Origin of the sequence: Cribrihabitans pelagius (assembly GCF_048820915.1) — a bacterium.
In the GTDB taxonomy this organism is placed as follows: Bacteria; Pseudomonadota; Alphaproteobacteria; order Rhodobacterales; family Rhodobacteraceae; genus Cribrihabitans_A; species Cribrihabitans_A pelagius.
Genome location: NZ_JBMERR010000005.1, coordinates 113,650 through 168,823, shown reverse-complemented (window position 1 = coordinate 168,823; position 55,174 = coordinate 113,650). Strand labels below are relative to the sequence as shown.

51 protein-coding genes and 1 tRNA gene (1 of these 52 cut by a window edge) are annotated in these 55,174 nt (G+C 65.4%); 25 read left to right on the top strand and 27 right to left on the bottom strand.

Annotated features, from left to right (window positions below; all coding sequences use genetic code 11):
* Window positions 1-9 precede the first annotated feature (9 nt).
* The 8 genes from ACOHX0_RS06490 to iscR all read right to left on the bottom strand — a co-directional run bounded on the left by ACOHX0_RS06490 (window position 10) and on the right by iscR (window position 7,552).
* The gene (locus ACOHX0_RS06490) at window positions 10-1,230 is read right to left on the bottom strand and encodes a cysteine desulfurase (RefSeq protein WP_420675874.1); all 1,221 of its coding nucleotides are present in this window, start codon (window positions 1,228-1,230) and stop codon (window positions 10-12) included.
* Complete coding sequence (locus ACOHX0_RS06485; RefSeq protein ID WP_420675873.1) at window positions 1,223-1,807, bottom strand: YIP1 family protein; 585 nt, start codon at window positions 1,805-1,807, stop codon at window positions 1,223-1,225. The genes ACOHX0_RS06490 and ACOHX0_RS06485 overlap by 8 nt, the downstream gene beginning before the upstream one ends.
* Window positions 1,804-2,289: a YIP1 family protein gene (locus tag ACOHX0_RS06480; RefSeq protein ID WP_420675872.1), complete on the bottom strand. Its 486-nt coding sequence runs from the start codon at window positions 2,287-2,289 to the stop codon at window positions 1,804-1,806. The genes ACOHX0_RS06485 and ACOHX0_RS06480 overlap by 4 nt, the downstream gene beginning before the upstream one ends.
* On the bottom strand, window positions 2,289-3,569 hold the full coding sequence (gene sufD / locus ACOHX0_RS06475) for a Fe-S cluster assembly protein SufD (protein ID WP_420675871.1): 1,281 nt from the start codon (window positions 3,567-3,569) through the stop codon (window positions 2,289-2,291). Before sufD ends, ACOHX0_RS06480 begins: the two co-directional genes overlap by 1 nt.
* Window positions 3,570-4,325 carry a Fe-S cluster assembly ATPase SufC gene (sufC, locus tag ACOHX0_RS06470; RefSeq protein WP_420675870.1) on the bottom strand — a complete coding sequence of 252 codons (756 nt, stop codon included), beginning with the start codon at window positions 4,323-4,325 and terminating at the stop codon, window positions 3,570-3,572.
* 96 nt (window positions 4,326-4,421) lie between these two features.
* A complete protein-coding gene (gene sufB, locus ACOHX0_RS06465) occupies window positions 4,422-5,945 on the bottom strand; it encodes a Fe-S cluster assembly protein SufB (RefSeq protein ID WP_420675869.1) in 1,524 nt (507 codons plus the stop codon).
* Between the two features lie 14 nt (window positions 5,946-5,959).
* Window positions 5,960-7,003 carry a cysteine desulfurase family protein gene (locus ACOHX0_RS06460; protein ID WP_420675868.1) on the bottom strand — a complete coding sequence of 348 codons (1,044 nt, stop codon included), beginning with the start codon at window positions 7,001-7,003 and terminating at the stop codon, window positions 5,960-5,962.
* A 90-nt stretch (window positions 7,004-7,093) separates the two neighbouring features.
* The gene (gene iscR / locus ACOHX0_RS06455; RefSeq protein ID WP_420675867.1) at window positions 7,094-7,552 is read right to left on the bottom strand and encodes a Fe-S cluster assembly transcriptional regulator IscR; all 459 of its coding nucleotides are present in this window, start codon (window positions 7,550-7,552) and stop codon (window positions 7,094-7,096) included.
* A gap of 186 nt (window positions 7,553-7,738) precedes the next feature.
* Between iscR and ACOHX0_RS06450 the strand changes: the two genes are divergently transcribed.
* From ACOHX0_RS06450 to ACOHX0_RS06440, 3 genes are read left to right on the top strand one after another with little or no spacing between them, the layout of a single operon-like run.
* Window positions 7,739-8,392: an alpha/beta hydrolase gene (locus ACOHX0_RS06450; RefSeq protein WP_420675866.1), complete on the top strand. Its 654-nt coding sequence runs from the start codon at window positions 7,739-7,741 to the stop codon at window positions 8,390-8,392.
* Window positions 8,392-8,655, top strand: coding sequence for a hypothetical protein (locus ACOHX0_RS06445; protein ID WP_420675865.1), 264 nt, complete (start codon window positions 8,392-8,394; stop codon window positions 8,653-8,655). Before ACOHX0_RS06450 ends, ACOHX0_RS06445 begins: the two co-directional genes overlap by 1 nt.
* On the top strand, window positions 8,652-9,821 hold the full coding sequence (locus ACOHX0_RS06440) for an HD domain-containing protein (RefSeq protein WP_420675864.1): 1,170 nt from the start codon (window positions 8,652-8,654) through the stop codon (window positions 9,819-9,821). Before ACOHX0_RS06445 ends, ACOHX0_RS06440 begins: the two co-directional genes overlap by 4 nt.
* Window positions 9,822-9,873: 52 nt before the next feature.
* Here the strand turns inward: ACOHX0_RS06440 and ACOHX0_RS06435 are convergent, their stop codons facing one another.
* Entirely contained in the window at window positions 9,874-10,668 is a 795-nt protein-coding gene (locus ACOHX0_RS06435) for a class II glutamine amidotransferase (protein ID WP_420675863.1), read from the bottom strand.
* Window positions 10,669-10,916: 248 nt separating this feature from the next.
* On the opposite strand from ACOHX0_RS06435, the gene ACOHX0_RS06430 reads away from it, so the two are divergent.
* Both ACOHX0_RS06430 and typA read left to right on the top strand, forming a co-directional pair.
* The gene (locus ACOHX0_RS06430; protein WP_420675862.1) at window positions 10,917-11,252 is read left to right on the top strand and encodes a DMT family transporter; all 336 of its coding nucleotides are present in this window, start codon (window positions 10,917-10,919) and stop codon (window positions 11,250-11,252) included.
* A 123-nt stretch (window positions 11,253-11,375) separates the two neighbouring features.
* Window positions 11,376-13,196, top strand: a complete 1,821-nt coding sequence (typA, locus tag ACOHX0_RS06425; protein WP_420675861.1) for a translational GTPase TypA — start codon at window positions 11,376-11,378, stop codon at window positions 13,194-13,196.
* 378 nt (window positions 13,197-13,574) lie between these two features.
* Here typA and ACOHX0_RS06420 read toward each other — a convergent pair whose 3' ends face one another.
* The 3 genes from ACOHX0_RS06420 to recA form a co-directional block, all read right to left on the bottom strand.
* A complete protein-coding gene (locus tag ACOHX0_RS06420; RefSeq protein ID WP_420675860.1) occupies window positions 13,575-13,862 on the bottom strand; it encodes a DUF1330 domain-containing protein in 288 nt (95 codons plus the stop codon).
* Window positions 13,863-13,866: 4 nt separating this feature from the next.
* Window positions 13,867-16,524, bottom strand: coding sequence for an alanine--tRNA ligase (gene alaS / locus ACOHX0_RS06415; RefSeq protein WP_420675859.1), 2,658 nt, complete (start codon window positions 16,522-16,524; stop codon window positions 13,867-13,869).
* Window positions 16,525-16,678: 154 nt separating this feature from the next.
* Window positions 16,679-17,746, bottom strand: a complete 1,068-nt coding sequence (gene recA / locus ACOHX0_RS06410) for a recombinase RecA (RefSeq protein WP_420675858.1) — start codon at window positions 17,744-17,746, stop codon at window positions 16,679-16,681.
* Between the two features lie 193 nt (window positions 17,747-17,939).
* Between recA and ACOHX0_RS06405 the strand changes: the two genes are divergently transcribed.
* Complete coding sequence (locus ACOHX0_RS06405; protein WP_420675857.1) at window positions 17,940-18,539, top strand: gamma-glutamyl kinase; 600 nt, start codon at window positions 17,940-17,942, stop codon at window positions 18,537-18,539.
* A 242-nt stretch (window positions 18,540-18,781) separates the two neighbouring features.
* Here ACOHX0_RS06405 and ACOHX0_RS06400 read toward each other — a convergent pair whose 3' ends face one another.
* The 3 genes from ACOHX0_RS06400 to guaB form a co-directional block, all read right to left on the bottom strand.
* Window positions 18,782-21,088: an ATP-binding response regulator gene (locus ACOHX0_RS06400; protein ID WP_420675856.1), complete on the bottom strand. Its 2,307-nt coding sequence runs from the start codon at window positions 21,086-21,088 to the stop codon at window positions 18,782-18,784.
* A gap of 92 nt (window positions 21,089-21,180) precedes the next feature.
* The gene (locus tag ACOHX0_RS06395) at window positions 21,181-22,356 is read right to left on the bottom strand and encodes an RsmB/NOP family class I SAM-dependent RNA methyltransferase (protein WP_420675855.1); all 1,176 of its coding nucleotides are present in this window, start codon (window positions 22,354-22,356) and stop codon (window positions 21,181-21,183) included.
* Window positions 22,357-22,402: 46 nt separating this feature from the next.
* Complete coding sequence (gene guaB / locus ACOHX0_RS06390) at window positions 22,403-23,851, bottom strand: IMP dehydrogenase (protein WP_420675854.1); 1,449 nt, start codon at window positions 23,849-23,851, stop codon at window positions 22,403-22,405.
* A 261-nt stretch (window positions 23,852-24,112) separates the two neighbouring features.
* On the opposite strand from guaB, the gene ACOHX0_RS06385 reads away from it, so the two are divergent.
* On the top strand, window positions 24,113-26,152 hold the full coding sequence (locus ACOHX0_RS06385) for an ASKHA domain-containing protein (protein WP_420675853.1): 2,040 nt from the start codon (window positions 24,113-24,115) through the stop codon (window positions 26,150-26,152).
* 24 nt (window positions 26,153-26,176) lie between these two features.
* Here the strand turns inward: ACOHX0_RS06385 and ACOHX0_RS06380 are convergent, their stop codons facing one another.
* Window positions 26,177-26,503 carry a hypothetical protein gene (locus tag ACOHX0_RS06380; protein ID WP_420675852.1) on the bottom strand — a complete coding sequence of 109 codons (327 nt, stop codon included), beginning with the start codon at window positions 26,501-26,503 and terminating at the stop codon, window positions 26,177-26,179.
* 160 nt (window positions 26,504-26,663) lie between these two features.
* On the opposite strand from ACOHX0_RS06380, the gene ACOHX0_RS06375 reads away from it, so the two are divergent.
* The 3 genes from ACOHX0_RS06375 to ACOHX0_RS06365 all read left to right on the top strand — a co-directional run bounded on the left by ACOHX0_RS06375 (window position 26,664) and on the right by ACOHX0_RS06365 (window position 28,047).
* Window positions 26,664-27,200: a hypothetical protein gene (locus ACOHX0_RS06375; RefSeq protein ID WP_420675851.1), complete on the top strand. Its 537-nt coding sequence runs from the start codon at window positions 26,664-26,666 to the stop codon at window positions 27,198-27,200.
* 114 nt (window positions 27,201-27,314) lie between these two features.
* A tRNA-Gly gene (locus ACOHX0_RS06370) sits at window positions 27,315-27,388 on the top strand.
* A gap of 170 nt (window positions 27,389-27,558) precedes the next feature.
* Window positions 27,559-28,047: a hypothetical protein gene (locus ACOHX0_RS06365; RefSeq protein WP_420675850.1), complete on the top strand. Its 489-nt coding sequence runs from the start codon at window positions 27,559-27,561 to the stop codon at window positions 28,045-28,047.
* Window positions 28,048-28,167: 120 nt separating this feature from the next.
* Here ACOHX0_RS06365 and pgi read toward each other — a convergent pair whose 3' ends face one another.
* The 3 genes from pgi to zwf are packed head-to-tail and all read right to left on the bottom strand — an operon-like array spanning window position 28,168 to window position 31,928.
* A complete protein-coding gene (pgi, locus tag ACOHX0_RS06360) occupies window positions 28,168-29,772 on the bottom strand; it encodes a glucose-6-phosphate isomerase (protein WP_420675849.1) in 1,605 nt (534 codons plus the stop codon).
* A 15-nt stretch (window positions 29,773-29,787) separates the two neighbouring features.
* Window positions 29,788-30,459, bottom strand: a complete 672-nt coding sequence (gene pgl / locus ACOHX0_RS06355) for a 6-phosphogluconolactonase (RefSeq protein WP_420675848.1) — start codon at window positions 30,457-30,459, stop codon at window positions 29,788-29,790.
* The gene (gene zwf / locus ACOHX0_RS06350) at window positions 30,456-31,928 is read right to left on the bottom strand and encodes a glucose-6-phosphate dehydrogenase (RefSeq protein ID WP_420675847.1); all 1,473 of its coding nucleotides are present in this window, start codon (window positions 31,926-31,928) and stop codon (window positions 30,456-30,458) included. The genes pgl and zwf overlap by 4 nt, the downstream gene beginning before the upstream one ends.
* A gap of 154 nt (window positions 31,929-32,082) precedes the next feature.
* Between zwf and ACOHX0_RS06345 the strand changes: the two genes are divergently transcribed.
* A complete protein-coding gene (locus ACOHX0_RS06345; protein ID WP_420675846.1) occupies window positions 32,083-33,036 on the top strand; it encodes a radical SAM protein in 954 nt (317 codons plus the stop codon).
* A gap of 12 nt (window positions 33,037-33,048) precedes the next feature.
* Here ACOHX0_RS06345 and ACOHX0_RS06340 read toward each other — a convergent pair whose 3' ends face one another.
* Entirely contained in the window at window positions 33,049-33,318 is a 270-nt protein-coding gene (locus ACOHX0_RS06340; protein ID WP_420675845.1) for an usg protein, read from the bottom strand.
* Between the two features lie 193 nt (window positions 33,319-33,511).
* Between ACOHX0_RS06340 and gyrA the strand changes: the two genes are divergently transcribed.
* Window positions 33,512-36,253, top strand: a complete 2,742-nt coding sequence (gene gyrA, locus ACOHX0_RS06335; RefSeq protein ID WP_420675844.1) for a DNA gyrase subunit A — start codon at window positions 33,512-33,514, stop codon at window positions 36,251-36,253.
* 128 nt (window positions 36,254-36,381) lie between these two features.
* Window positions 36,382-36,732, top strand: a complete 351-nt coding sequence (locus ACOHX0_RS06330) for a DUF6614 family protein (RefSeq protein ID WP_420675843.1) — start codon at window positions 36,382-36,384, stop codon at window positions 36,730-36,732.
* 351 nt (window positions 36,733-37,083) lie between these two features.
* On the opposite strand, the gene ACOHX0_RS06325 is transcribed toward ACOHX0_RS06330, so the two are convergent.
* From ACOHX0_RS06325 to ACOHX0_RS06315, 3 genes are all read right to left on the bottom strand, one after another.
* Complete coding sequence (locus ACOHX0_RS06325) at window positions 37,084-38,553, bottom strand: carboxypeptidase M32 (protein ID WP_420675842.1); 1,470 nt, start codon at window positions 38,551-38,553, stop codon at window positions 37,084-37,086.
* A gap of 3 nt (window positions 38,554-38,556) precedes the next feature.
* A complete protein-coding gene (gene ctaA / locus ACOHX0_RS06320; RefSeq protein ID WP_420675841.1) occupies window positions 38,557-39,702 on the bottom strand; it encodes a heme A synthase in 1,146 nt (381 codons plus the stop codon).
* Window positions 39,703-39,763: 61 nt separating this feature from the next.
* Window positions 39,764-40,528, bottom strand: a complete 765-nt coding sequence (locus ACOHX0_RS06315; RefSeq protein ID WP_420675840.1) for an RNA methyltransferase — start codon at window positions 40,526-40,528, stop codon at window positions 39,764-39,766.
* Between the two features lie 184 nt (window positions 40,529-40,712).
* Here ACOHX0_RS06315 and ACOHX0_RS06310 point away from each other — a divergent pair, with 184 nt between their 5' ends.
* Window positions 40,713-41,345 (top strand): thiamine phosphate synthase, encoded by a 633-nt coding sequence (locus ACOHX0_RS06310; RefSeq protein WP_420675839.1) that lies wholly within the window; start codon window positions 40,713-40,715, stop codon window positions 41,343-41,345.
* Between the two features lie 31 nt (window positions 41,346-41,376).
* On the opposite strand, the gene ACOHX0_RS06305 is transcribed toward ACOHX0_RS06310, so the two are convergent.
* A complete protein-coding gene (locus tag ACOHX0_RS06305; RefSeq protein WP_420675838.1) occupies window positions 41,377-42,549 on the bottom strand; it encodes a HupE/UreJ family protein in 1,173 nt (390 codons plus the stop codon).
* Here ACOHX0_RS06305 and ACOHX0_RS06300 point away from each other — a divergent pair.
* From ACOHX0_RS06300 to ACOHX0_RS06285, 4 genes are all read left to right on the top strand, one after another.
* Window positions 42,548-43,354 carry a DUF4198 domain-containing protein gene (locus ACOHX0_RS06300; protein WP_420675837.1) on the top strand — a complete coding sequence of 269 codons (807 nt, stop codon included), beginning with the start codon at window positions 42,548-42,550 and terminating at the stop codon, window positions 43,352-43,354. The two genes, ACOHX0_RS06305 and ACOHX0_RS06300, sit on opposite strands and share 2 nt — an antisense overlap.
* A 61-nt stretch (window positions 43,355-43,415) precedes the next feature.
* Window positions 43,416-44,324 (top strand): PfkB family carbohydrate kinase, encoded by a 909-nt coding sequence (locus ACOHX0_RS06295; protein ID WP_420675836.1) that lies wholly within the window; start codon window positions 43,416-43,418, stop codon window positions 44,322-44,324.
* On the top strand, window positions 44,321-45,235 hold the full coding sequence (locus ACOHX0_RS06290) for a pseudouridine-5'-phosphate glycosidase (RefSeq protein WP_420675835.1): 915 nt from the start codon (window positions 44,321-44,323) through the stop codon (window positions 45,233-45,235). The genes ACOHX0_RS06295 and ACOHX0_RS06290 overlap by 4 nt, the downstream gene beginning before the upstream one ends.
* An 80-nt stretch (window positions 45,236-45,315) precedes the next feature.
* Window positions 45,316-46,026 (top strand): DUF502 domain-containing protein, encoded by a 711-nt coding sequence (locus ACOHX0_RS06285; protein ID WP_420675834.1) that lies wholly within the window; start codon window positions 45,316-45,318, stop codon window positions 46,024-46,026.
* On the opposite strand, the gene ACOHX0_RS06280 is transcribed toward ACOHX0_RS06285, so the two are convergent.
* Window positions 46,023-47,051 carry a patatin-like phospholipase family protein gene (locus ACOHX0_RS06280; RefSeq protein WP_420675833.1) on the bottom strand — a complete coding sequence of 343 codons (1,029 nt, stop codon included), beginning with the start codon at window positions 47,049-47,051 and terminating at the stop codon, window positions 46,023-46,025. The genes ACOHX0_RS06285 and ACOHX0_RS06280 overlap by 4 nt on opposite strands.
* A 106-nt stretch (window positions 47,052-47,157) precedes the next feature.
* Window positions 47,158-47,931 carry a 3-hydroxybutyrate dehydrogenase gene (locus tag ACOHX0_RS06275; RefSeq protein WP_420675832.1) on the bottom strand — a complete coding sequence of 258 codons (774 nt, stop codon included), beginning with the start codon at window positions 47,929-47,931 and terminating at the stop codon, window positions 47,158-47,160.
* A gap of 357 nt (window positions 47,932-48,288) precedes the next feature.
* On the opposite strand from ACOHX0_RS06275, the gene ACOHX0_RS06270 reads away from it, so the two are divergent.
* The 5 genes from ACOHX0_RS06270 (at window position 48,289) to ACOHX0_RS06250 (ending at window position 52,599) form a co-directional block, all read left to right on the top strand.
* Window positions 48,289-50,118 (top strand): extracellular solute-binding protein, encoded by a 1,830-nt coding sequence (locus ACOHX0_RS06270; protein WP_420675831.1) that lies wholly within the window; start codon window positions 48,289-48,291, stop codon window positions 50,116-50,118.
* A gap of 105 nt (window positions 50,119-50,223) precedes the next feature.
* Window positions 50,224-51,057 (top strand): arsenate reductase/protein-tyrosine-phosphatase family protein, encoded by an 834-nt coding sequence (locus ACOHX0_RS06265; protein WP_420675830.1) that lies wholly within the window; start codon window positions 50,224-50,226, stop codon window positions 51,055-51,057.
* A gap of 22 nt (window positions 51,058-51,079) precedes the next feature.
* Window positions 51,080-51,556 carry an arsenate reductase ArsC gene (locus ACOHX0_RS06260; protein ID WP_420675829.1) on the top strand — a complete coding sequence of 159 codons (477 nt, stop codon included), beginning with the start codon at window positions 51,080-51,082 and terminating at the stop codon, window positions 51,554-51,556.
* Entirely contained in the window at window positions 51,553-52,209 is a 657-nt protein-coding gene (locus ACOHX0_RS06255) for an aquaporin (protein ID WP_420675828.1), read from the top strand. Before ACOHX0_RS06260 ends, ACOHX0_RS06255 begins: the two co-directional genes overlap by 4 nt.
* Window positions 52,210-52,368: 159 nt before the next feature.
* Window positions 52,369-52,599 carry a hypothetical protein gene (locus ACOHX0_RS06250; protein ID WP_420675827.1) on the top strand — a complete coding sequence of 77 codons (231 nt, stop codon included), beginning with the start codon at window positions 52,369-52,371 and terminating at the stop codon, window positions 52,597-52,599.
* Between the two features lie 21 nt (window positions 52,600-52,620).
* On the opposite strand, the gene ACOHX0_RS06245 is transcribed toward ACOHX0_RS06250, so the two are convergent.
* Window positions 52,621-53,244: a helix-turn-helix domain-containing protein gene (locus tag ACOHX0_RS06245; RefSeq protein WP_420663833.1), complete on the bottom strand. Its 624-nt coding sequence runs from the start codon at window positions 53,242-53,244 to the stop codon at window positions 52,621-52,623.
* A gap of 64 nt (window positions 53,245-53,308) precedes the next feature.
* On the opposite strand from ACOHX0_RS06245, the gene ACOHX0_RS06240 reads away from it, so the two are divergent.
* Window positions 53,309-54,823, top strand: coding sequence for a class I adenylate-forming enzyme family protein (locus ACOHX0_RS06240; protein WP_420675826.1), 1,515 nt, complete (start codon window positions 53,309-53,311; stop codon window positions 54,821-54,823).
* A protein-coding gene (locus ACOHX0_RS06235; RefSeq protein WP_420675825.1) for a DsbA family oxidoreductase crosses the window boundary here: on the top strand, window positions 54,820-55,174 show its 5' portion. Its footprint extends 302 nt past the window's final position; the window shows 355 of its 657 coding nt (coding positions 1-355); the start codon lies at window positions 54,820-54,822; its stop codon lies off the right edge, out of view. Before ACOHX0_RS06240 ends, ACOHX0_RS06235 begins: the two co-directional genes overlap by 4 nt.

The window sequence follows — 55,174 nt, the reverse complement described above, 5'->3', positions numbered from 1 at the left end:
ACCGTTGTGTCAAGCAAACAGATCGTGCGCCAGTTCCAACGCGTCGACCAGCGTGTCGACCTCAGCCTTGGTGTTGTAGAGGCCGAAGGAAGCGCGGCAGGTGGCGGAATGGCCGAGGTGGTCCATCAGCGGCCCGGCGCAATGGTGGCCTGCGCGCACCGCCACGCCCTTCTTGTCGAGAATGGTGGAAACGTCATGCGCGTGCGCCGCGCCCTGCATGGTGAAGCTGAAGATCGCCGCCTTGCCCGGCGCAGTGCCCTGCAGGGTCAGCCAGTTCAAACCTCCCAGCCGCTCGAGCGCGTAATCGCGCAGGCCCGCCTCGTGTGCTGCGATGTTCTCCATGCCGAGATCCATCATGTACTCCAGCGCCGCGCCCAGCCCAATGATCTGTACGATGCCCGGGGTGCCGGCCTCGAACTTCATCGGCGGATCGTTGTAGATCACCTGATCCTTGCTGACCTCCTTGATCATGTCGCCGCCGCCGATGAAGGGGCGCATCTCGGCCATGCGCTGGGGATTGATGTAGATCGCGCCGGAGGCAGAGGGGCCATAAAGCTTGTGGCCGGTGATCGCGTAGAAGTCGCAACCGATGTCCTGCACGTCGACGGGCATATGCACCGCGCCCTGGGAGCCGTCGACCAGCACCGGCACGCCCTTGGCATGCGCCGCTTCGGTGATCGCCTTCACATCGACGACGGTGCCCAGCACATTGGAGCACTGGGTGACGGCCACCAGCTTGGTGCGCGGGGTGATGGCATCGATCACTTTCTGCGGATCGAGGCTGCCGTCGGCTTCGGTATCGACCCATTTCAGCACGGCGCCCTGGCGTTCACGCAGGAAGTGCCAGGGCACGATATTGGCATGATGCTCCATCACCGACAGAACGATCTCGTCGCCCGGCTCGACCCTGGGCATGGCCCAGCCATAGGCCACCAGGTTGATGCCTTCGGTGGTGCCGGAATTCAGCACGATCGAGTGCTCGTCGCCCGCATTCAGGAACCGGGCGATGATTCCGCGAACGGCTTCATACTTCTCGGTCGCGAGGTTGGAGAGGTAGTGCAAACCCCTGTGAACGTTGGAATATTCCTCGGAATAGGCGCGGTTCACCGCGTTGATCACCGCTTTCGGCTTCTGGGCCGAGGCGCCATTGTCCAGATAGGTCAGCGGCTTGCCGTTCACCTCCCGCGAAAGGATCGGGAAATCGGCTCGGATTTTTTCCACGTCATACATTGTCGGGCAGTCCCAGATTGGCCGGCCCGATCAGACCGGCAAGAAAGATAGCGGCGAAGAGCAGGATCAGGCTGGCCATCACGACCACCCCCAGCGCCCGCCAGACGGAGCCGAAGCTGTGCGCCTCTTTGACAAAATGCAAGAGGATGAAGAACGCCAGGACGCTGACTCCGAGGTTCAGGAACGCCGCCAGCAGTGGCAGCAGCAGGAAAACGAAGCTGACGGCCGCATTGGCCGCGGCCTGCAACAGCTGCAGCCAGACCACCAGCACCAGCAGCGCCCTGAGGTCACCGGCACCGCCAAGCCAGCGGCCAGCAGTGGTCAGCATGGCAATGAAGCTGAACTGCACCACCATCATCAGCCCGAAATAGACGCCGGGCGAGAACCGCGGCAGCAGGGCTTCGGGCGGCAGCGGGAACAAGACCCGCTGCAGCGTGTAGACCAGCGTGTTAAGCACCACCGACAGAAGGAACGCGGTCCAGAGCGCCTCGCGGCTCCAGTGGCGCTCCAGCAGACGGCGCGCGGCTTCCCCCGGTGTCTTCACCGTCAGGAGGGCGAAGTCAGCCAGCGCGCTCATGCCCGTGCCCAATACCCTTGAATCATGCCGGATACCCAAAACCACACGAATACGATGCACCACAGGAAGCCGACCAGATCCTGAGCCGGGCCCGGACCGATGAAACCGGACACCAGCCCATGCAGCAGGATCAGCGGGCTCGCCGCCAGCAGTGCCCAGACCAGCGCCAGCCGGGCCTGGTAGCTGCCGCCCTGCCCGCCCGCGGCGCGCGCGATCAGATGCACAAGCCAGGACAGCGCATAAAGCAGCAGCGGCAAGATGAAGACCAGCCCAAGGAGCGAGCCGCCGAGCAGCATATTCAGCTCCTGCCCGGTCAGATGCGCTTCCCGCGCCAGCTTCGGCATCTGCGCCACAAACAGCAGGCAGCAGGCCGCGATCAGCATCGCCAGCAGGCGGTCTTCACGCGGCCCCATGCCAAGAAGCCGCGCAAACACCCTGCGCGGCCGCCTGTAGGTTGCCGGGATATCCGTGGTGACGGACATCAGCGGCGCCGGGCCAGCCAGCCTTCGAGCCGGGAGACGATATCCGCGGCGATGCGCGGATCCTCGATCTCTTCAACCGCTTCGGCCAGGAAGGCGAGCGTCATCAGGTCGGTCGCCTCGGCTTCCGGCACCCCGCGCGAGCGCAGGTAGAACAGGCCGTCTTCGTCGATCGCGCCGGAAGTGGAGCCGTGCGAGCAAGCGACGTCGTCGGCATAGATCTCCAGCTCGGGCTTCGCGAGGAACTGGCTGTCGTCGTCCAGAAGCAGCGACTGCGAGATCTGGTAACCGTCGGTCTTCTGCGCGCCTGCCTTCACCAGGATCTTGCCCTGGAACACGCCGGTAGCACCGTTGCGCAGCACCTTCTTGAACACCTGGCGGCTTTCGCAGTTCACCGCGTCATGGGTGATGAAGACGGTGTCGTCGTGGTGGAAGTCACCATCGCCGACGCAGGCGCCCGCGATATGCGCAACCGCATCGTCGCCGGTGAGCTCGATCACCGCTTCGTTGCGGGTCAGCACGCCGTTCACGGTGAGGGTGAAGCTCTTGAACACCGACTCGGCGCCCAGGCGCGTAAACAAATGCGTCGCGGCGCGGCGCTCGTGATCGCGGCCCTGGGCGCGCACCAGGTGCATCTGGCCGCCATCGGCAATGTCGATCTCCATGCACTTGTTGAAGCGCGAGGCCGCGGGGCCGTTTTCCAGCACCGTTACCTCTGCGCCGCTTTCCACGCGGATCACGTGGTGCAGGATGGCGTCGGAGGTCTTGTCCGAATGCACATAAGTGAGGTTGATCGGCTTGGAGGCCTTGCCGGTAACCCGGATCGCCAGACCGTCGGAGGCAAAGGCGGTGTTCAGAGCTGCCAGCGGGCGTTCCACCGGAGTCTGGCCGCGTGCTTCAAGAACGCCGTACAAGTCCTTGGCCCAATGGATATCCTTGCCGCAGATATCCTGCAGCCGGTCGATCGTCACGCCTTCGAGCGACAGATCGTCGGAGGCTTCGGCATCAAAGACACCATCGACAAAGACGATGTTCAGCCGGTCAAAGGCACTGAACATCGGTGCCTCGCCGGCGTGGAAGACGGCCGCTTCCAGCGCCTCGGCCTGCACCAGCGTGTCCGGCTTGGTGTACTTCCAGTATTCGTCGCGGCGCGAGGGCAGACCCATGGTCTGCACCCGCGACAGCGCCGCCTGGCGCGCCTTCATCAGGCAGCCGCCCTCAGGAAGGGTGAGCGCGGCCAGCCGCGCCTCGGTTGCGCTTTGCTTGACTTCGGGCAGGGCCATTTACGCCTCCTCTGCCAGGATGCCGGCGTAGCCGTTGTTCTCGACTTCCAGCGCCAGCTCGGGGCCGCCGGTCTTGACGATACGGCCATCGGCCAGGATGTGCACCACGTCGGGTTTGATGTGGTCCAGCAGGCGCTGGTAGTGGGTGATCACCAGGAAGCCGCGGCCCTCGTCGCGCAGCGCGTTCACGCCTTCGGCGACCAGCTTCATCGCGTCCACGTCGAGGCCGGAGTCGGTCTCGTCCAGGATGCAGAGCTTGGGCTCCAGCATCGCCATCTGCAGGATTTCGTTGCGCTTCTTCTCACCGCCGGAGAAGCCGACGTTGACCGGGCGCTTCAGCATGTCGGCGTCGATCTTCAGGCTCTTGGCCTTCTCGCGCACCAGCTTCAGGAAGTCGGAGGCGGAGATCTCCTCCTCGCCGCGCGCCTTGCGCTGTGCGTTCACCGCGGTGCGCAGGAAGGTCATGTTGCCGACGCCGGGGATCTCCACCGGGTACTGGAACGCCAGGAACATGCCGGCCGCGGCGCGTTCTTCCGGCTCCATCTCCAGGATGTCCTCTCCCAGCAGCTCGGCGGAACCCTCGGTCACCTCATAACCGTCGCGGCCCGACAGCACGTAAGACAGCGTCGATTTGCCGGAACCGTTGGGGCCCATGATGGCATGCACCTTGCCGGCTTCGACCTTCAGGTCGACGCCTTTCAGGATCTGCTTGTCCTCTTCTTCGAGCTTCACGTGCAGGTTCTTGATCTCGAGCATATTTTCCTCGCTTCGCGTTCTGTTGCGGGCCGCTTCGCCCGCGATATTCCTTGCCCCCGCAGGGGCTGTTTCAATGCCATGCCGGATGGCGGCGGGTCAGCCCACAGACCCTTCCAGCGAAATCGCAACCAGCTGCTGCGCTTCCATGGCAAACTCCATCGGCAGCGCCTGCAGCACGTCCTTGCAGAAACCGTTGACCACCAGGGCCACCGCCTCTTCCTCGTCCATGCCGCGCTGGCGGCAGTAGAACAGCTGGTCGTCGTCCACCTTCGAAGTTGTTGCCTCGTGTTCCACACGCGAGGAGTTGTTCTTGACCTCAATGTAGGGAACCGTGTGCGCCCCGCATTTGTCGCCGATCAGAAGGCTGTCGCACTGGGTGTAGTTGCGGCTGTCCTTGGCCTTCGGGTGCATCGACACCAGGCCGCGGTAGGTGTTCTGTGCCTTGCCGGCCGAAATCCCCTTGGACACGATACGCGACTTGGTGCGCTTGCCCAGGTGGATCATCTTGGTGCCGGTGTCGGCCTGCTGGTAGTTGTTGGTGATCGCGATCGAGTAGAACTCGCCCTGGCTGTCGTCGCCGCGCAGGATGCAGGAGGGGTATTTCCAAGTCACGGCCGAGCCGGTTTCCACCTGGGTCCACATCACCTTGGCGCGGTCGCCGCGGCAGTCGGCGCGTTTGGTCACGAAGTTGTAAATGCCGCCCTTGCCGTTTTCGTCGCCCGGATACCAGTTCTGGACGGTGGAGTATTTCACCTCGGCGTCTTCCTCGACGATGATCTCGACCACTGCGGCGTGCAGCTGGGCGATATCACGGGCCGGCGCGGTGCAGCCTTCAAGGTAGGAGACATAAGATCCCTTGTCGGCAATGATCAGGGTGCGTTCGAACTGGCCGGTGTTTTCCGCGTTGATGCGGAAGTATGTCGACAGCTCCATCGGGCAGCGCACGCCCGGCGGCACGTAGACAAAGGAGCCGTCCGAGAACACGGCCGAGTTCAGCGTGGCATAGAAGTTGTCCGACACCGGCACCACGGAGCCGAGGTATTTCTTCACCAGCTCGGGATGCTCGCGGATCGCCTCCGAGATCGAGCAGAAGATCACGCCGGCTTTCTTCAGCTCGGCCTGGAAGGTGGTGCCGACGGAAACGGAGTCGAACACTGCGTCCACGGCCACCTTGCGGCCTTCGGCGGGCGCGTCCTCGGCGCCTTCGACACCGGCCAGGATCATCTGTTCTTTCAGCGGAATGCCCAGCTTCTCATAAGTCGCCAGCAGCTTGGGGTCGACTTCGTCCAGCGATTTCGGCTTCACTTCCATCGACTTCGGACGGGCATAGTAATACTGGTCCTGGAAGTCGATGTCCGGGTAGTCAACCATCGCCCAGGCCGGCTCTTCCTTTTGCAGCCAGCGCTCATAAGCTTCCAGCCGCCAGTTCAGCATCCACTCGGGTTCTTCGTTCTTTTCCGAGATCAGCCGGACGATGTCCGTGGTCAGCCCTTTGGGGGCGTATTCCATTTCGATGTCGGTTTCCCAGCCGTATTTGTAGGCGCCGCCTACTTCACGGACCGCATCCACGGTTTCCTGGTCAACACCTTCCTTGACTTGGGTCTGGTCCAAAGCGGCCATCGTCATCTCCTCACTCACGCCGCGCGGGCGCGATGTTTCTTTTCTTTTTGCAGCCACGCATCGGCAAAGCGCAGCACCTCTTCTTCCGTTGTTGCGGGGCCCAGCGACACGCGCACCGCGCCCTGTGCTTCAGCCTCGCCATATCCCATCGCAGTCAGCACCGCGCTGGCGCGCACCTTGCCGCTGGAACAGGCGCTGCCCGCACTGATCGCAAAGCCCGCAAGGTCCATCTGCATCACCTGGGTTTCGCCCTTCCAGCCGGGCACCGCGAAGCAGAGCGTGTTCGGCAGCCGCTTCTGATCCTTCCCGACAAAAATAGTATGGCTTGCGCCAGCCACAAGTGCTTCTTCTAGAATATTTCTAAGTTCGGCAACCCGTTCCCAGACACCATCCGCCAGATCCCGGGCGGCCGCTTCCGCCGCCGCACCAAAACCCGCGATGCCGATGACGTTCTCGGTGCCGGAGCGCCGGCCCATTTCCTGGCCGCCGCCTTTGATGCGCGCCGGCAGGTCGGTGCCGCGCTGCATTACCACCGCGCCGCAGCCCTTGGGACCGCCCAGCTTGTGGCCCGAGACCAGCGCCATCTCCGCACCCAGCCAGTTGAAGGCGACCGGCAGCTTGCCAAAGGCCTGGGTGGCATCAGTCACCGCCAGCCCCTGCGGAAGATCCTGGATGATCCCGGTTTCCGAGTTGGCGAGCTGCGCGGCAGCTTGTGCAGGATTTGGAATTTCGACCTTCCCATCATGGTTTACGGCAAGGTCCTCAACCGTCCAAGCGCGCACGGCATCATGTTCCACTGCCGCGCCATGCAGACCGCGCCCCTCCAGCGCCAGCGCCGCACCTTCGGTGGAGCCGGAGGTGAAGACGATGTCCGCCCCGTCGGCGCCGAAGGCTGCCGCCACCTGCGCGCGCGCCTTCTCCACCAGCGCCTTGGCGGCGCGGCCCTCGGCATGCACCGAAGACGGGTTGCCGCAGAGCTCCATCGCCGCGATCATCGCATCGCGCGCCTCGGGCCTCAGCGGGGTTGTGGCGTTATGGTCGAGGTAAACCCGTGTCATAGAGTCATCTTTTTCCGTGCTGCTGCCGCGTCATAAGCGCAAAATCCGCGGGCTGCAAAGGTTTCCCGGCGCGCAGCCCCTTCCGGCTCTTCAATCATCCACCACTGCAAACAGGCTCGGCACCGCCGGACAGGGGGCAAGGTCGTTCTCGATCACATCCGACAGCCGGGTCTGGTGCAGGAAGACATAGACATGCGCGCTGAGGCTTTCCCACAGGCGGTTGGTGAGCGACTGCGCCCGGCTGCCCGACAGCGCGCCCGACGCGCCCGCACCCTTGTGCATCGCATCCACGGTTTCATCCACCGCCGAGAGCACATCGACGATGCGGATGTCCGAGGATGGCTTTGCCAGCCGGTAGCCGCCGCCGGGGCCGCGCACCGACTCTACCAGCCCGGCGCGGCGCAGTTTCACGAACAGCTGCTCCAGGTAGGGCAGCGAAACATCCTGGCGTTTCGAGATATCGCCAAGCGACACCAGACCCCCGGCCGGCTGAAGCGCGATATCCGCCAGCGCGACCATTGCGTACCGCCCCTTAGTGGAAAGCTTCATCCTTCACCCCTCGAATTCAGCGCAGCACCGCGTCATCATTGACCTTGCCCGCGTCTGTGCGTATCTCAGCCTGACAGTGTGCGGCCCTCTGCCGCGCCGTTGATTAGAACTGTTCTAAGATGCCCGACGGAACTCGTCAAGTTTTCTGCCGGCACGCCTGAAAACGAGAGTAGGATTCAACCACCCATGCCTGAGGTCATCTTTCCCGGACCCGAAGGCCGCCTCGAAGGCCGCTATCATCCGCAAAAAGAAAAAGACGCCCCCATCGCCATCGTGCTGCACCCGCATCCGCAGTTCGGCGGCACGATGAACAACAAGGTCGTCTACAACCTGCATTACGCCTTCTACAACATGGGCTTCACCGTGCTGCGGTTTAATTTCCGCGGTGTCGGGCGCAGCCAGGGCGAGTACGACCAGGGTGTGGGAGAGCTGTCCGATGCGGCCTCGGCACTGGATTACCTGCAGTCGATGAACTCCAATTCCAAGCATTGCTGGGTTGCGGGCTTCTCCTTCGGCGCCTGGATCGGCATGCAGCTCCTGATGCGCCGGCCGGAAATCACCGGCTTCATCTCGGTGGCGCCGCCTGCCAACATGTACGACTTCTCCTTCCTCGCGCCCTGCCCGTCTTCGGGGCTGATCATCAACGGCACCGCGGACCGGGTGGCGCCGCCTGCCGATACAGCGAACCTGGTGGGCAAGCTGCACGAGCAGAAGGGCATCACCATCACCCACACCGAGGTGGAAGGCGCGGATCACTTCTTCCAGGAGCCGCACATGGACACGCTGATCGGCAACGTCAGCGACTATGTGAAACGGCGGCTGACGGAAAACAGCCGCTGATGGCATCCACCATCGAAACGCTTGCCGCGAAGCTGGCCGAGGACACGCTGAAGGTGCAGGACGCCACCGGCGAGGAGCGGCTCTATGTGGAGGTCGGCCAGGTTCTGGCTGCCGCCTCGCAATCGCTGGAGGAGGCGTTTCTGACGGAAATGCGCGTGCGCCTGGCCGAGCGCAAGGCGCGCGACTTCCTGAACCGGAAAGTCTCGGAGGCTCAGGCCGCCGCCGAAGCGGCACTTGCGGCCAGGCAGGCGGGGCAAGCGTGAGCACCCGGCTCGACGCGCAATTCGCCTTCCTCTTGGAGGCCGACAAGCTGCGGCAGGTGGAGCGGCAGAACCTGATCCTCGATTGCTCCCGGGTGGAGAACTCCGCCGAGCACAGCTGGCACCTGGCGCTTTACGCGCTGGCGCTGGCGCCCCACGCCGCTCCGGAGGTGAGCGTGAACCGGGTGATCCGGATGCTGCTGCTGCATGATCTGGTAGAGATCGACGCGGGCGACCACCCGATCGACAGCGCGCCGGACTGGCAGGCCGTAGCCGCCGCCGAACAGGCCGCCGCTGACCGGTTGTTCGGCTTACTGCCATCCGATCAGGGCGTGGAGATGCTGCGTCTCTGGCAGGAGTTTGAGACGGCGGAGACTCCGGACGCGCGGTTTGCCAAGCGGCTCGACCACTGTCAGCCGGTGTTCCAGACTCTATGCGGCACCGCGCCCTTGCCCGGCCATATCGAAATCGTCCGGCGCAACCTCGAAGGCGGCCGCGCGGCGGTGCTTGAGCAGGCTTTGCCCGAGGTCTTCGCACAGGCCATGGCGTTGCTGCATGGCGCCGGCGGGACCCCGTGCGCCAGTTTCGCGAGGAGACTGGAATTTCTAAATGAATCCGATTGCTTGAAGGGCGTTCTTCGAGCATCGAAACTGGGCGGCGGCGCGCGGCACGAGAACTCGGCCGAACACAGCTGGCACGTCATGCTGCACGCCTGGGTGCTGGCGGAACATGCGGCCGCGCCCATCGACCTCGACGAGGTGCTGCAGATGCTGCTCCTGCACGACCTGGTCGAGATCGACGCAGGCGACGCCCCCATTCACGGCGTCACGGACCCCGCCGTCCTCTCCGCGCTGGCCGAGCGTGAGGAGGCCGCGGCCGCGCGTCTGTTCGGGCTGCTGCCCGAGGGCGAAGGCGCGCCGCTGCATGTGCTCTGGCAGCGGTTCGAGGCCGCTGAAAGCCCGGAAGCGCGCTTTGCCAAATCCATCGACCGGGTGCAGCCGGTGCTGCTGAACCTGATGAACGGCGGCGGCAGCTGGGTGGATTATGAGGTGACCCTCGCGCAGCTCGACGCCCGCGTTGGCGTCAAAGTGGCGCGCGGCGCGCCCGCGCTGTGGACACACGTGCGCGCGCAGGTGCAGCCCTGGTTTGCGGAGCGGGTCCGCGCCTAGCCGCGCACCCGCCTTCTTATATTTCCCGGTTCAAAGACCTGCCGCGCCTGGATCAGGCCGCTTGGGTGATCCCGCCGGGCACAAAATCCTCGGCCTTCGCACCCTCACGGCTCAGGGTCAGGAACTGCCCGGGCTTAAGCTCGCACCAGGCTTCGCCGGTATCCTCCAGCGGCTCCGACACCACCGCCCAGCCATCAAGGTGCGGGCTCCAGCGGTAGAAGACCGACGGCGCGATGTGGTCCGAGGAATAGCGCGCCGCAAACAGCCGCTCGCCGTCCGACATCGCCACCGACAACCGCATGTGCGGCATGCAGCCCCGCTCCCGCGACAGAGCCTCCATCCGCGTAACCGCGCACTCCAGCGCTGGCTTCGGATCCGTATCGAGCCCCTCCTCCAGCGCAAGCAGGAACAGCACCTCGCTGTCGGTCGCGCCCTTGCGGTGTTCGTAAAGCGCATCCGGAATGCACATGTCGGCGGACCGGCGGAAGTGCTCGAACCCGCCAACCTGGCCGTTGTGCATGAAGCTCCAGCGCCCGGCGGTAAAGGGGTGGCAGTTGTTGCGGCTGATCGCGGAGCCGGTGGAGGCGCGCACATGCGCCAGGAACAGTCCCGAGCGGACCTGATGCGCCAGCGCCCTGAGGTTGGTGTCGGACCAAGCGGGATAGACATCGCGGTAAAGCCCCGGCTCCGCCCGTGTTCCGTACCAGGCCACGCCGAAGCCGTCGCCATTTGTGGCGGTCTTGCATTTCGCCGCGCTCTGGCTTTGCACGATCAGCGAATGCGCAGGCCGCGTAACGATATCCTCAAGAAATATATCGGCTCCGATATAGGCGGCCCAGCGGCACATTCCGGCGCTCCTCGGCAGGGATAGGGAATCAGGTCGGTGCCTTCAGAAATACGGCAAGACCCTCTGCATTCCCCTAAGAGGCGGCCCTGCCCCGGTCCAGTGCATCTGCGCACACACGGCTGCGCAAATGCCATTCGGTCCGCCCGCCTTGCGGATTCGCGCCAGGCAATGCCGTATCCGCGCTTTCGCGCCGGCCGCTGATAGGCTAACCCGGGGGAACCCGGCTGCCGCAAAAAAGGGAGGGTGCCATGCCCGTGCATTACGTCTACCTGATCATTGCCGTCGCGGCCGAAACCATCGGCACCACCGCGCTGCAGGCAAGCCAGCAGTTCTCCCGCCTCGGGCCGTCGCTCCTGGTGCTGGTCGCCTACGGCTTCTCTTTCTACATGATGGGGCTCACGCTGAAGTTCATGCCGGTCGGCGTGGTCTATGCGATCTGGTCCGGGCTCGGCATCCTGCTGATCGCGGTGATCGCCTTTGTGGTGTTCGGACAGCGGCTGGACTGGCCCGCGGTGCTGGGTATGGTGCTGATCATGACCGGCATCGTCGTCATCCACCTGTTTTCCAAGACCTCGGTCCACTGACGCAGGCAGGCGCCCGGAAAGGGGTGCCGATCCGCCTTTGCAGCGCCGTGTGGCGCATTTCCTCTGGCCTTCGGGCCGGGTTCGGGCTATGCGCGCCCCAACTTCCTTACAAAGGCATACGTCATGGACCTGCGCAACATTGCGATCATTGCTCACGTCGACCACGGCAAGACCACCCTGGTGGATGAGCTGCTGAAACAATCCGGCGCTTTCCGCGAAAACCAGGCGGTGGCGGAACGCGCGATGGATTCCAACGACCTCGAGCGCGAGCGCGGCATCACCATCTTCGCCAAGCCGACCTCGGTCGAATGGCAGGGCACCCGCATCAACATCGTCGACACCCCCGGCCACGCCGATTTCGGCGGCGAAGTGGAACGCATCCTGTCGATGGTCGACGGCGTGGTGCTGCTGGTCGACGCCGCCGAAGGCCCGATGCCGCAGACCAAGTTCGTGACCTCCAAGGCGCTGGCGCTTGGCCTGCGCCCGATCGTGGTGCTGAACAAGGTCGACAAGCCCGACGCCGAGCCCGACCGCGCGCTGGATGAGTGTTTTGACCTCTTCGCTTCGCTGGACGCGACCGAGGATCAGCTGGACTTCCCGCATATGTATGCCTCCGGCCGCTCCGGCTGGGCCGACGCCGAGCTGGACGGGCCGCGCAAGGACCTGCACGCGCTGTTCAACCTGATCGTCAACCACGTGCCCAAGCCCAAGCAGATCAAGCGTCAGGACGACGACTTCCGCATGCTGGCGACCACGCTGGGCAGCGATCCCTTTGTCGGCCGCCTGCTGACCGGCCGCGTCGAGAGCGGCAAGCTGAAGGTCGGCGCCACCGTGCAGGCGCTGACCCGCGTCGGCCAGAAGATCGAACAGTTCCGCGTAACCCGCATCCAGGCTTTCCGCGGCCTCGCCCAGCAGGATATCGAGGAAGCCCAGGCGGGCGACATCGTGTCGATTGCCGGCATGTCCAAGGCGACCGTCGCCGACACCATCTGCGCCCTGGCCGTGGACGAGCCGCTGGACGCCCAGCCGATCGACCCGCCGACCATCACCGTGACCTTTGGCATCAACGACAGCCCGCTGGCCGGCCGCGACGGCAAAAAGGTGCAGTCCCGGGTGATCCGCGACCGTCTGATGAAAGAGGCCGAAAGCAACGTCGCCATCAAGATCCAGGATACCCCCGGCGGCGAAGCATTCGAGGTCTCGGGCCGCGGCGAACTGCAGATGGGCGTCCTGATCGAGAACATGCGCCGCGAAGGGTTCGAGCTGTCGATCTCCCGCCCGCAGGTGATCATGAAGGAAGCCGACGGCAAGCGCATGGAGCCGATCGAGGAAGCCACCATCGACGTCGATGACGAATACTCCGGCGCGGTGATCGAAAAGCTGACCGGTTCGCGCAAGGGCGAGCTGGTCGAGATGAAGCCTGCAGGCGCCGGCAAGACCCGCATCATCGCCCATGTGCCGTCGCGCGGTCTCATCGGCTACCACGGCGAGTTCCTCACCGATACCCGCGGCACCGGCGTGCTGAACCGGGTGTTCCACGGCTGGGCTCCGCACAAGGGCGCGATCCCGGGCCGCCGCGCAGGCGTGCTGATTTCGATGGAGAACGGCCAGTCGGTGGCTTATGCGCTGTGGAACCTGGAAGAGCGCGGCAAGATGTTCATCGGCGCCCAGGTCGACATCTACCAGGGCATGATCATCGGCGAGCACAGCCGCGACAACGACCTGGAAGTGAACCCGCTGAAAGGCAAGAAACTCACCAACGTGCGCGCCTCCGGCACCGACGACGCGGTGCGTCTGACCACCCCCGTCACCCTGTCGCTGGAAGAAGCCATCGCCTACATCAACGACGACGAGCTGGTGGAAGTGACCCCCAACTCGGTGCGCCTGCGCAAGCGCTACCTCGACCCGCACGAGCGCAAGCGGATGGCCAAGGCCGCAAGCTGACCCTGACAAAAGGCGCCCCGCCCGGGCGCCTTTTTCTTTGCTGAGGCTGATTTCCTAGGCGCCTTGCCGCGAATGAGTAGCCGTGCAATGACGGCGCGCGCGGAGGCGATCCGGACAGCTTTGGCTGCCAGTTTATCCCGGCCAAGTCCGTAGACCCTCCCAAGGGACCGCCCAGCGGCAACCAAATCGCCGGCGCGTGGGCGCGCGCCGGCGATGCGCGGCGGCCTGGCGGCCTTGTTCCGCGCTGGCGCGATACTGCCGCTCATTGCGGTCGCTGCACGGACGGCCAGAATGGAAAAAAGGCGCCCGGAAAGGCGCCTCCTTCTTCTTTGCAAAAATACTCAAACCGGCGGCATCCGCCGCGGCAGGCGCAGCGCTTTATTCGCTGATCTCCACCACCATCAGCTCACGCTCGGAGGCGTCGCGGGCATGGCTCAGAGCCTCCTGGTATTCGGGGCTGTTGTAGCAGTCCACCGCCGCCTCGACGCTGGGGAAGCGGGCGACCACGTTGCGCGGCCGCTCCTTGCCTTCGAGCTGCACGAACCGGCCGCCGCGGGCGATGAACGCGCCGCCGTGCTTGGCGATGGCAGGCCCCGCCAGCTCGGCGTATTTGCCATAGGCTTCGGCGTCGGTGACGGTGACATGCGCGATCCAGAGTGCGCCCATTTGCTTATCCTCCCAATACGGTTTCGGCCGCCTTGATGGCCGCATCTGCGTTGGCGGCATCCTTGCCGCCGCCCTGGGCCATGTCGGGCCGCCCGCCGCCGCCCTTGCCGCCCAGTTCGGCCACCGCCGCCTTGACCAGATCAACGGCCGAAACACGCTCGGTCAGGTCGCTGGTCACCCCCGCGGCCACCGCGGCCTTGCCACCGGCATCGGCAATCAGCAGCACAGCGCCGGAGCCGAGCCGCGCCTTGTGCTCGTCAATCAGCGCGGGCAGATCCTTGCCGGAGACACCGTTCAGCACCTGGGCGAGAAACTTGACGCCGTCGACCTCCTTCGCGTCCGCGCCGCCGCCATTGCCGGCACCACCCGCCATCGCCAGCTCGCGGCGCAGCTGGGCGACCTCGTTCTGCAGGCTCTTGCGCTCGTCCATCAGTGCCTTCAGGCGGCTCATCACCTCCGAGGGCTGCGCCTTCAGCGCGGAGGCGACCTCGGCCATGCGCAGCGCCTCTTCCTCCAGGTAGCGCGAGGCCTCGGCGCCGGTCAGCGCTTCGATCCGGCGCACACCGGCCGAAGACGCACTATCGCCCAGGATCACGAAGGCCCCGATGTCGCCGGTCTGCTTCACATGGGTCCCGCCGCAGAGCTCGATCGAATAGGTTTGCCCATCCTGGCCCTTGCCGGTCGCGGCCCGGCCCATGGAGACCACACGGACCTCGTCACCGTATTTTTCGCCAAAGAGCGCCTGCGCGCCCAGTTCGCGGGCGTCATCCGGCGCCATGATCCGGGTTTCCACGGGCGTGTTCTGCCGGATGTAGGCGTTCACATCGGCGGAGACCCTGGCCAGCTCCCCGGCGCTCAGCGCCTTGGCGTGGCTGAAGTCGAAACGCAGCCGGTCCTCGGCGTTGAGCGAGCCGCGCTGCGCCACATGGCCGCCAAGCGCCTCGCGCAGGGCCTCGTGCAGCAGGTGGGTGGCGGAGTGGTTGGCGCGGATCGCGGTGCGGCGGGCGTGGTCCACCTCCAGCTGCGCCGCCGCGCCGGCACTGACGGTGCCCCCGGTGACCTCGCCGAAGTGGATGAAGACGCCTGCGGCCTTCCGCGTGTCGCTGATGCGGACCACACCCGCCTCGGTGCGGATCTCCCCGCTGTCGCCGACCTGTCCGCCAGCCTCGGCATAAAACGGGGTCTGGTTCAGCACCAGCTGCACGTTCGCGCCCTTGCCCGCCTCTTTCACTTCGCCGCCGTCCTGCACGATGGCGAGGATCTGGCCTTCGGCGGTCTCGGTCTCGTAGCCGAGGAAGTCGGTGGCGCCGTGGGTGTCGGCGATGTCGAACCAGATGGTGCTGTCGGCACTTTCGCCCGAGCCCGCCCAGGCGGCGCGCGCCTTGGCCTTCTGCTCGGCCATCGCGGCATCGAAGCCCTCGGTGTCGACGCTCCGGCCCTTCTCGCGCAGCGCGTCCTGGGTGAGGTCGAGCGGGAAGCCATAGGTGTCATAAAGCTTGAAGGCGGCGGCTCCGGGCAGCGGGGCATCCTCGCCCAGACCCGCCAGCTCGTCATCCAGCAGCTTCAGCCCGCGGTCCAGCGTCTGCTTGAAGCGGGTTTCCTCCAGCTTCAAGGTTTCCTCGATCAGCGCCTGCGCGCGGCCCAGCTCGGGATAGGCGCCGCCCATCTGGCTCACCAGCGACGGCACCAGGCGGTGCATCACCGGATCCTTGGCGCCCAAGAGATGCGCATGGCGCATGGCGCGGCGCATGATCCGGCGCAGCACGTAGCCGCGGCCGTCGTTGGAGGGCATCACCCCGTCGGCAATCAGGAAGGAGGTGGAGCGCAGATGGTCCGCGATCACCCGGTGGTGCACGTTCTGCGCGCCGTAAGGGTCAACGCTGGTTGCCTCCGCGCTTGCCTCGATCAGCGCCTTGAACAGGTCGGTGTCGTAATTGTCATGCGACCCTTGCAGCAGCGCGCCGATCCGCTCCAGCCCCATGCCGGTGTCGATCGACTGCATGTCGAGCGCCTTCATCGAGCCGTCCTCGAACTGCTCGTTCTGCATGAAGACGATGTTCCAGATCTCGATGAAACGATCGCCGTCCTCGTCCTTGCTGCCCGGAGGCCCGCCCCAGATGTGCTCGCCGTGGTCATAGAAGATTTCGGTGCAGGGGCCGCAGGGGCCGGTCGGGCCCATCTGCCAGAAGTTGTCGGAGGTATCGATGCGGATGATCCGGTCTTCCGGCACGCCGACCTTCTTCCAGATCCCGAAGGCTTCGTCGTCGGTGTGGTAGACGGTGGTCAGCAGGCGGCTTTTGTCGATGCCGAAATCCTTGGTGATCAGCTCCCAGGCAAAGGTGATCGCCTCCTCCTTGAAGTAATCGCCAAAGGAGAAGTTGCCCAGCATCTCGAAAAACGTGTGGTGGCGCGCGGTGTAGCCCACGTTGTCGAGGTCGTTGTGCTTGCCGCCGGCGCGCACGCATTTCTGCGAGGTCGTGGCACGCTTGTAGTCGCGCGTCTCGACGCCGGTGAAGAGGTTTTTGAACTGAACCATCCCCGAATTCGTGAACATCAGGGTGGGATCGTTGCGCGGCACCAGCGGGCTCGACTCCACGATCTCGTGGCCCTGCTTGGCAAAGTAGTTCAGGAAGGTGGAGCGGATATCGTTGAGCGTCGGCATATGCGGGATCTCTTGCGGGCTTTTTCAGCGGTCCGGGCAGGTTTACCGCCCCGCCGGGGCACTGTCCACAGCGGGAAGGCCGGCAGCCCCATGAAAAAGGGGCGCGGCCTCCGCCACGCCCCCTTCCCTGAGATTTGATCAGATTATCCGGCGCTTAAGCTTCCAGGATATCGTCGGCATCGTCCACTTCGGGGCGGTGGAATTCCAGCCCGTGCGAGGCGCGGATCTTGTCCTCGATGTCATAGGCGATGGCGCGGTTTTCGCGCAGGTAGGTCTTGGCGTTCTCGCGTCCCTGGCCGATCCGCTCATCGCCGTAGGAAAACCAGGCGCCGGACTTGTTAACCACGCCTGCGGCCACGCCCAGGTCCAGCAGCTCGCCCATCTTGGAGATGCCTTCGCCATACATGATATCGAATTCCACTTGGCGGAACGGAGGCGCCACCTTGTTCTTCACGACCTTGACGCGGGTCTGGTTGCCGACCACCTCGTCCCGGTCCTTGATCGAGCCGATGCGGCGGATGTCGAGGCGCACCGAGGAGTAGAATTTCAGCGCGTTGCCGCCGGTGGTGGTTTCGGGGGAGCCGAACATCACGCCGATCTTCATGCGGATCTGGTTGATGAAGATCACCATGCATTTGGAGCGGCTGATCGAGCCGGTGAGCTTGCGCATCGCCTGGCTCATCAGGCGGGCCTGCACGCCGACGCTGCTGTCGCCCATGTCGCCTTCCAGCTCCGACTTCGGCGTCAGCGCCGCCACCGAGTCGACGATCACCATGTTGACCGCGCCCGAGCGCACCAGCGTGTCGGTGATCTCCAGCGCCTGCTCGCCGGTGTCGGGCTGCGAGATCAAGAGTTCGTCCAGGTCGACGCCCAGCTTGGCGGCATATTGCGGGTCGAGCGCGTGTTCCGCGTCGACGAAGGCGCAGACGCCGCCCTTTTTCTGCTGTTCCGCGATGCAATGCAGCGTGAGCGTGGTTTTCCCCGAGCTTTCCGGCCCGTAAATCTCGATGATCCGGCCCATCGGCAGGCCGCCGATCCCCAGCGCAATGTCCAGGCCCAGCGAGCCGGTCGAGCTGGCCTCGATCTCCTGCAAGGCGGTGCCATCGCCCAGCTTCATGATGGAGCCCTTGCCGAACTGCCGCTCGATCTGTGCAAGCGCGCTGTCGAGCGCTTTCTGCTTGTCACCTGTAACTTTGTTTTTCATGGTCAAAAGATCCGCCATAGTCCCTTGTCCCTTTCTATGTGTCACACACCGGAGGGTGCGGCAATGCCTGCTTTGTTCACCTCTTGTTCCTTATGGGGTCAAAACGGGAACATTGCAACCTGTTAAATGCCCTACAAGGAGCGGCGGCGGGGTGTTAAGGATTGATTTAAAATCGAGCGGACCCAATGGGATTTAGCGGGCAGTTAACGAAATGATGATCTTTTTCAAGGAGCGGCTGGTGCTCCTGTCGGTCCCCAAGACCGGCACCACCGCCTATCAGGATGCGCTGCGGGCGCGCGCTGATATGGTGATTTCGGACCCGCCGGAGCTGAAACACGCGCCGCTGTTCCGCTACAACCGCTGGATCCGGCCAATGTACGAGAAGGTCTGCGATGCCGAGCTGGAAGTGGCCGCGGTGATGCGCGAGCCGTTCAGCTGGCTGGGCAGCTGGTACCGGTTCCGCCAGCGCCCCTTCATGAACGGCAAGGCCAATTCGACGCGCGGCATCTCCTTCGACGAATTTCTCCACGCCGCCTGCAAGGGCAAGCCGCCGGGGTTCGCCAATGTCGGCAGCCAGGCCAAGTTCCTGGAGCCGCAGGCCAATGGCTGCAAGGTCACCCGCCTGTTCCGCTACGAGGACCAGGACGGCTTCCGCGAATTCCTGGAAGCGCGGCTGGAGCAAAGCATCACGACCGAGCACCGCAACGTGAGCCCGCAGGGGCATCTGGACGTCAGCCCTGAGACCGAGACGCTGGTGCGGCGCAAGCGGGCGGCGGAGTTCGATCTCTACGACAGCATCCCGGCGCGCTGAACATTCTTGCTGAGATGCGGAGCCGCGCATTGCCGGCGCGCGCGGCGGCGATCCGGCAGAAGTGACTGGCAGTTTATCCCGGCCCAGTCCGTAGACCCTCACGAGGGAGCTCCCAGCCGAAGCCAAATCGCCGCCGCGTGGGGGCGCGACGGCGATGCGCGGCGGCCTGCGGCCTTGTTCCGCGCCAATGAAAGAGGGCCGCCTCAATTGGGCGGCCCTTGTTCCTTCCAGTACCAGCAACCTCAGTGCAGCTGCGCGTGAACGGTTTCCGTCAACTGGTTGAGCGAGAAGGGTTTTGGCAGGAAGACCGAGTTCGGCACCATCGGCTCCGCCTCGCCGAAGGCACCTTCGGCGTAGCCGGAAACAAAGACCACGCGGGTCTCCGGCCGCTCCTTCAGCGCCTCGCGCACCCAGCTGGGCCCGTCCATGCCCGGCATCACCACATCGGTGACAAAAACGTCCACGGTGAGCCCCGGGTCTTCCAGCGTGCGCAGCGCATCCTCCGCGGATTCCGCTTCCAGAACGGTATAGCCGCGCATCCTGAGCGCACGGGAGGCAAAGGCCCGCACCGGCGCCTCGTCCTCCACCAGAAGAACCACGCCTTCGCCGTGCTTGGCGGCAGCGGCCTTGTCCTCACTCTTGGCGGCGGCCTGCAGCTTTGGCTGCTGCTTGTAGACCGGGAAGAACAGGGTGAACCGGGTGCCGTGACCCTTCACGGAATCGACGAAGATAAAGCCGCCGGTCTGCTTGATGATGCCATAGGCGGTCGACAGGCCCAGCCCGGTGCCTTCGCCGGTGCGCTTGGTGGTGTAGAAGGGCTCGAACACTTTTTGCAGCTTGTCCGGTGCAATACCCACGCCCTCATCCGAGACCTTCACCGTCACCCAGTCGCCTTCCGGCACGGCGGCCCGGTCGCGCTCCAGCGGTTTGTCGAGCGACACGACTTCGGTCTCCACCCGGATCTCGCCGCCCTGCGGCATCGCATCGCGGGCGTTCACCACCAGGTTCATCAGCACCTGCTCCAGCTGCCGCTTGTCGGCGCGGATCGCCTTCATCACCGGATCGTGGCTCAGCGTCAGGGTGACCTTTTCGCCCACCAGCCGGTTCAGCAGATGGGTGAGGTCCGACAGCGTGTCGCGCACGTCCAGAACTTCGGGCTGCAGGGTTTGCTTGCGGGAAAACGCCAGCAGCTGGCTGACCAGGGCGGCGGCCCGGTTGGCGTTCTCGTGGATCTGGATCAGGTCGCCATAGTCCTGGTCGCCCTGGTCATGGCGCAACAGCAAGAGGTCGCAGTGGCCGGCAATGGCGGTCAGCAGGTTGTTGAAGTCATGCGCAACCCCGCCGGCCAGCTGGCCGATCGCCTGCATCTTCTGGCTTTGCACGAATTGGGCTTCCAGCGTCTTCAGCTCGGTTGCGTCATTCAGTACTGCAATGAGCACCGGCGCGCCCTCTTCCAGCACCCGGGTCAGGGTGATCTGGACAAAGACCTCCTTGTCGCGGCGGGCGACGCGCAGGAACTCCGATTTGTTCGGTGCCAGCCCGTCCGCCGTGTCGCGCAGCCAGTCCGACATCGGGCGGCCCAGACCCTCCATCAGCTGGCCCAGCTTGAGGCTGCCGCAGCTGTCGATGCCCAGCAGCCGCAGCGCCATGTTGTTGGCGCTCAGGATTTCTCCCGACGGGGCAACCTTGAGGAACGGCACCGGCAGGGACTGGAAACCGGCCTGACCGGAAGGCAGCGCCTTTTCGTCGACCTCCATCAGGTAAAGTTCGCTGCGGCCCTGAGTGCGGTTCTTCTCGCTCACCAGCACCTGCACCGGCCCGGTTTTGGTGCTGAGCGTATTGATCTGCCCCGGCAGCACCGGCAGCGAGGGGAACAGCCGGTCAGTGGACTTGGCCCGCTCGCCGATCAGGCTGCGGGCGGCCTCGTTCATGAACAGCACCGCGCCGGTGCGGCCGACGGTGATCATCGGCACCGCCACGCCTTCGGCGCCGCGGCCGGGGCTGGCGCGTTCCAGGATATCCTCGATCCGCCACAGGAAGCTGCCGCCGGTCATCTGGTGCACCGCCAGCCGCACGTGGCCGCGGCGGGTGACGATGTCCTCGCGCGCGGAGCCGTCGACGCGGGCGCGGCTTTGCAAGCGGAACAGGACCGCTGAAGGGTTCGCCAGAACCGAGCGCAGCGTGCCCGCCAGGGTCTCCTTGGAGGCATCCTGGAAGCGTTTCACCGCGGCGGCATTGCAGGCGTGGATCAGGCCGTCATCATCGGCGACAAAGCTCGGTGTGGCATCCTTTTCGATGAACCCGGTCAAGAGCTCTGCCGCCATCGCGCGGGCGTTGAGCCGCAGCCGCGTCTGCAGCAGCATCAGCCCCGCCACCGCCACCAGCGTCAGCCCCACCATCAGGAAACCGCGCCCCATCCATTCCGGAAGCGCCAGAATCCAGGGCGCGAGCATCAGCATCGCCGCGAGCAAGAGCGTCGCCGCAAGGCGGGCATGTTCAGGCGCATAGACGCGCAATTCCGGAACGGAGGTTTCTCGGCGACCGATCATTACGGCTCCATGGACAAAGCTTGGTGCCGCAATAACGCGGCGAATTGAGTTAAAACCACGTTAAGAAAAACATAGGTTTTCCGGGGGCGAACCTAACAACCGCCCTTGGCGCGCGTCAACACGGCAACATAGAAACCATCGGTGCCGTCCTGCACCTGCCAGCCCTGTTCGGCGGTAAGCTGCCAGCCTTCGTTTTGCGCGATAAACTCTTGGACTTGCACAGAGTTTTCCTCGTCCAACATGGAGCATGTGGCATAGGCCAGCACCCCTCCCGGCGCCACCAGCGGTGCCGCAGCGGCAAGGATCGCGGCTTGGGTCTCACGCAGCGATTGCAGTTTACCGGGCGTTAGGCGCCATTTACCTTCAGGTGCGCGCCGCCAGGAGCCGGAGCCCGAACAGGGCGCATCGCACAAGATCAGATCGAAGGGACCGGCGCCCGCCAGTTCGGCCGTCTCCAGGAGCTGCACCGGGGCGCCTGCGCGGGCCGCGCGTTCTGGCAGGTCCTTCATCCGGCGCGGATCGGCGTCATGGGCAAAGAGCGCAACCTGCCCCCGCGCCGCCATCGCCAGGCTCTTGCCGCCGCCGCCCGCGCAATAATCGAGCACCCGCATGCCATCGGCCAGCGGCAGCAGATCGCAAACCGCCTGGCTGGCGGCATCCTGCAATTCGACCATGCCGGATTTGTAAGGCTCACAGTTGCGCAGCTTGCGCGCGCCTTCGGTGACTTCCAGCGCGGTTGCCGCGGCCGGGTGCGGAACGGTCGAGATCCCCTCTTTCGTGAGTGCCTCCTGCGCCTCGGCGAGGCTCGCCCGCGCAATGTTCACCCGCAGATGCACCGGCGCGCGGGCCCGCAGCGCCAGTGCCGCGGCCTCGGCCCGCGCACCCAGACTGGCGCTGAAGGCAGGCCAGAGCCAATCGGGCATGTCGAGCCGCACGGCGCCTTCCGGTGCGGCGGGCGGCATCCGTTCCGCGGCGGCGAGCGGCGCCGGGGCATGGCCCTCTCCGGTGAAGACGGTTGCAGGATCCTCCCCTGCCTCGCGCAGCGCGCCAAGGATCAGCCCCCGGCCCGTCCGCGCGCCGCCAAGCACAGAATGCGAGCGCAGGCAGCGCAGCGCGGTGAACACATGGTCACGCACCGCCGCGCGGTCCTTGGAGCCGGCGAAGCGGCTGCGGCGGCCCCAGGCGGTCAGCACCTTTTCGGCGGCAGCGCCTTGCAGAACCTCGTCCAGGATTTCGATCGCGGCCTGATAGCGGGCGGCGGGAGTCATGTCCTGCCCCCCATCATCAGTGGTTCAACTGCGGCGCGCAAAACCTTCATCCCACCCGATAATTCGGGGATTCACGGGTGATCTGCACGTCGTGCACATGGCTTTCCTTGAGCCCGGCGCCAGTGATGCGCACGAACTCGCAGTTCCTGCGCATCTCTTCCACCGTGGCGCAGCCGGTGTAGCCCATCGCCGCGCGCAGGCCGCCCACCAGCTGGTGAATCACCGCACCGGCACCGCCCTTGTAGGGCACCTGGCCCTCGATGCCCTCGGGCACCAGCTTGTCGCTGGCGGCGTCCTTCTGGAAATAGCGGTCGGCCGAGCCGCGCGCCATGGCGCCCATCGAGCCCATGCCGCGGTAGGATTTGAACGAGCGGCCCTGGTAAAGGATTACCTCGCCCGGGGATTCATCAGTGCCTGCAATCATCGAGCCCACCATCGCGCAGGAGGCACCGGCCGCAATCGCCTTGGCAAAATCGCCGGAAAACTTGATGCCGCCATCGGCAATCACCGGCGTGTCGCCGGCGGCCGCGGCGCAGTCCATGATCGCGGTCAGCTGCGGCACACCGACACCTGCCACCATGCGGGTTGTGCAGATCGAGCCCGGCCCGATGCCAACTTTCACCGCATCCGCACCCGCATCGATCAGCGCGCGGGTGGCTTCGCCGGTCGCGACATTGCCCGCGATCACCTGGATATTGCCGTACTGCGCCTTGATCCGCTTAACCGCCTCCAGAACCCCGGCGGAATGGCCATGCGCGGTGTCCACCACGACAATGTCGGCGCCTGCGTCGATCAGCCCCTCGGAGCGCTCGAAACCGCTGTCGCCCACCGAAGTGGCCGCCGCCACGCGCAGGCGGCCCAGGTCATCCTTGCAGGCGGTCGGGTTCAGCACCGCCTGTTCGGTGTCCTTCAGCGTCAACAGGCCGGTGAGCTTGCCGTCCTTGTCGCTCACCAGGAGCTTCTCGATCCGCCGCGCCTTCATCAGCGACTTGGCCTCTTCCAGATCGGCAGGCTCCTGCAGCATGGCAAGGTTATTTGAGGTCATCATTACCGAGACAGGGGTCTTGTCGTCGGAAGCAAAGCGCATGTCGCGGTTGGTGACGATGCCGACCACGCGGCCCTGCCCGTCCACCACCGGGAAGCCGGTGACCCGGTATTTCTCCTGCAGCGCCTTGGCATCGGCCAGGGTCTGATTGGCGGTAAGCGTGATCGGATTGTAGACGATGCCGGAGACGAAGCGCTTCACCCGGCGCACTTCCTGCGCCTGTTCCCCGGCGGTGAGGTTCTTGTGAATGACCCCGATACCGCCCGACTGCGCCATTGCAATCGCCATCCGCGATTCGGTCACCGTGTCCATGGCGGAGCTGAGCAGCGGGATGTTCATCGACACCGAGCGGGTCACCCGCGTGCGGGTGTCGGCGGTGCTGGGCAGCACGTCGGATGCGCCCGGTACCAGAAGAACATCATCAAAGGTGAGAGCCTCACGAATCTGCATTTGTCGTCCCCATGCATAACCCCGTTTGGCGGTGACCCTATGGCACAGAAGCTGCCGGGGGGAAAGAGGCCGCGGCCAAGTTTGCCCGCCGCAAGGTCAGCCCGCGCTTCCAGACTCCTCCGCCATCTTAAAAAAGTGCATCCCGCGCACATGAATCCGGCCAATATGCCGCCCGCAGACGGGAAAATGCCGCCCTGCGCCTTTCGCCCGCCGCAAAAGCCCATATGCTCCGCCCAAACTGCGGAACCAAAAGGCACAGGCATGGCTGACGAACCTCTTGTTGTGTTTACCCCCTCCGGCAAGCGCGGGCGCTTCCCCGCGGGCACGCCCATCCTGACCGCGGCCCGCCAGCTGGGCGTCGATCTCGACTCGGTTTGCGGCGGCCGCGGCATCTGTTCGAAATGCCAGGTGACACCGTCTTACGGCGAGTTCCCCAAACATGGCGTCACCGTGCGGGACGGCGCGCTCAGCGAGTGGAACAAGGTGGAGCAGCGCTACAAGGACAAGCGCGGCCTGATCGACGGGCGCCGCCTGGGCTGCCAAGCCACGATACAAGGCGACATCGTGATCGACGTGCCGCCGGAGAGCCAGGTCCACCGCCAGGTCGTGCGCAAGCGCGCCGAGGCCCGCGACATCGTGATGGACCCCTCCACCCGGCTGTTCTATGTCGAGGTCGAGGAGCCCGACATGCACAAGCCCTCTGGCGACATGGAACGGCTGATCGAAGCGCTGGAAACCCAGTGGGAGCTGAAGGGCGTCAAGACCGACCTGCACATCCTGCACACCCTCCAGCCCGCCTTGCGCAAGGGCGGCTGGAAGGTGACCGTTGCAGTGCATCTGGGCGACGAAAGCCACCCGCCCAAGATCATGCACATTTGGCCCGGCTTCTACGAAGGCTCGATCTACGGGCTGGCTGTGGATCTCGGCTCCACCACCATTGCCGCGCATCTGTGCGACCTGCAATCGGGCGAAGTGGTCGCCTCCTCCGGTATTATGAACCCGCAGATCCGCTTTGGCGAAGACCTGATGAGCCGGGTCTCCTATTCGATGATGAACAAGGGCGGCGACAGGGAGATGACCCGCGCGGTGCGCGAGGGCATGAACACCCTGTTCACCCAGATAGCGGACGAGGCACAGATCGACAAGGCGCTGATCGTCGATGCGGTCTTTGTCTGCAACCCGGTGATGCACCACCTGTTCCTCGGCATCGACCCCTTCGAGCTGGGCCAGGCGCCGTTTGCGCTGGCAACCTCCAACGCCCTGGCCTTGCGCGCGGCGGAGCTGGAGCTCACCATCCACCCGGCCGCGCGCGTCTACCTGCTGCCCTGCATCGCCGGCCACGTCGGCGCCGATGCCGCGGCGGTCGCCCTTTCGGAGGCACCGGACAAGTCCGAGGACCTGGTGCTGGTCGTCGACGTGGGCACCAACGCCGAGATCCTGCTGGGCAACAAGGAAAAGGTGCTCGCCTGTTCCTCCCCCACCGGCCCTGCCTTCGAGGGCGCGCAGATCTCCAGCGGCCAGCGCGCCGCTCCCGGCGCCATCGAACGGGTGGAAATTGACCCGGAAACCAAGGAGCCGCGCTTCCGGGTGATCGGCTCGGACCTGTGGTCCGATGATCCGGGGTTTGCCGAGGCGATCGCCACCACCGGCATCACCGGCATCTGCGGCTCCGGCATCATCGAGGCGATTGCCGAGATGCGGCTGGCGGGTGTGCTTGACGCCTCCGGCCTGATCGGCTCCGCCGCGCAGACCGGCTCGCCCCGCTGCATTCAGGACGGGCGCACCAACGCCTATGTGCTCTGGGACGGCTCCGCTGATGGCGGCCCCACCATCACCGTCACCAACCCGGACATCCGGGCGATCCAGATGGCCAAGGCAGCGCTTTACTCCGGCGCGCGCCTGCTGATGGACAAGTTCGGCGCCGACACGGTGGACCGGGTCGTGCTGGCCGGCGCCTTTGGGGCGCATATTTCGGCCAAACACGCGATGGTGCTCGGCATGATCCCCGATTGTGTGCTGGAAAAGGTCACCTCAGCCGGCAATGCCGCCGGCACCGGTGCCCGCATCGCGCTGCTGAATACCGGCGCCCGCCGGGAGATCGAGGAGACGGTGCGCAATATCGTGAAGATCGAAACCGCCGTGGAGCCGCGTTTCCAGGAGCATTTCGTCAACGCCTCGGCCATCCCCAACTCGGCCGAGCCCTTCCCGATCCTCGAAAGCGTGGTGACCCTGCCTGCCGTCAGTTTCAACACCGGCGGCGAGACCGAAGGCGGCGGCCGCAGACGCCGGCGCCGCGGCTAAGGCAATTGCAGCCGCTAGCGCGCGCTAGCGGCTGTGCCCGCGCCATTCGCAGCGGTCGAAATCGGCGTAGCGCACCAGCCTTTCGCGCTGTCCCATCGGCGTGAGCCGCGAACACCCCTCCAGGTGCTGCGCGCTCTCAAAGACCGACACCACCCCCCGCGCCCCGCGCGCTCCTCCCGCCGCACAGAGTTGCTCCCCCGGGGCCAGAATAGCGGCCTCGCGGCTGCCATCTGCCGCTTCGGCCACGAAGAAATGGCTCTCCTCCGAGCCGTTCTCGACGCAGACAGAGGTCTCTGCCGCAGCGGAGACCTGCGGGGCGAAAGCGACGGCGAGGAAAAAGATGCGCTTCATCAATTTGTGACTCCCTTTTTCTTGACCCAGCATCTCTTCACTGCCGCTGCGCCGTCCAGTCACGCCTGCGCACAGACTGGTGAAACGGTGCACGCCGGTCTTGGGCCGGGCCGGGCTGCGGCGTTAGCATGGGCCGAGGGGCTTGCAGAGAGGATTGGAAATGAAACACTTCGTGATTACCGCGGCGCTGGCTTTGGCTGCCGCCAGCCCGGCCGGGGCCCAGGACGCGGCCTTTGGGACCGACACCGACGCTGATTATGCCGCCGAACTGTGGCAAGTCATGACCGAGCTGAACCTTGCAGGAGAAGGCATGCTGCGCAGCTTTCCCTATGACGGCGTAGCGCCGCACGGGATGATGCTGGAAACCTTCTACAGTACCGCCAGCGTCAACGGTCACAGCGGCGACCTGGTGGTCAAGCGCAACTATGGCCCCGAAGGGGTGGAGGCCGGCCAGGTGCTGGCAGACCCGGCAACCCACCTGGCGGCGGTGACGGTGATGTTCCGCCGCGAGGAGGGCTATGACCCCGACAATCAGGACTGGTTCTGGGCAAAGTACCTGCCCGACGGGTCGCTCGACAAGAACCCCGCCGGCATGCGGCTTGCCGGCCGGGTGGCCAAGGGCATGGATGCCGGCTGCATCGCCTGCCATTCCGGCGAGGATGACTATTTGTTCACTACGGATCACCTGTCCCGGTAAGGCCCCTTCCCGGCGCCAGGCACCGGGTCTTGAAAACGGCGGTCTGAGGGCCGCCGTTTTCTGCAATTTCGCCGTTGACCCGCCCCGCTGATTTGGCTACCTCAGCAGTCACGGGCGGGTATGATGTAATGGTAGCCTGTCAGCTTCCCAAGCTGAACGCGCGGGTTCGATTCCCGCTACCCGCTCCATTTCTCCTGAATTTTCCGGTTTTACCTCAATAGCTTGCCGTGCCCCGTTAAGGTTGCTGACGGGCCGGAGCGCCGCCTTTGCGTGGCGGAACCGCGCGCTCCCGATTCATGTTATACTTGCGGACCGGACCCGCGCCTTTGCGGGCCGTTTTTCTGGAGGGGGAAATTTCATGAACCGCAGATATCTCACCGCCGCCGCATTCTCCGCACTTGCCGCATACAGCGTCCCCGCGGCCGCCGAAACCACCTGGGATCAGCCCGGCAAGGGCATGGGGATCAGCAGCAGCACGGTGACCGAGATTGCCGAGAACCACATGGTGATGCAGATCCGCTCCGATTACGAAAGCGTCGAGATGGAGGACGAGTCCCATCCGATGCAGGGCGCTGCCGGGCCCTGCTTCGGCGCGGTGGAAGTCGTCGCAGGCGCGGCGGATGGCACAGGCATTTGCGCCTTCACCGACAGCGCCGGCGATACGGTGGTGCTGCACTGGACCGCCAAGGGCATGGACGGGTCCGGCGCGCTCACCGGCGATTGGGAGGTGAGCGGCGGCACCGGCAAGTGGCAGGAGGCCAAGGGCGGCGGCGAATTTTCCTCGCTGACCGATCCGTCCAGCGGCCAGTTCGTGAATACCATCACCAGCAGTGTCACGCTCCCCTGAACGGCTACGGCCCGGTCCGCATGAGGACCGGGCCGGCATTTGCAGGAGTGCTCTTATCTTGACGCCAAGCGGCCCTGCCCTTTGCAGAAGCCGTTTTGAGTTAATGCAAGGCGCGTTGCCTCAACCCGTCCCGCGCACATAGGCGATCAGCTGGCGGGTCGAGCCGTCTTTCTCCTCCGCCCCGCTTTCGCCCGCCAGGAGCGGCGCCAATGTGTTGGCTAGTTCCTTGCCAAGTTCGACACCCCATTGATCAAAAGAGTTGATGTCCAGGATCACGCCTTCCACAAACACCCGGTGTTCATACAGCGCGATGATCTGGCCCAGCACGTAAGGCGTGAGTTGCGGGAACAGCAGCGTTGTCGACGGCCGGTTGCCGGGGAAGACGCGATGACGCGCCTGGCGTTCCAGCTCCTCCCCCTCGAACCCTTTGGCCTGCATCAGCGCCCGCGCCTCCTCCAGGCTGCGGCCGCGCATCAGTGCTTCGGACTGCGCGAGGCAGTTGGCCGCGAGCAGCTGGTGATGCTCCGCCAGCTCGGGTTCATGGCCGCGCGCGGCGACCAGAAACTCCGCCGGGATCACGCTCGTGCCCTGGTGGATCAGCTGATAGAAAGCGTGCTGTCCGTTGGTGCCGGGCTCACCCCAGACCACGGGGCCGGAGTCATACTCCAGCGGCGTTCCATCCATCGCCACCGATTTCCCGTTCGACTCCATCTCCAGCTGCTGCAAGTAGGCAGGCAGCCGCAGCAGGCGCTGGCTGTAAGGCAGCACCGCGCGGGTGGCATGGCCGCAGACCTGCCGGTGCCAGATTCCTGTGAGCGCTAACATTGCCGGCATGTTGTCCTGCCAGGGCGCGGTCTGGAAATGCTTGTCCATCGCCCGCCCGCCATCGAGGAAGGCGCGGAAATCCTCCGGCCCGATTGCCAGCATCAGGCTCAGCCCGATCGGCCCCCAGACCGAATAGCGCCCGCCGACCCAGTCTTCGAAGCCAAAGACATGCTCGGGCGGAATCCCGAAGGCGCGGGTCTCCTCCTCGGCGGTGGAGAGAGCAAGGAACTGCGCGCCCGGATCGCCGCCGCCCGCTTTCATCCAGCGGCGCGCGGTCTGCGCGTTGGTCATGGTTTCGATCGTGGTGAAGGTCTTGGAGGCGACGATTACCAGGGTCCGTTTCGGATCAAGGCCTTGCAGCGTGTCGTGAATGTGTGCCCCATCGACGTTGGAGACAAAATGGCAGCGCGGCCCGTCGTGATAGGGCGCGAGCGCTAATACTGCCATCACCGGGCCAAGGTCGGATCCGCCGATGCCGATATTGACCACATCGGTGAAGGCGCCGCCCGGCCCCGCCAGATCGCCGCTGCGAACCCGGCGCGCGAGATCCTCCATCCGCTCCAGCGTCGCCTTCAGGGTCGGGCGCACATCGCGGCCCTCCACCTCCAGCGGCGGGCCATCCGGATCGCGCAGCGCCGTATGCAGCACCGCGCGCTGCTCGGTCTCGTTTATAAGTGCGCCGGAGAACATCGCATCGCGCCGCGCCGCTACTGCGCGCGTCTCGCATAGCCCGATCAGCGCCGCGCGCACGTCCGCGGTAATCGCGGTCTTGGAGTAGTCGAACAGCATGCCATCGGCGCGCAGGCTGAATCCTTGCGCGCGCTGCGGATCGTTCTGAAACAGAGCCTCCATCCGCTGGTCTTCCAGCTTGGCCTGCAGCGACTTCAACTTCTCAAACATTTACCTTTTCCTGTCTCAAGGAGCCCAATGAACGGTGATTTCGGAAAGAACCGCCTGGATCGGCGCTTCTTCCGGCGGCAGAGTGGCGGCGCGTTCCAGCGCTTCACGCTTGGCGGCGCCGTAGATCACCAGATGCTTGGCAATCGCGGCATCCAGCACCGGCGCGCTGAGGCTGATGCGCGCTTCCGGCTGGCTGTCCGGGCGCATCACCACGAGTGGCGGCGCATTGGCGGCCAGCGCCTCGGCGAGCCCGGCAACACCGGGAAACAGCGAGGCAGTGTGCATGTCCTCTCCCATGCCGAGGAGCAGCACCGACAGCGGCAGTTCGGGTGCAACCGCGCGTTCCAGCTCCGCCAGCGCCGCTTCCGGTTCCTTGCCGTCGGCATAGAAGGGCACGAAGCGCGCGGCCGCGGCGCGTTCGGACAGCAGCCGCTCGCGGATCAGCCGCATGTTGGAGCGTTCATGCTCCGGCGGCACCCATCGCTCGTCCGTGGCCATCACCCGCACCCTGTCCCAGTCGATATCCGCCGCGCAGAGATCGTCGAACACGGGGCCCGGCGTGGAGCCGCCCGCCACCGCAAAGGAGGCGCTGTCGTGGTGCAGAAGATGCGTTTTCAGATCGCCTGCGATTTCATTGGCGACCTCGATCGCCAGCATATCCCGATCCGGGTATTCGTTGACATTCATGGGTTGATTCCCCTCCACTCCCGGCCATCCCGGCGCATCAGAAGATCGGCATCGCCCGGGCCGGTGGTACCGCTATCATAAGGTTTAGGCACATCGCCGCGGGACTTCCACCCCGCAATTAACGGATCGGTCCACGCCCAGGCGGCTTCGACCTCGTCGCCGCGCATGAACAGCGTCTGGTTGCCGCGCACCACGTCCATGATCAGCCGCTCGTAGGCATCGGGCGGATCGCCGCCCTCGGGCCCCAGCGCCTCCGCAAAGCTCATGTCCAGAGGCACGTCAATGAGCCGCATACCGCCCGGCCCCGGCTCCTTAATGGTGACGCTGAGCGTAATACCTTCATTGGGTTGCAAGCGGATCTTCAAGTGATTGGCATGGCGCCCGGCCTCCGCCCCGAAGATCGAATGCGGTGCGTCCTTGAACATCACGCTGATCACCGAGGACCGGTTCACCAGCCGCTTGCCGGTCCGCAGGTAGAAGGGTGTGCCCGCCCACCGCCAGTTGCTGATATGCGCCTTCAGCGCCACATAGCTCTCGGTCGTGCTGCGCGGGTTGCCGACCAGCCCGCGGTAAGACGGGTGCGGCGCCGAAGGGTCAAGCCGCGCCTGGTACTGGCCGCGCACAATATGGTGCGGCTCCACCGGGTCGAGCGCGCGGATCACCTTCAGCTTTTCGTCGCGCACCGCGTCCGGGTCGAACTTCGCGGGCGGTTCCATCGCGATCAGGCAGAGCAGTTGCATCAGGTGGTTCTGCATCATGTCGCGCATCGCGCCTGCGCGCTCATAATACTCCTCGCGCCCCTCGACGCCGACGGTTTCCGCCACGGTGATCTGGATGTGGTCGACATACTGGCTGTTCCACAGGGGTTCGAACAGCATGTTGCCGAAGCGTACCGCCATCAGGTTCTGCACCGTCTCCTTGCCCAGGTAATGGTCGATCCGGTAGATCTGGCTTTCGCGGAAATGGCTGGCCAGGGTGCGGTTCAGCGCCTGCGCGGTCTCCAGGTCGTGGCCGAAGGGTTTCTCCACAACGATGCGCGCATCCGCATGAGTAAGCCCATGGGCATGCAGCCGTTCCGCCAGTGGTGCAAACAGGCTGGGGCCGACCGAGAAGTAGAACAGCCGCACCGGAGCGTCGCCGGGGGGCCGCAACAGCTCCGCAAGCTCTGCCCATCCGCCGTCGCCGCGGGCGTCGAGCGGCACATAGCTGATCCGCTGCAAAAACGCCTCGACCGCCGCGCCCGTGGCCGCGGCGCCGCCGTGCTGGCGCAAAGCCTCCGCCACCAGCGCGCGGTATTGCGCGGCCTCCATACCGGAGCGCGCGGCCCCGATGATCCGCTCACCCCCAGGCAACTGGCCCGCGCAATGGCGGCGGAACAGAGCTGGCAGGATCTTGCGCCGGGCCAGATCGCCCGTGCCGCCAAAGATCACCAGATCAAACGGATCGACCGGTATCACACGCGAAACCATGTGGCATATATCCCCTTTGTTCTGTTGGGGGCCGGTTCAGGGTGCCGCTTGCCGCGGCTTCACATCCCTGTCATGTGCCTGTCCGGCTGCTTTCATTACCCGGCCAGTATAAGCTAGCTTGCCGCGAAAGGAACTGCCCCAAAAGGACATCCGCATGAAAGACCTTCAGAATTCCGTCGCAAACGCCGGGAAATTCCAGCACCCGGAAGTGACGGCAGACGGTCAGGCCCGGGCCTCGGTGCCGCTCAGCCATCCGGAGACCCTGTGGTTCAACACCGGCACGCTGTGCAACATCGAGTGCAGCAATTGCTACATCCTCAGCTCGCCCTCAAATGACGCCCTGGTCTACCTGAGCGCGGCCGAGGTCGAGGATTACCTGGACCAGATCGAGGCGCAGGGCTGGCCGGTGCGCGAGATCGGCTTCACCGGCGGCGAGCCTTTCATGAACCCCGAAATGAACGCGATGGCGGAGGCGGCGCTGGCGCGCGGCTATGAGGTGCTGATTCTGACCAACGCGATGCGGCCGATGATGCGCAAGACCGTGCGCGAAGGGCTGCTGGCCCTGCGCGAGGCTTATCGGGAAAAGCTCACCCTGCGGATCTCGGTCGACCACCACAGCGCCGCGCTGCATGACGCGGAACGCGGCGCGGGCAGCTTCGAGAAAACGCTGGAAGGCATGCGCTGGCTTCGGGACCAGGGCTTCCGCATGGCTGTGGCGGGCCGCACGGTCTGGGGCGACAGCGAGGCGGCCTCCCGCGCGGGCTATGCAGCGCTGTTCGGGCGCGAGGGCTTTGCCATCGACGCCGCCGATCCCGGCCAGACGGTGCTGTTTCCCGAGATGGACGAAACCGTCGAGGTGCCGGAGATCACCACCGCCTGCTGGGACATCCTGGGCAAGCGGCCGGACAGCGTGATGTGCGCATCCTCGCGCATGGTGGTGAAACGCAAGGGGGCCGAACGGCCCGCGGTGCTGGCCTGCACCCTGCTGCCTTATGCGCCGGAGTTCGAAATGGGCGAAACCCTGGCCGAAGCCGAGCGCGCGGTGCCGCTGAACCACCCCCATTGCGCAAAATTCTGCGTCCTCGGCGGGGCCAGCTGCTCGGCCTGAGCACGAGGAAAGCTAGTGGATCTGGAACTCTCCAACCACGTTGCGCCATTCGCCGGGGCCGATCATCTTGCGGTGATTGAAGCGCACCGAATGCAACGGGCCCTCGATCTCGCGCTGCCAGAACTCGATGAACTTGAACAGGCGCGGATGGTCGGGCGCCAGGTCGTATTCCTGCCATAAGAAAGTGTTCAGAACGTGGACGTGGTCGGGCATGTGATAGGTGAATTCGGCAATTGTCAGCCCGTATCCCTTGAGCATCAGCTCGGTCTCGGTGGTCTCCATTTCAAAGCCTCCAAAATCTCCCCCTCTTCCTGATGCTAGCGCGCATTTGGTTAATTTCTGCAAAAACAGAGTGTTACTACTTTGTGAACGGGCAGTTTCCCGCGCCGCTGGCTGTCAGCTTGCGCCCCATATGCAGTATCTGATAGGGTGCGGACACAAGATATAGACCCAAAAGAAAGAGCGGGCAGCCAACGTGAGCGATACGCCGGAAACTCCTGAAAACACGGACGAAAATCTGCCGGAACGGCCAGCATACCACGGCCCCACGGTGTCCATTGAGGCCGAGATGCGCACGTCCTACCTGGACTATGCGATGTCGGTCATCGTCAGCCGCGCCATCCCCGATCTGAGGGACGGGCTGAAGCCGGTGCACCGGCGCATTCTTTATGCGATGCACGAATCCGGCAACACCCACGAGAAGGCCTACCGCAAGTCGGCGCGCCCGGTCGGCGACGTGATGGGTAAATACCACCCGCACGGCGACTCTGCGATCTATGACGCGCTGGTGCGCATGGCGCAGGACTTCTCGATGTCGCTGCCGCTGCTGGACGGCCAGGGCAACTTCGGCTCGATGGACGGCGACAACCCGGCCGCCATGCGTTACACCGAGGTGCGCATGGACAAGCCCGCCGCGGCGCTGCTGGCGGATATCGAAAAAGAGACCGTCGATTTCCAGGACAACTACGACGGCAAGGACCGCGAGCCGACAGTTCTGCCCGCGCGCTTCCCGAACATGCTGGTCAACGGCGCCGGCGGTATCGCGGTCGGCATGGCCACCAACATCCCGCCGCACAACCTGGGCGAAGTGGTCGACGCGACGCTGGCCCTGATCGAAGACCCGGATCTCACCAGCGAGCAGCTGATCGACTACATCCCCGGCCCCGACTTCCCCACCGGCGGCGTGATGCTGGGCCGCTCGGGCGCGCGCAAGGCGTATCTGGAGGGCCGCGGCAGCGTGATCATCCGTTCGAAAACCCGCGTGGAGGAGATCAGGAAAGACCGCTACGCCATTGTTGTGGATGAGATTCCCTATCAGGTGAACAAAGCTGCGATGATCGAGAAGATCGCCGAGCAGGTGCGCGACAAGAAGATCGAAGGCGTCGCCCATGTGCAGGACGAATCCGACCGCAACGGTGTCCGCGTGGTGGTCGAGCTGAAGCGCGACGCCACCCCCGAGGTGGTGCTGAACCAGCTCTACCGCTTCACCCCGATGCAGACCTATTTCGGCTGCAACATGCTGGCGCTGAACGGCGGCCGGCCCGAGCAGCTGACCCTGCGCCGCTTCCTCACCTCCTTCATCGACTTCCGCGAAGATGTGGTGGCGCGCCGCACCGCGCATCTGCTGCGCAAGGCGCGCGAGCGCAGCCATGTGCTCTGCGGCCTGGCCGTGGCGGTCACCAATATCGACGAGATTGTCACCACCATCCGCCAGTCCACCGACGCGGCAGAGGCGCGCGAAAAGCTGATGACCCGGCGCTGGCCGGCCCAGCCGATCCTCGAATATATCGCGCTGATCGATGATCCGACCCATACCGCCAATGACGACGGCACCTACAACCTGTCGGAAACCCAGGCCCGCGCCATCCTGGAACTGCGCCTGCAGCGGCTGACCCAGATCGGCGTCAAGGAAGTCACCGACGAACTGGAAGAACTGGCGGGCAAGATCAAGGAATACCTTGAAATCCTGTCCTCGCGCGAACGCATCATGGGGATCATCTCGGACGAGCTGCGCGAGGTGCGCGACAATTTTGCGGTGCCGCGCCGCACCGAGATCGTCGACTGGTCCGGCGACATGGAAGACGAGGACCTGATCGAGCGCGAGGACATGGTGGTGACCGTGACCTCCGGCGGCTACATCAAGCGCACGCCGCTCGCCGACTTCCGCTCGCAGAAGCGCGGCGGCAAGGGTCTGTCCGGGATGCAGACCAAGGAAGAGGATGTGGTGACCACGCTGTTTGTGGCCAATACCCACACCCAGCTTCTGTTCTTCACCACCGATGGCATGGTCTACAAGCTGAAGACCTGGCGCCTGCCCCAATCCGGCCGCACCGGCAAAGGCAAGGCCATCGTCAACATCCTGCCGATCCCGCCCGGCGTCTCCATTGCTGCCATCATGCCGGTCGATGTGCCGGATGAGGAATGGGAAAACCTGCAGGTGATCTTTGCCACCAGCGGCGGCGACGTGCGCCGCAACCGGCTGTCGGATTTCACCAATGTGCGCCGCAACGGAAAGATCGCGATGAAACTGCCCGAGGACGGCTCGGTCAAGCTGGTCAACGCGCGGATCTGTTCCGAAGATGACGACGTGATGCTGTTCACCAATTCCGGCCGCGCCATCCGTTTCCGCTCCACCGATGTGCGGGTGTTCAACTCCCGCGAGTCGACCGGCGTGCGCGGCATCCGGCTGAACGGCGACGATTTCGTGGTGTCGATGTCGGTGATCCGGCATTCGAAATACACACCCGAACAGCGGACCGCCTATCTCAAGATGCGCCGCGCCATGGCCGGGCTGACCGACGACGGCGAAACCTCGGATGAGGGTGCGGTCGCCGATCCCAACTTCTCCACCGAGCTTTATGCCGAAATGTCGGCGGCGGAGAACCTGATCCTGACCATCACTGCCGGCGGTTCGGGCAAACTGTCCTCCAGCCACGACTATCCGGTGCGCGGCCGCGGCGGCATGGGGGTCACAGCGATGGACAAGGCGATGCGCGGCGGCGAGATCGTTGCCTCCTTCCCGGTGGAGATGGACGACCAGATCATGCTCGCCACCTCCAAGGGCCAGTCGATCCGGGTGCCGGTGGAAGGCATCTCCTTCCGCTCGCGCTCGGCCGGGGGCGTGCGGGTGTTCAACACCGGCAAGGGCGAAGAGGTCGTCTCGGTCGCCTGGATCGCCGAAAACGGCGAAGAAGAGGTCGAGGCGGAAGCGGAATAAGCCCGCCCTGTCCCGCCGGAAAGTGTCAGCGCCGCCCTGTCTCGGGGCGGCGCTTTGCCGTTTAACCCTTCCCTAACCGGTTTCGGCCACTCTGCCCTAAGTGGAAATTCTTTGCGGCGGGCCAGCTCATGAACCTTTATCACTGCTCTATCGACCTGCATCACGAAGCCAAGGCGCTGAGCTTTGCCAGCGCCGTCGATCAATGGATGGGTTATCTGAAGGAACGCGGCGTGGTGCTTGGCTGGCGGCTCTTGCGGCGCAAGCTGAACCTCGCCGGGGACAATTGCCGCGACTTCCTTCTGGAGATTGAATTCCGCGACATGACCCAACTGGATCAGGCCTTCCGCGTGCTGGGCGAACACGACGAGGAGGTCGAGCGCCTTTACTCCAACGTTTCCGCCCTGATTGCGCGGGCGGAGTTTGGCCTCTACCGCCCCTTCCCCGATCCAGAGCGGGCGGAGCGTATGGCGCTGATCTGAACAGTCCCGGTGCGGGCTTCAGAAGAGCGTCGGCGACAAGACGAAGCTTGCGAAGATCAGATAGGCAACGGCGGTATGCATCGGTGCGGTCTCCTGCTCACAGTGTGTGAGGCTGGGAGATTGCGCCCGAAATAAGGCAATTTCGCGGCAGCTTCCTTGCGGCTGCCTCTTTGCGCGGGATTCCGCCCTGCGCCAGTCTTTGCAGGAGGCCCACGGCGCCTTTGCCGGCCGGTGCGGATCCACCCGTGCCGGAACAGCGGCCGGCACCTGAAACGGAGCCGGCCAGAGATGTATTTTGCAAGCGGGCCCGAATTGCGGCGGAACCGCGCCGGGCCCGGGCAAGAGCCGGGATCAGAGCCCGTAGAGCCGGGTGAACTTCTCTTCCAGGTAGCTGAGCAGCGGGCCGGGCGTGGGCTCCATGCCGGCGGCACGGGCGATGGTCTCACGCGGGCTGCGCAGGCTGCCGTATTGCTGCAGGTTCTCCCGCAGCCAGGTGGTCGCCGCACTGGTATCGCCGGCCGCCAGCTGGGTCTCCAGCCCGGGAAGATCGCGCCGCAACCTGTGATACAGACAGCCGGCATAGACATTGCCAAGCGCATAGGTCGGGAAATAGCCGAACAGGCCCACCGACCAATGCACATCCTGCAGACAGCCGTTCGAGGGTTTGTCGACCTTGTAACCGAAGTCGCGCTCAAAGCGGTCATTCCAGGCGGCTTCCAGATCCCAGACATCCAGATCGCCCGACATCAGCGCGCGCTCCAGATCGAAACGCAGCATGATGTGCAGGTTGTACTGCAATTCGTCCGCTTCGGTGCGGATATAGCCTTGATGCACGGTGTTCACCGCCGCATAGAAGGCATCGGCATCGGCCACGCCGAAGTCGCCGAAGGCCTGCCGCATCTGGTCAAACAGCCAGCCGGTGAAGGCGCGGCCGCGGCCGAGCTGGTTTTCGTAGATCCGGCTCTGGCTTTCATGCACACCCATCGACACACCGCGCCCCAGCGGGGTCAGCAGGTAGTCGCGGCTGACATTTTGCTCGTAGGCCGCGTGTCCGACCTCGTGGATGGTCGAGTAGAAGCAGTTGAACGGGTCGATCTCGCTGGTGCGGGTGGTGATGCGCACGTCGAGCCCGAAGCCCGAGCTGAACGGATGCACCGCCTTGTCGACGCGGCCGTGGTGCATGTCATAACCGAAGGCGGTGGCGAGCTTGCGGGTAAGCTCCATCTGCGCGGCTTCGGGGAAAGTGCCTTCCAGCCCCTTGGGAGCGGGTTTTTCCAATACCCTGCCGCGCAGCTCCACCAGTTTGGGGCGCATCGCATCGAAAATGGCGGCGATCTCGGCGGAGGTGGTGCCGGGCTCGTAATCCTCGACCATCGCATCATAGACATTGCCGCCCGCCGCCAGCGCCTGGCCCTCCTGCCGCTTCAGATTCACCACCTCTTCCAGCACCGGCAGGAAGGCGGGCACGTCATCATCGGCGCGCGCCTGGGCCCATTTTCCCTGCGCCTCCGAGGTGACCTGCGCGATCTTCTTGGCAAGTTCGCCCGGCACCTTCACCGCGCGCTCGTAGGCGCGGCGGATCTCGCGCAGCTGCGCCTTGCCTGCGTCATCGGGGGCCACGGCCTGCTCCAGCCACTCGGCGATGCGCGGGTCCGAGCGGCGGGCGTGCAGCGCGGATTCGATCGCCGCCATCTCCTCGCCCCGCTGCGGCGCGGCGCCGCGCGGCATCACGGTTTCCTGGTCCCAGCCAAGGCGGCCCGCGATCTGCCCCAGCGCCTGGGTGTCGCGTTCAAACGCCATCAGGTCTTCAAATGCACTCATGTCTCAATGATCCTTGATCGAGGTTGCAATCGGATAGGCGGCGAGGAAGCGGGCGCGCAGGATCAGCACCCAGACCAGGACCGCCATCAGCTGGTGGGTGATCGCCGCATGCAGAGGCGCGGCGTAAACAACGGTCACAATGCCCAAAACCACCTGCACCGACAGGGCTGCAAAGGCAAAGCTGAAGGCAAAACGGGTGCGCGCATGGGCGCTGCGGCGGCCGCGCAGGAAAGCGACGACGGCAAAGGCAAACAGCAGATAGCCCGCGACCCGGTGAATGAACTGCACGAGTCCGGGGTTTTCAAAGAAGTTCCTCCACAGCGGCTCGATCATGAAGGGCTGCGGCGGGATCACCTGCCCGCCCATCAGCGGCCAATCGGTGTAGGAACGGCCCGCATCGATGCCCGCGACCAGCGCGCCCAGCAGGATCTGGAGGAAAGCGAAATGCATCAGCCCCGTGCCAAGGCCGAACAGCTTTGCCTCCTTGGCGCGGCGCGCCTGCATCAGCTCGCGTTCGGTACGGCCCAGGAGCAGGATGTACCACCCGAGGAACCCCAGGATCACAAAGGCGAGCCCCAGATGCACCGCCAGCCGGTAGGAGGCGACGGCAATCATCCCTTCGCCCTGGGTCACGCCGGAGGCCACCATCCACCAGCCGATCGCGCCCTGCACGCCGCCCAGCACACCCGGCAGCAGCAGCCGCCCGGTCCAGCCCGCGGGGATCTTGCGCGCCACCAGGAAGCCGAAGAAGCCAAGCGCCCAGACCAGGCCGATCACCCGGCCCAGCTGCCGGTGGCCCCATTCCCACCAGTAGATCTCCTTGAAATCAGATAGTTCCATCCACTGGTTCTGGATGCGCCACTGGTCGATCTGCTTGTACTTGTCGAATTCCGCCTGCCATTCGGCCTCGGACAGCGGCGGGACCGCCCCGGTCACGGGGCGCCATTCGGTGATCGATAGGCCAGAGTCCGTGAGCCGGGTCAGCCCGCCCACCACGATCATCGCAACAACCAGGGCAAACAGCAGCATCAGCCAGGCCCGGATCGCCTTGCGCGCGCCGCCGCGGCCGCGGTCGATCACGCCGGTCTGCACTGCGGGGGCGTCGGCCTTGCTGCCCTCGACCTCTTCGAAAATGCTGCGCTTGCTCATGCTTGCCTCGTCTTGTGTTGCTGCCAAAGCTAGGTCCGCTGCCAGGGAAGGTCCAGCGGGCTTAGTCCTGCCGGTCCTGGTTCTGGCGGTCTTTCCAGCGGACCAACTGCCGCAGGATCCCGTGCAGCATCTGCACGTCCGAACGGGTCATCCGCATCCGGCTCCAGAGGTTGCGCAGGTTCACTTTCATGCCCTCGGCCTTCTCCGGCGGGAAGAAGAAACCCGCCTGCTCCAGACGCTCCTCGTAGTGTTCGACCAGCTTTTCCACCTCGATGCCGGTGGCCCAGTCGCCCTTGCGGCCGAGATCGGTGGTCTCATGCGCCACTTCGCCGGACCGGCGCATCCACTCGTAGGCGGTGAGCAGCACGCATTGGCCGAGGTTGAGCGAGGCATAGAGCGGGTTCACCGGCACCGAAATGATGGCGTTGGCCTTGGCGATATCCTCGTTTTCCAGCCCTGCGCGTTCGGGCCCGAACAGCACCGCGACCTTCTCGCCCGCGGCGATCTTTTCGCCTGCGATCTGCATCGCGCGCTCGGGGCTGTAGACCGGTTTGGTCAGCCCGCGCTGGCGCGCCGTTGTCGCAAAGACATAGGTGCAATCCCCCAGCGCCTCCGGCAGATCGGCGCAGAGCTGTGCTTCGTCCAGAAGCCGCCCCGCGCCGGAGGACATTGCCACTGCCTTGGGGTTCGGCCAGCCGTCGCGCGGCGCGACGATGCGCATCCGGTCCAGCCCGAAGTTCCACATCGCCCGGGCGGCGGCACCGGTATTCTCGCCCATCTGCGGGCGCACGAGGACAAAGGCGGGCTGAGGGGTGCCGGTGGGCATCTGGATCTCCGGTGCTCTGCTAAAATCCGCCTTGCTGTAATCCCCGCAGCCGCGGGGGGCAAGCTCTTGTGCCCTGCGGCCCTTCCTGCGAGGCCGTTTCGGCGCGTGCGGCCAGCGCAAATCCTTGCGTCCGGCGGCAGATCGGGTAAACACCGGCCAATCGCCCGTTCAAAGGACCAACGTGATGGACACCCCCGCAGACGCCCCGGAGCAGCCGCAGATTTACCTGGTGAGCCCGCCGAGCTTCGAGCTGGGCAGGTTCCCGGCCCTGCTCGGCCGCATCCTGGACGAGGTCGAGATCGCTTGCGTGCGCCTGGATCTGGCCAGCCGCGACGAGGACACGCTGAGCCGCGCGGGCGATGCGCTGCGCGAGGTGACGATGCAGCGCGACGTGGCGCTGGTGATCTCCGATCACCAGATCCTGGCCGAGCGGCTGGGCCTGGACGGCGTGCACCTGACCGATGCGTCGCGCTCGGTGCGCGCGGCGCGCAAGGCGCTGGGGGCGGACGCCATCGTGGGCTGCTTCTGCGGGACCTCGCAACATGACGGCATGAGCGCAGGCGAAGCCGGCGCCGATTACGTCTGCTTCGGCCCGGTGGGCACCTCCGGCCTGGGCGACGGCACCCAGGCGGAACTGGACCTGTTCCAGTGGTGGTCGCAAATGATCGAGATTCCGGTGGTGGCCGAAGGCGGGCTGACCGGGGACCTTGTCCGCCAGATCGCGCCCTACACCGATTTCTTCGGCATCGGCGAGGAGATCTGGCACAGCGACGACCCCCTCGCGGCGCTGAAGACCCTGACGCGCGCGATGGGCTGAGGCCGCGGCTGAATGCTCCCCGGCCCGCAGCTCACAGAACTTCCAGCATCCGCTCTGCAAACCAGTAGCCGCCGATCAGCGCAATCGTGATCGAGGCCGGGATCGCCACCCGGCCGCGGTATTTCGGATGCCCTCCGAACCACAGCCGCACGCCCAGGTAAGCCGCGGCAATCACCGCAAGCTGGCCCAGTTCGACCCCGATGTTAAAGCCCAGAAGCGCGGGCAGGAAATGCGCGGGCGGCAGACCGAATGCGCCCAGCACTGAGGCAAAGCCCAGCCCGTGCAGCAGCCCGAAGCCGAAGATCACCAGCGTGCGCCAGCCGTGCAGCTTGCGGGCAAAGACATTCTCCACCGCGACAAACACGATCGAAAGCGCAATCAGCGGCTCCACCACCGCCGGGCTTGCATTCACCATCCCCAGCGCCCCAAGTGCCAGCGTGATGGTATGCGCGAGGGTAAAGACGCTCACCTGCACCAGCAGCGGCCGGATGCGCGGGCTGAGAAAGAACAGCCCCAGCACAAACAGGATATGGTCGAGCCCCTTGGGCAGGATATGCGCAAATCCCACAGGCACATATTCGGTGAAAGCCTGCACCGGCGTCTTCGCGGCCCCGCCCGTTAGCGGCACCGGCGGAGAGCTGGCACCGCCCTGCAGATAGCCGGTGTAGGGCTCCTCCACGCCGTGCTGCCGCAGCACCACCCCGCCGGAGCCCTGCGGCCAGGCTATGCGCAGGCTGCGCGCCTCCGGCGGCACCGCGCCGCTTAGGCGCAACATCGTGGCGCGCGGCAGGCTGGTATCGCCAGCCGGTGGGATCTCAACCGCCTCCAGCACAAGGGGGACGGGTCCGGCCGCATGGATCTGAAACTCCTGCAGCCAGTCCTCCGCAAATAACTGCAGCATCGGCTCCAGTTCCTCCGGTTCCAGCGCCCGCAGCTCGTCGTAGTCGGCGGCGCCTTCAGCGTGATCCGTGTTGCTCAGCCCGTCCAGGTCCATGCCCGCCACAAACGCCTCGGCATTCAGGCGCAGGCTGATGCTGATCCGTCCGTCCTCCACGGTGAAATCGGCAATCGCCGGCGTCACTTCGTGCGCCGCCGCATCTGATGGCGCGATTGCCAGACAGCCAGCGATCAGATTAAACAGAAGCAATTGCAACACGGTCCGCAGCCCAAAGGCGCCGTTCCGGACAGCCGAGGTCAAATTCATGCGGGTCCGCCTGTTCTGCCAAATGTTTTTCTTCGGCCTCGCCTCTGCGGCGGCACCGGGATTATGCCACGAGTTTTGGATCGCGCCGGAGAAATATCAAGCCCCTTCCGGCACGCCGCTCACCGCGCGGCTCAGGAACGGCGAACACTTCAAAGGCGCCGAGCTGCCCTATCTGGACCACCGCATCGCCCGGTTCGAGCTGATCAGCGGCAGCCGCGCCCTGCCCTATGAGGGCCGCTCCGGCGACATGCCGGCGCTGCAGGCCGGGCCCGTTGGGGATGGATTGTGGCTGCTGCTGCACCAAACCGAACCGCAGAACATCCGCTATGACGACTGGGAGGCGTTCCAGACGTTTGCAGAGGAAAAGGGCCTCTCCGGCATCCGCGCCCGGCACTTGGCAAGGGGCCTGCCGGGCGCGGGTTTCAGCGAGCGCTATACCCGCTACGCCAAGGCCCTGGCGGCGATCAGCAGCGGCGCGGGCCGGGACCGGGAAACCGGGCTGGAGACCGAATTCGTCGCCCTTGAAAACCCTTACACCTCTGCTTTGACCGCACTGCCCGTGCGGCTGCTCTACCAGGGCGGCCCGCGCCCGCGCGCGCAGGTCGAGATATTCGCCCGCGCCCCCGATGGCAGCGTCACCCGGACCACGGCCGTGACTTCGCAGAGCGGCGAAGCGGAGATCCCGGTGCTGCCGGGGCATCAGTACCTCTTGAACGCCGTGGTGCTGCGCCCGGCGCCGGATGGCGAAGGCCCCGTCTGGGAAAGCCTCTGGGCTTCCCTCACCTTTGCCGTCCCGGGCGAATGACCGGCGCGCGCCGCAGCCGATCCCGCTTGCGGCAGCGCACAAAAGGCGGCAATAGGACGCCATGACACAGCAATCCGGCAGCCAGGCCCCCGAAATCTTGTGCATCGGCTCGGTCCTTTGGGACATCATCGGCCGCTGCCCGATGGAAATGCAACGCGGCTCCGACGTGCCGGGACGGATCACCCGGGTGCCAGGTGGCGTTGCGATGAATATCGCGATGACGCTGGCGCGTTTCGGGCTGCGCCCGGGATTGCTGACCTCTGTCGGCCGCGACGCCGAAGGCGACGAGCTGATCACCGCCTGCGGCCACCTTGGCCTCATCACCGATCACGTCTACCGTTCCGAGGACCTTCCGACCGACCGCTACATGGCCGTCGAAGGCGCCAACGGGCTGATTGCTGCTATCGCGGACGCCCACTCGCTGGAGGCCGCGGGCGACAAGATCCTGCGCCCGCTGTCGGACGGCACGCTCGGCAGTGAGGCCCAGCCTTACGCGGGCCAGGTGGCGCTCGACGGCAACCTCACCCTGTCGCTGCTCGACGATATCCTTGCAAGCCCCGCCTTTGCGCGCGCCGACCTGCGCGTGGCCCCGGCCTCGCCCGGCAAGGCCGAACGGCTGCGCCCCTTCCTCGCCCATACCCGCGGCACGCTCTACGTGAACCTGGAAGAAGCCGGCATCCTCTGCCAGGCCGAGTTTTCCGACAGCGAAAGTGCCTCCCAGGCGATGCTGGACCGCGGCGCCGCCCGCGTGCTGGTCACTGACGGCGGCAGCTCCGCAACCGAAGCCAGCGCCGAAGGCGCGATAACCCTGGTGCCGCCGCGGGTGACCGTGGCGCGCGTCACTGGCGCCGGCGACACCTTCATGGCCGCGCATATTGCGGCCGAGGCTCGCGGTGCCGCCCGCGAACCTGCTCTCGCATCGGCGCTCAAGGCCGCTGCCACCTATGTTTCAGGAGAACCCCCGCTTTGATCGACATCCGTTATTCCGCCGAAGTTGAGGCCGCCAAGGCCGAAGGCCGCCCGCTGGTGGCACTGGAAAGCACCATCATCACCCACGGCATGCCCTACCCGCAGAATGTGGAGGTCGCCGCCCAGGTCGAGCAGGACATCCGCGAGGCGGGCGCGGTGCCTGCCACGATGGCGGTGATTGGCGGCGTGCTGCACGCGGGCCTTGAGCCGGATCAGCTCCAGGCCCTCGGCCAAGCCAAGGGTGTAGCCAAGATCTCCCGCGCCGACATGCCCGCCTGCATCGCCACCGGCGGCACCGGCGCCACCACTGTCGCCGCCACTATGATCGCGGCCCGGCTCGCCGGGATCGAGGTCTTTGCCACCGGCGGCATCGGCGGAGTCCACAAGGGGGCAGAGGCCAGCTTCGACATCTCCGCCGACCTCCTTGAGCTGGCGCAGACCGCGGTCACCGTGGTGGCCGCGGGCGCCAAGGCGATCCTCGATGTGCCGAAAACGCTGGAAGTGTTGGAGACCCAGGGTGTGCCGGTGATTGCCTATGGCCAGGACAGCTTCCCCGCCTTCTGGTCCGCACAGTCCGATCTGAAGGCGCCGCTGCGCATGGACGAGCCGGGCCAGATCGCCCGCGCCCATGCCACCCGCCAGGCAATGGGCCTGCCCGGCGGCCAGCTGATCGCCAACCCGATCCCGGCCGAAGCCGAGATCGCCGCCGAAGAGCTTGCGCCGGTGATTGCCCAGGCCCAGTCCGAAGCCGACGCCAAAGGTGTGGCGGGCAAGGACGTGACGCCCTTCCTGCTGCAGCGCATCTTCGAGCTGACCGAAGGCCGCTCCCTCGCCGCCAACATTGCGCTGGTGCGCAACAATGCGCGGCTTGCGGCAAAGATCGCACAGGAACTCAACAATCTGCGCGGCTGAGTTGATTTTCGGGGCGGAGCCATTGCTCCGCCCCGGGACCGTGCCTAGGTTCCCTTCACCCGATTTTGCCAAGCAGACCGATGACCACGCCATTTGACCACGAACCCCACCGCCGGCCGGGCCTGTTTGCGCGCCTCAGGGCGTCCTTCTTCACAGGCATCGTCGTCATCGCGCCGGTGGGGCTGACGGTGTGGCTGCTGTGGACGGTGATGGGCTGGATCGACAGCGTGGTGCTGCCGCTGGTGCCCGCCACCTTCCGGCCCGAGCAATACATCGGCATCAACCTGCGCGGCGTCGGGCTGATCATCTTCCTGTTGTTCACCATCATGGTGGGCTGGATCGCCAAGGGCCTCATCGGCCGCTCGCTGATCGGTTTTGCCGAGCGCCTGGTCGACCGCATGCCGGTGGTGCGCACGGTCTACTCCGGCATCAAGCAGATCTCCGAAACCGTCTTTGCCCAGGCTGAACGCAGCTTCGACAAGGCCTGCCTGATCCAGTATCCGCGCAAGGGCATCTGGGCCATTGGCTTTATCTCCACCACCGCCAAGGGCGAGGTCTCCGACCGGGCCGAAACCAGCGGCCGGCTGATGAGCGTTTTCGTCCCCACGACCCCCAACCCGACCTCGGGCTTCCTGTTGTTCTTTCCCGAGGAAGACGTGATCGAACTCGACATGACGGTCGAGGATGCGGCCAAGCTGGTGATCTCGGCGGGGCTCGTCTACCCCAACGCCAAGGACCCGGGCCGCCCGGCCGCCCAGGGCCGCAAGGCCGCCGGCGAAAACGGCGCCTAACCGAACATCGTCGGCAGATCGGCCGAGGAGCGCACCCCCAGGTCGGCCTCATGACTTTCCAGAAACGCCTCCGCTGCCTGGCGCCCAGCCGCCTTGAGCCGGGTCAGGATCTGCGGCACCGGAACCAGTTTGGTGGTCACCGACAGCCGCGTCATCAGGTCGTCATCGGCGACCATATGCACGAACACTTCCTTCATCCGCCCGCGCTCTATCGTGCCTGCGGCGATCAGACGCTGCACGAAATTGATCGCCCGCAGCTCGCGCAGAAGCGAGGTGTTGAAGCTGATCTCGTTCACCCGGTTGCGGATCTGCTGCGGCGTCTTCGGCACCTCGTCCCGCTCCAGCGGGTTGATATTCACGATCAGAACATCCCCCGGCAGGCCGTCGCGAAACAGCGGGAACAGCGCCGGGTTGCCGGTGAAGCCGCCATCCCAATAGGCCTCCATCCGCCCGGTTTCCGGGTCCTCGATCTCCACCGCCTGGAACATGTCGGGCAGGCAGGCCGAGGCGAGGATCGCCTCCGTGCTTAGCTCCGCGCCCTCGAAAATGCGGATCTTGCCGCTGCGCACGCAGGTGGCGCAGATGAACAGTTCCGGCCCCTCCTCCGCGCAAACTTCGGAGAAGTTGAACTTTTCCACCACATCCCGCAGCGGGTTCTCGTAGAACGGCCCGTAATGATAAGGTGAGATCATCTGGCTTGCCGCCTCCAGCGGTGAGAACGGCATGGCCGCCTCCATCACCCCGGCCCAGGCCACTGCATCGAAATTGGTGAGCCAATGGGCAAAGCGCATGTCGCCGACCGCGCCCATCCGCCGCCACAAGGCATCCAGCGCCGCTTTTGCACCGTCTCGTCCGCCATCCACCATGCCCGCCTTGAAGGCCGCCCCGTTCAAAGCGCCCGCCGAGGTGCCGGTGATCGCCGCCACTTCGATCTCCTCCGCCTCCAGCAGCCGGTCCAGCACTCCCCAGGTAAAGGCGCCATGGGCGCCGCCGCCCTGCAGGGCCAGGTTAATCCGCTTTGCCAAAATCTGTCCTTTACTTTCTGACCGTAACTACCCCGGGGGTGAATTGGCCCGAAAGGGCCAAGAGGGGGCTGGCCCCCTCCCCATCGCCCGCTTTACATCGCCCGCTTTACAGCGCCGTCCAGCCGCCATCGACGCTGAGCGTGGTGCCGGTAATCTGTGCCGCCGCGTCCGAGCAGAGGAACACCGCGGTGCCGCCCAGCTGCTCCACCGTCGCGAACTCCCGGCTCGGTTGGCGCTCCAGCATGACCTTCTTGATCACCTCCTCGCGGCCCATGCCGTACTTCTCCATGGTGTCGGGGATCTGCGCCTCCACCAGCGGCGTCAGCACATAGCCCGGGCAGATCGCATTGCAGGTGATCGGCTCCTCGGCGGTCTCCAGTGCCACCGCCTTGGTCATGCCGACAACCCCATGCTTGGCCGCGACATAGGCGGACTTGTAGGGCGAGGCGGTGAGCCCGTGCGCCGAGGCGATGTTCAGCACCCGGCCCCAGCCCGCGGCCCGCATCATCGGCAGCGCGGCCGCCGTGGTGTGGAAGGCGGAAGAAAGGTTGATCGCGATGATCGCGTCCCACTTGTCCTCCGGGAAGGTGTCGATCGGCGCAACGTGCTGAATCCCTGCGTTGTTCACCAGGATATCGCAGGCACCCGCCTTTTCGATCAGCGCCCGGCACTCGGCGCCCTTGGACATGTCGGCCTGGATGTAGCGCGCGGTGACACCGAATTCCTCGGCGATCTCCGCCGCCAGCGCGTGATCCTCTTCCCGGCCGGTGAAGGAGTTCAGCACCACATCGGCCCCGGCCCGCGCCAGCTCGCGCGCGACCCCCAGCCCGATTCCCGAATTCGAGCCGGTGACGACGGCGGTTTTTCCTTGCAAGGACATTATGCTCTTCCCCTCGGGTCTGTTTGAACGTAACTGGCACCACTCTGCCATGCTGCATGCGCGAAGGAAACGCGCAAGGCGGCGCGGGCGTTCCTGGCGACGGGGCCTTCAACCTGACGCGGGGTCGCCATTGATCTATCCGGCGGAACGGTTCCGGGACAGCGGAGCGGCTAGCGCACAAAAAAAACGCCCGCACAAGGCGGGCGCTAGTTATTGAGGCAGGTTTCATACAGGCAAGAAACCTATCGAGCAGTGATCTCTTTATAAGCAATTTCCGGCTTCCATCCAAGCTAAAAGTTTGAAAAGACGAAAAAGCGCTCGTAGCGTGCAAGCTCAAGAAAATAAGGGCAGAGCAGGATGGCTAGGCAAGTGCGGTCAAAAAACTTCCTCAATTGGCGTGGCGTGCTGGCGGGAATCACCCTCCTGGCCGGAGCCGGAGTCGCGGCCGCGGAACCGAGCCATGGCATAGCTATGTATGGCGACCCTGAGCTGCCACCGGATTTTGTGGCTTTACCCTACGCCAACCCCGATGCGCCCAAAGGTGGCCGGGTGGTCTTTGGCAACACCGGCGGCTTTGACAGCCTGAACCCCTTCACCCTTAAAGGGACCCCGCCGTGGCAGCTGCGGTTCTGGGGATATGAGAGCCTGATGGGCCGCTCCTGGGACGAACCCTTCACACTCTATGGCCTGCTGGCCGAATCAATCGAGGTGCCGCCGGACCGCTCCTGGGTGGAATTCACCTTGCGGGAGGAGGCGCGATTCTCCGATGGCAGCCCGGTCACGGTCGAGGATGTGATCTGGTCCTACGAAACGCTGGGCACCGAGGGCCACCCGCGCTACCGCGGCTTCTGGACCAAGGTGGAGAAGATCGAGCAGACCGGCCCCCGCAGCCTGCGCCTCACCTTCAACACAGAGGACCGGGAACTTGCGCTGATCGCCGGCATGCGGCCGGTGCTGCAGAAGGCGCAGTTCGAAGGCAAACCTTTCGGCAGCGGCGCCGTCGGCGGCGCCCCGATCGGCACCGGGCCCTACGTGGTGAGCGATCACGAGCCCGGCCGCTTCGTCACCTTCACCCGCAACCCGGATTACTGGGGCAAGGACTTGCCCTTCCGCCGCGGCACCCAGAACTTCGACGAGATGCGCATCGACTTTTTTGGCGACGAAACCGTGCTGATGGAGGCCTTCAAGGCAGGCGAGCTGAGCGCGGTGCGCGAATTCAACGCCGCCAAATGGGAAAACGACTATGACTTCCCGGCGATCCAGCGCGGCGATGTGGTGAAAAGCGAGATCCCGCACCAGCGCCCCTCGGGCATGACCGGGCTGGTGATGAACACCCGCCGCGCGCCGCTCGATGACTGGCGTGTGCGGGAGGCGCTGATCCTCGCCTTCAACTACGAATACATCAGCTCCACCGTGGCCGGCACCAGCCCGCGCCGCATCACCTCTTATTTCTCGGGCTCGGATCTGGCGATGCAGCCGGGAGCCGCAAACGGCAAGGCCGAAGCCCTGCTGGCCCCCTTCGCAGACAGCCTCGCCCCCGGCACGCTGGAGGGCTACACCCTGCCCGAAGGCGACGGCAGCCTGCGCAACCGGGCCAACCTGCGCCAGGCGGTGCGGCTCCTGGCGAAGGCCGGCTGGCAGGTGCAGGACGGCGTGCTGCGCAACGGCGAAGGCCAGCCGCTGCGGCTCTCCCTGCTGATCCGCCAGGGCGATGCCGAGATGAAAACAGTGGCCGGGATCTACGGGCGCGCGCTGGAACGCCTTGGCATCCATTTGACCACGGAAACCGTTGATAACGCACAATATGTCGAGCGCGAAACCGCCTATGATTTCGACCTCACCCGCTACCGCCGGGAACTGTCGCTGAGTCCCGGCAACGAGCAGCGCTATTATTGGGGCAGCGAGGGCGTGGAGACGCCCGGCAGCCGCAACCTGATGGGCATGAACAGCCCCGCGGCGGAGGCGATGATCGACGCCATGCTGACGGCCGAGGACCCCGCGGACTTCACCGCCGCGGTGCGCGCGCTCGACCGGGTGCTGACCGCCGGGCGCTATGTCATTCCGTTCTGGAACTTCGACACCGGCCGTATCGCCCATGTGAAGGAGATCCGCTACCCGGACCGGCTGCCGATCTATGGCGATCGCACCGATTTCATGCCCGATGTCTGGTGGTGGCAGGCGGACTGACCGCCTGCCCGTCCCGCCCCCCCCAATATGCTCTGATCCCTGCCAAGGCCGCTTTCCGGCCGTGGCAGCTTGACAGTTAGTTTATGATTCCGTATTTCGCGAATTATGGAATTAGAAATCACCGATAAGCTCGCCGCGCTGGCGCATCCGAAACGGCTCGCGCTGTTCCGCCTCCTGATGCGGCGCTATCCGGACAGCGTGCCGGCCGGTGAGATCGCCGCCGCGCTGGGATACAAGGCCAATACCGCCTCCGCCTACCTCACGGTGCTGAAACAGGCGGGGCTGATCTCGCAGCAGCGCCAGGGCACCTCGCTGTTTTATGGCGCAAACCTGTCCGGCCTGCGCGGGATGTTCGACGAACTTCTCGCAGGCTGCTGCCGGAACCGGCCCGACGTCTGTGCCCCTGCATCCGGTGAGGCGCTGCCCATGCCGGCCGCCGGGCGCCCCCTGAACGTGCTGTTCACCTGCACCGGAAACTCGGCCCGCTCGCTGCTGGCCGAGGCGATCCTGAACCGCGAGGGCGGCGGCAAGTTCCGCGCATATTCCGCGGGCACCCGCCCCTCCGGCGGGCCGCACCCGGAGGTGATCGCGCTGCTCAACGCCAATGGGTACGACACCTCCCCCCTCAGTTCCAAGGATCTGGACCGGTTCGCCGCCGGCGACGCGCCGAAGATGGATTTCATCTTCACCGTTTGCGACGCCGCCGCCAACGAGGAATGCCCGGCCTGGCCCGGCCAGCCGATGAGCGCCCATTGGGGCCTTGCCGACCCGGTGCGCGCGGAAGGCACCGAAGCTGAGCAAAGCCTTGCCTTCCAGCAGGCCTATGGCCTTCTCCTCAACCGCATCCGCGCCTTTGCTGCGCTGCCATTCGAGACGCTGGACCGCTTGTCCCTGCAGCACCGCGTCGACGGCATCGGGCAGATGCAGCGCCCCGAATAACTTCAACGACAGGCTTCACCCCATGAATATACTTGTGCTCTGCACGGGCAACTCCGCCCGCTCCATCCTGCTGGAGGCGATCCTCAACACCGGGGGCCGCGGCGCTGTGCGCGCCTATTCGGCAGGCTCCACCCCCACCGGGCTGGTGCATCCGCAGTCGCTGGCGCTCCTGCAGGAAAAAGGCATCGGCACCTCCGGCGCCCGCTCCAAGAGCTGGGATGAATTCGCCGGACCCGGCGCACCTGAGATGGATCTGGTGATCACCGTCTGCGCCGCCGCCGCGGGGGAGACCTGCCCGGTCTGGCCCGGCGCGCCGCTTAGGGCGCATTGGGGCGTGCCGGATCCGGCCGCGGCCAGGCCGGAAGATTGGGATGACGCCTTCCGCGCCGCCCACGCCACGCTGGAGCGGCGCGCCAAGGCGCTGCTGGGACTGCCCGTGAAGGAGATGGCGCCGGAACAGCTGCGCGCCGAACTCGCCCGGATCGGAGAGCTGGCATGACCGGACAGAAGCTGCTGGCTGAGGGGCTTGGCACCGCGATGCTGCTGGTCAGCGTCGTCGGTTCCGGCATCATGGCCGAGCGGCTGGCGGACGGAAACGTGGCGCTGGCGCTTCTGGCCAATGCGGTGGCGACGGGCTGCATGCTCTATGTCATTATCACCACGCTCGGGCCGGTGTCGGGCGCGCATTTCAACCCTGCGGTCACGCTGGCCTTCGCGCTGCGCGGCGATCACTCCTGGCGCGCCGTGCCGCCATATGTGCTGGCACAGGCCGGCGGCGGCATCCTGGGGGTCTGGGCCTGCCACGGCATGTTCGGCCTGGATGTGCTGCAAAGTTCCGCCACCATGCACCGCAGCGGCGGCGCCCAGTGGCTGGCCGAGGTGCTGGCGACATTCGGGCTCCTGTTCGTGATCTTCGGCGGGTTGCGCTCCCGCCCTGAGGCCGTGCCCGCGCTGGTCGGTCTCTACATCACCGGCGCCTACTGGTTCACCGCCTCCACCAGCTTCGCCAATCCGGCGGTCACCATCGCGCGCGGCTTCAGCGACACATTTGCAGGCATCTATCCGGGCCATATCCCGATGTTCATCCTGATGCAGCTGATCGCCGTCGGCCTGGGCCACGCAGTGCTGCCGCGGCTGTTTGCCAGGGCGTGACCCCCTGTTTCCCAACACGGCGGCATGGGCGGGAGCGGCAAATTCCCGCCCAAAACCGTGACCGCAATGCAACAACTTCTCGTAATCGTTACATCACCAGCAAAAAGTGTTACCATCAGAGTCCGATAGCTAGAAACCGTTTGTCTGGGAGTGCCCCCCATGCCTGTACAAGCAGCAGCTGCCAGCTGGTTCGACAGGATGCCCCGCATCAAGCAGCGCTTTCCGTATCTGAAAGTCAGCAAGGCGCCTTCCATCGTGGAAGACCGGGACAAATTTGTTGCCTACCTGGCCCGCACCCATCATCTGACCCTGACCGAAGCCAGGGAAGAGGTCGAAGACTTCCTCTATATCGAAAGCCTGCTCATGGAGCTTGACGGCCGCGCCAACTGATCTGGCAGGCCAGGGTTCCGATCAGGCCAGCGAGGTTACCCAGAGAATCGTCGCGTCCTCGGGGCTGAGCGAGATCACGTTGTGCCCCATGGCGGCGTCGTAATAGGCGCTGTCGCCGCGGCGCATCTCAACCGGCTCGTAGAACTCGGTATATAGCTTCACAACGCCGGTCAGCACGTAAAGGAACTCCTCGCCGTCGTGGCGCACCCAGCCGTCGAATTCCTCCATCGCGCGGGCGCGCACCCGGGCACGGTAGGGCAGCATCTGCTTGCGGGTCAGACCGTCGGCCAACAGTTCGTGCTCATAGGTCGCGGTCGCATGGGCCGATCCGTCGCCGGATTTCGTCACCGTCATGCGGCCGTTCACCTGGTCGCGCTGCGGCGGCGTGAACAGCTGCGGCACCGAGATCTCGAGTCCCACCGCCAGCTTCTTCAACGCCTCGTACGTCGGTGACATCTGGCCGTTTTCGATCTTCGACAGGGTGGAGCGCGCCAGCCCCGCCTGATTGGCGGCATATTCCAGCGTCCAGTCCCGCGCCTTGCGCAGCTCGCGCACCCGGGCGCCAAGGTCGAGCGGTTCGGCAGTCTCCTCGCCGCCGCTGGCGCGGGCGATAGTGATCAGGGATTTGGGGTCGCGGTCCGTCATGCCCACTCTATAGGCGCCTGCGGAGCGGCTTGCAACGCAGGACGGCACGGGCTAGCCATCCCCTATGCTGGCCCTCTCCGATCCGGCGCCTTTTGCGCCTTGCCCCTCTCCCTTCAACCTCGCCGCGTACGTGCTGCGCCATGCGGAGCGGCTGGCGGAGAAAACGGCGCTTTCGGTGCTGGCGGCGGACGGCGCCGAAGACTGGAGCTACGCCCGGCTGGAGGCCTCCGTGCGCGGCACCGGCACCGGCCTGCTGCATGCGGGGCTGCGGCGCGGAGACATGGTGCTGCTCAGGCTTGGCAACACCGTGGAGTTCCCCGTTGCCTACCTCGGCGCCATCGCGGCGGGCCTCGTTCCGGTGCCGACTTCGCCCCAGCTGACCGAGCCGGAAGTGGCGCGCATCCTCACCGGGCTCAAACCCGCCGCGGTGCTGCGCGACCCGGCCATTCCCTGCCCGCGGCATCCGCATCAGATCACCCGCGCCGAGCTCAGCGCGATGCAGGCGCTGCCGCCCTGCCGCTATACCGAAGGCGATCCGGAGCGGCTGGCCTATGTGGTCTATACCTCCGGCACCAGCGGCAGCCCTCGTGCGGTTGCCCATGCCCACCGGGCCATCTGGGCGCGGCGGATGATGGTGAAGGGCTGGTACGGCCTTACTTCCGAAGACCGCCTGCTGCACGCAGGCGCCTTCAACTGGACCTTCACGCTTGGCACCGGCCTCATGGACCCCTGGGCCAATGGCGCCGCCGCGCTGATCCCCGGCCCGGATACCCCACCCGAAGCCCTGCCTGCACTGCTCAAGCGCCACCGAGCCACGCTTTTCGCTGCTGCACCAGGGGTTTACCGAAAAATGCTCACACACCTCCCGCTGGACCTGCCGGACCTGCGCCACGGGCTTTCCGCCGGCGAAAAGCTCCCCGCCCACCTGCTGGAGGCCTGGGTAGAGGCAACCGGCAAGCCGCTCTATGAAGCCTACGGCATGTCCGAATGCTCCACTTTCATCTCCGCCGCCCCCGAAGCGCCCGCCGAAGACGGCACGCTCGGCCGCCCGCAGCCGGGGCGGCAGGTGGCTATCCTCGGCTCTGACGGGGTTCTGGAGCGCGGCGCAGAAGGCACCATCGCCATTCACCGCTCCGATCCCGGGCTGATGCTCGGCTATCTGAACGCGGCCGAAGAGACCGCCGCCCGCTTCCAGGGCGACTGGTTTCTGACCGGCGATCAGGGCGCAATGACCGAAAGCGGCGCCATCCGCTACCTTGGCCGCAACGACGACATGATGAACGCGGGCGGCTACCGGGTTTCGCCCATCGAGGTGGAGACCGCCCTGGCCGCCCACCCCGGCATCACCCAGGCCGGCGTGGCCGCGGTGGAGGTGAAGCCAGATACTTATATCATCGCCGCCTTCTACACCGGTCCCGAAGAGTTGAACGCCGCGGACCTGGCCGCCTTTGCCAGCGCGCGGCTCGCGCGGTACAAGCAGCCCCGCGCCTACATCCGCCTCGACACCCTGCCCGCGGGCGCCAACGGCAAACTCCTGCGCCGCGCCCTGCCCGCCTGTTTCAAAGGAAAATCCGCATGAACGCCGTCAAGCTCGACATCCTGTCCGACCCGATCTGCCCCTGGTGCTACATCGGCAAGACAAACCTGGACAAGGCGCTTGCCGCGGTGCCGGACCACCCCTTCGTCATCGAGTGGCACCCGTTTCAGCTCAACCCCGACATGCCGCGCGAAGGCATGGACCGGCGCGAATACCTGGAGCACAAGTTCGGCGGCAAGGAGGCCGCAGTGAAGGCCTACGCTCCGGTGGTGGAACATGCCGGGCAAGCCGGGCTCAAGATCAACTTTGAGGCGATGCAGAGGACGCCGAACACGCTTGACGCGCACCGGCTGATCCATTGGGCCGGGATCGAGGGCAAGCAGACCCAGGCGG

Coding starts and splice junctions, on each gene's coding strand:
- ACOHX0_RS06450 (WP_420675866.1), top strand. CDS start 7,739: ATGCCTGAGGTCATCTTTCCCGGACCCGAAGGCCGCCTCGAAGGCCGC.
- typA (WP_420675861.1), top strand. CDS start 11,376: ATGGACCTGCGCAACATTGCGATCATTGCTCACGTCGACCACGGCAAG.
- ACOHX0_RS06375 (WP_420675851.1), top strand. CDS start 26,664: ATGAAACACTTCGTGATTACCGCGGCGCTGGCTTTGGCTGCCGCCAGC.
- ctaA (WP_420675841.1), bottom strand. CDS start 39,702: ATGAGCAAGCGCAGCATTTTCGAAGAGGTCGAGGGCAGCAAGGCCGAC.
- ACOHX0_RS06395 (WP_420675855.1), bottom strand. CDS start 22,356: ATGACTCCCGCCGCCCGCTATCAGGCCGCGATCGAAATCCTGGACGAG.
- iscR (WP_420675867.1), bottom strand. CDS start 7,552: ATGAAGCTTTCCACTAAGGGGCGGTACGCAATGGTCGCGCTGGCGGAT.
- zwf (WP_420675847.1), bottom strand. CDS start 31,928: ATGGTTTCGCGTGTGATACCGGTCGATCCGTTTGATCTGGTGATCTTT.
- sufD (WP_420675871.1), bottom strand. CDS start 3,569: ATGGCCCTGCCCGAAGTCAAGCAAAGCGCAACCGAGGCGCGGCTGGCC.
- ACOHX0_RS06430 (WP_420675862.1), top strand. CDS start 10,917: ATGCCCGTGCATTACGTCTACCTGATCATTGCCGTCGCGGCCGAAACC.
- ACOHX0_RS06240 (WP_420675826.1), top strand. CDS start 53,309: ATGCTGGCCCTCTCCGATCCGGCGCCTTTTGCGCCTTGCCCCTCTCCC.
- ACOHX0_RS06330 (WP_420675843.1), top strand. CDS start 36,382: ATGAACCTTTATCACTGCTCTATCGACCTGCATCACGAAGCCAAGGCG.
- recA (WP_420675858.1), bottom strand. CDS start 17,746: ATGGCGGATCTTTTGACCATGAAAAACAAAGTTACAGGTGACAAGCAG.
- ACOHX0_RS06275 (WP_420675832.1), bottom strand. CDS start 47,931: ATGTCCTTGCAAGGAAAAACCGCCGTCGTCACCGGCTCGAATTCGGGA.
- ACOHX0_RS06270 (WP_420675831.1), top strand. CDS start 48,289: ATGGCTAGGCAAGTGCGGTCAAAAAACTTCCTCAATTGGCGTGGCGTG.
- ACOHX0_RS06305 (WP_420675838.1), bottom strand. CDS start 42,549: ATGAATTTGACCTCGGCTGTCCGGAACGGCGCCTTTGGGCTGCGGACC.
- ACOHX0_RS06265 (WP_420675830.1), top strand. CDS start 50,224: ATGGAATTAGAAATCACCGATAAGCTCGCCGCGCTGGCGCATCCGAAA.
- ACOHX0_RS06400 (WP_420675856.1), bottom strand. CDS start 21,088: ATGATCGGTCGCCGAGAAACCTCCGTTCCGGAATTGCGCGTCTATGCG.
- ACOHX0_RS06485 (WP_420675873.1), bottom strand. CDS start 1,807: ATGAGCGCGCTGGCTGACTTCGCCCTCCTGACGGTGAAGACACCGGGG.
- ACOHX0_RS06420 (WP_420675860.1), bottom strand. CDS start 13,862: ATGGGCGCACTCTGGATCGCGCATGTCACCGTCACCGACGCCGAAGCC.
- pgl (WP_420675848.1), bottom strand. CDS start 30,459: ATGAATGTCAACGAATACCCGGATCGGGATATGCTGGCGATCGAGGTC.
- ACOHX0_RS06260 (WP_420675829.1), top strand. CDS start 51,080: ATGAATATACTTGTGCTCTGCACGGGCAACTCCGCCCGCTCCATCCTG.
- ACOHX0_RS06380 (WP_420675852.1), bottom strand. CDS start 26,503: ATGAAGCGCATCTTTTTCCTCGCCGTCGCTTTCGCCCCGCAGGTCTCC.
- sufC (WP_420675870.1), bottom strand. CDS start 4,325: ATGCTCGAGATCAAGAACCTGCACGTGAAGCTCGAAGAAGAGGACAAG.
- ACOHX0_RS06325 (WP_420675842.1), bottom strand. CDS start 38,553: ATGAGTGCATTTGAAGACCTGATGGCGTTTGAACGCGACACCCAGGCG.
- ACOHX0_RS06435 (WP_420675863.1), bottom strand. CDS start 10,668: ATGTGCCGCTGGGCCGCCTATATCGGAGCCGATATATTTCTTGAGGAT.
- ACOHX0_RS06245 (WP_420663833.1), bottom strand. CDS start 53,244: ATGACGGACCGCGACCCCAAATCCCTGATCACTATCGCCCGCGCCAGC.
- ACOHX0_RS06365 (WP_420675850.1), top strand. CDS start 27,559: ATGAACCGCAGATATCTCACCGCCGCCGCATTCTCCGCACTTGCCGCA.
- alaS (WP_420675859.1), bottom strand. CDS start 16,524: ATGCCGACGCTCAACGATATCCGCTCCACCTTCCTGAACTACTTTGCC.
- ACOHX0_RS06255 (WP_420675828.1), top strand. CDS start 51,553: ATGACCGGACAGAAGCTGCTGGCTGAGGGGCTTGGCACCGCGATGCTG.
- ACOHX0_RS06315 (WP_420675840.1), bottom strand. CDS start 40,528: ATGCCCACCGGCACCCCTCAGCCCGCCTTTGTCCTCGTGCGCCCGCAG.
- ACOHX0_RS06480 (WP_420675872.1), bottom strand. CDS start 2,289: ATGTCCGTCACCACGGATATCCCGGCAACCTACAGGCGGCCGCGCAGG.
- ACOHX0_RS06385 (WP_420675853.1), top strand. CDS start 24,113: ATGGCTGACGAACCTCTTGTTGTGTTTACCCCCTCCGGCAAGCGCGGG.
- ACOHX0_RS06490 (WP_420675874.1), bottom strand. CDS start 1,230: ATGTATGACGTGGAAAAAATCCGAGCCGATTTCCCGATCCTTTCGCGG.
- ACOHX0_RS06445 (WP_420675865.1), top strand. CDS start 8,392: ATGGCATCCACCATCGAAACGCTTGCCGCGAAGCTGGCCGAGGACACG.
- ACOHX0_RS06340 (WP_420675845.1), bottom strand. CDS start 33,318: ATGGAGACCACCGAGACCGAGCTGATGCTCAAGGGATACGGGCTGACA.
- sufB (WP_420675869.1), bottom strand. CDS start 5,945: ATGGCCGCTTTGGACCAGACCCAAGTCAAGGAAGGTGTTGACCAGGAA.
- ACOHX0_RS06250 (WP_420675827.1), top strand. CDS start 52,369: ATGCCTGTACAAGCAGCAGCTGCCAGCTGGTTCGACAGGATGCCCCGC.
- guaB (WP_420675854.1), bottom strand. CDS start 23,851: ATGCAGATTCGTGAGGCTCTCACCTTTGATGATGTTCTTCTGGTACCG.
- ACOHX0_RS06310 (WP_420675839.1), top strand. CDS start 40,713: ATGGACACCCCCGCAGACGCCCCGGAGCAGCCGCAGATTTACCTGGTG.
- ACOHX0_RS06460 (WP_420675868.1), bottom strand. CDS start 7,003: ATGACACGGGTTTACCTCGACCATAACGCCACAACCCCGCTGAGGCCC.
- ACOHX0_RS06295 (WP_420675836.1), top strand. CDS start 43,416: ATGACACAGCAATCCGGCAGCCAGGCCCCCGAAATCTTGTGCATCGGC.
- ACOHX0_RS06300 (WP_420675837.1), top strand. CDS start 42,548: ATGCGGGTCCGCCTGTTCTGCCAAATGTTTTTCTTCGGCCTCGCCTCT.
- pgi (WP_420675849.1), bottom strand. CDS start 29,772: ATGTTTGAGAAGTTGAAGTCGCTGCAGGCCAAGCTGGAAGACCAGCGG.
- ACOHX0_RS06285 (WP_420675834.1), top strand. CDS start 45,316: ATGACCACGCCATTTGACCACGAACCCCACCGCCGGCCGGGCCTGTTT.
- ACOHX0_RS06405 (WP_420675857.1), top strand. CDS start 17,940: ATGATGATCTTTTTCAAGGAGCGGCTGGTGCTCCTGTCGGTCCCCAAG.
- ACOHX0_RS06345 (WP_420675846.1), top strand. CDS start 32,083: ATGAAAGACCTTCAGAATTCCGTCGCAAACGCCGGGAAATTCCAGCAC.